Annotated in this window: 59 protein-coding genes, 1 tRNA gene and 10 pseudogenes (2 of these 70 cut by a window edge); 30 read left to right on the top strand and 40 right to left on the bottom strand. The window is 33.9% G+C overall.

What is annotated here, in order from left to right:
- The 5 genes from ABWU62_RS00595 to ABWU62_RS00575 form a co-directional block, all read left to right on the top strand.
- Positions 1-185 carry the 3' portion of a hypothetical protein gene (locus ABWU62_RS00595; RefSeq protein ID WP_353288126.1) on the top strand. The gene continues 376 nt to the left of window position 1, outside the view, so the window shows 185 of its 561 coding nt (coding positions 377-561); its start codon lies beyond the left edge, outside the window; its stop codon occupies positions 183-185.
- Positions 178-1,335 carry a phage tail sheath subtilisin-like domain-containing protein gene (locus ABWU62_RS00590; RefSeq protein ID WP_353288125.1) on the top strand — a complete coding sequence of 386 codons (1,158 nt, stop codon included), beginning with the start codon at positions 178-180 and terminating at the stop codon, positions 1,333-1,335. The genes ABWU62_RS00595 and ABWU62_RS00590 overlap by 8 nt, the downstream gene beginning before the upstream one ends.
- Positions 1,336-1,356: 21 nt before the next feature.
- Complete coding sequence (locus tag ABWU62_RS00585) at positions 1,357-1,860, top strand: phage major tail tube protein (protein ID WP_265029859.1); 504 nt, start codon at positions 1,357-1,359, stop codon at positions 1,858-1,860.
- A 16-nt stretch (positions 1,861-1,876) separates the two neighbouring features.
- On the top strand, positions 1,877-2,128 hold the full coding sequence (locus ABWU62_RS00580; protein WP_353287153.1) for a phage tail assembly protein: 252 nt from the start codon (positions 1,877-1,879) through the stop codon (positions 2,126-2,128).
- A 112-nt stretch (positions 2,129-2,240) separates the two neighbouring features.
- Complete coding sequence (locus ABWU62_RS00575) at positions 2,241-3,395, top strand: phage tail tape measure protein (RefSeq protein ID WP_353287152.1); 1,155 nt, start codon at positions 2,241-2,243, stop codon at positions 3,393-3,395.
- Here the strand turns inward: ABWU62_RS00575 and ABWU62_RS00570 are convergent.
- Positions 3,392-4,398 (bottom strand): IS630 family transposase gene (locus tag ABWU62_RS00570; RefSeq protein ID WP_353287151.1). Its coding sequence is split into 2 segments (ribosomal slippage): positions 3,392-3,934 and positions 3,937-4,398, totalling 1,005 coding nucleotides; the frame shifts between segments, so codons are not numbered across the junction. The genes ABWU62_RS00575 and ABWU62_RS00570 overlap by 4 nt on opposite strands.
- A 77-nt stretch (positions 4,399-4,475) precedes the next feature.
- Positions 4,476-4,736: pseudogene (locus ABWU62_RS00565) on the bottom strand (transposase); the annotation flags it as partial.
- Positions 4,737-4,819: 83 nt separating this feature from the next.
- On the opposite strand from ABWU62_RS00565, the pseudogene ABWU62_RS00560 reads away from it, so the two are divergent.
- The 3 genes and pseudogenes from ABWU62_RS00560 to ABWU62_RS00550 form a co-directional block, all read left to right on the top strand.
- A pseudogene (locus ABWU62_RS00560) lies at positions 4,820-5,014 on the top strand (recombinase family protein); the annotation flags it as partial.
- Positions 5,015-5,035: 21 nt separating this feature from the next.
- Complete coding sequence (locus ABWU62_RS00555) at positions 5,036-5,398, top strand: recombinase family protein (protein ID WP_353287149.1); 363 nt, start codon at positions 5,036-5,038, stop codon at positions 5,396-5,398.
- 21 nt (positions 5,399-5,419) lie between these two features.
- A pseudogene (locus ABWU62_RS00550) lies at positions 5,420-6,651 on the top strand (IS256 family transposase).
- A 23-nt stretch (positions 6,652-6,674) separates the two neighbouring features.
- Here ABWU62_RS00550 and ABWU62_RS00545 read toward each other — a convergent pair.
- The 14 genes and pseudogenes from ABWU62_RS00545 to ABWU62_RS00480 all read right to left on the bottom strand — a co-directional run bounded on the left by ABWU62_RS00545 (position 6,675) and on the right by ABWU62_RS00480 (position 17,610).
- A complete protein-coding gene (locus tag ABWU62_RS00545; protein WP_353287148.1) occupies positions 6,675-7,667 on the bottom strand; it encodes a recombinase family protein in 993 nt (330 codons plus the stop codon).
- Between the two features lie 79 nt (positions 7,668-7,746).
- Positions 7,747-8,752, bottom strand: a protein-coding gene (locus tag ABWU62_RS00540; RefSeq protein WP_353287090.1) for an IS630 family transposase whose coding sequence is annotated in 2 segments (ribosomal slippage) — positions 7,747-8,289 and positions 8,291-8,752 — 1,005 coding nt in all. Because the reading frame shifts where the segments join, the coding sequence is not laid out codon by codon here.
- A 78-nt stretch (positions 8,753-8,830) separates the two neighbouring features.
- Positions 8,831-9,226 (bottom strand): annotated as a pseudogene (locus ABWU62_RS00535) (IS4 family transposase); the annotation flags it as partial.
- Between the two features lie 104 nt (positions 9,227-9,330).
- The gene (locus ABWU62_RS00530) at positions 9,331-9,882 is read right to left on the bottom strand and encodes a 5-formyltetrahydrofolate cyclo-ligase (protein WP_353287147.1); all 552 of its coding nucleotides are present in this window, start codon (positions 9,880-9,882) and stop codon (positions 9,331-9,333) included.
- Positions 9,866-10,486, bottom strand: coding sequence for an oxidoreductase (locus tag ABWU62_RS00525; protein WP_353288124.1), 621 nt, complete (start codon positions 10,484-10,486; stop codon positions 9,866-9,868). The genes ABWU62_RS00530 and ABWU62_RS00525 overlap by 17 nt, the downstream gene beginning before the upstream one ends.
- 41 nt (positions 10,487-10,527) lie before the next feature.
- A complete protein-coding gene (locus ABWU62_RS00520; protein WP_353287146.1) occupies positions 10,528-11,655 on the bottom strand; it encodes a SurA N-terminal domain-containing protein in 1,128 nt (375 codons plus the stop codon).
- Positions 11,656-11,773: 118 nt separating this feature from the next.
- A tRNA-Ser gene (locus ABWU62_RS00515) sits at positions 11,774-11,864 on the bottom strand.
- A 106-nt stretch (positions 11,865-11,970) separates the two neighbouring features.
- Positions 11,971-12,477, bottom strand: a complete 507-nt coding sequence (gene ppa / locus ABWU62_RS00510) for an inorganic diphosphatase (RefSeq protein ID WP_353287145.1) — start codon at positions 12,475-12,477, stop codon at positions 11,971-11,973.
- Between the two features lie 73 nt (positions 12,478-12,550).
- On the bottom strand, positions 12,551-12,841 hold the full coding sequence (locus ABWU62_RS00505) for a hypothetical protein (protein ID WP_353287144.1): 291 nt from the start codon (positions 12,839-12,841) through the stop codon (positions 12,551-12,553).
- A gap of 18 nt (positions 12,842-12,859) precedes the next feature.
- A complete protein-coding gene (locus tag ABWU62_RS00500; RefSeq protein WP_353287143.1) occupies positions 12,860-13,078 on the bottom strand; it encodes a hypothetical protein in 219 nt (72 codons plus the stop codon).
- A gap of 75 nt (positions 13,079-13,153) precedes the next feature.
- On the bottom strand, positions 13,154-13,672 hold the full coding sequence (locus ABWU62_RS00495) for a hypothetical protein (RefSeq protein WP_353287142.1): 519 nt from the start codon (positions 13,670-13,672) through the stop codon (positions 13,154-13,156).
- Positions 13,673-13,771: 99 nt separating this feature from the next.
- Positions 13,772-14,884: a tRNA 2-thiouridine(34) synthase MnmA gene (gene mnmA, locus ABWU62_RS00490; RefSeq protein ID WP_353287141.1), complete on the bottom strand. Its 1,113-nt coding sequence runs from the start codon at positions 14,882-14,884 to the stop codon at positions 13,772-13,774.
- Between the two features lie 219 nt (positions 14,885-15,103).
- The gene (locus ABWU62_RS00485) at positions 15,104-16,171 is read right to left on the bottom strand and encodes a rod shape-determining protein (protein WP_353287140.1); all 1,068 of its coding nucleotides are present in this window, start codon (positions 16,169-16,171) and stop codon (positions 15,104-15,106) included.
- 20 nt (positions 16,172-16,191) lie between these two features.
- The gene (locus ABWU62_RS00480) at positions 16,192-17,610 is read right to left on the bottom strand and encodes a carboxypeptidase (protein ID WP_353287139.1); all 1,419 of its coding nucleotides are present in this window, start codon (positions 17,608-17,610) and stop codon (positions 16,192-16,194) included.
- A gap of 279 nt (positions 17,611-17,889) precedes the next feature.
- Here ABWU62_RS00480 and ABWU62_RS00475 point away from each other — a divergent pair, with 279 nt between their 5' ends.
- The 4 genes and pseudogenes from ABWU62_RS00475 to ABWU62_RS00460 form a co-directional block, all read left to right on the top strand.
- On the top strand, positions 17,890-18,369 hold the full coding sequence (locus ABWU62_RS00475; RefSeq protein ID WP_353287138.1) for an OmpA family protein: 480 nt from the start codon (positions 17,890-17,892) through the stop codon (positions 18,367-18,369).
- Between the two features lie 149 nt (positions 18,370-18,518).
- The gene (gene tilS / locus ABWU62_RS00470) at positions 18,519-19,814 is read left to right on the top strand and encodes a tRNA lysidine(34) synthetase TilS (RefSeq protein WP_353287137.1); all 1,296 of its coding nucleotides are present in this window, start codon (positions 18,519-18,521) and stop codon (positions 19,812-19,814) included.
- Between the two features lie 12 nt (positions 19,815-19,826).
- On the top strand, positions 19,827-21,656 hold the full coding sequence (ftsH, locus tag ABWU62_RS00465; RefSeq protein ID WP_353287136.1) for an ATP-dependent zinc metalloprotease FtsH: 1,830 nt from the start codon (positions 19,827-19,829) through the stop codon (positions 21,654-21,656).
- 68 nt (positions 21,657-21,724) lie between these two features.
- A pseudogene (locus tag ABWU62_RS00460) lies at positions 21,725-22,283 on the top strand (transposase); the annotation flags it as partial.
- 17 nt (positions 22,284-22,300) lie between these two features.
- On the opposite strand, the pseudogene ABWU62_RS00455 reads toward ABWU62_RS00460, so the two are convergent.
- Positions 22,301-22,982, bottom strand: a pseudogene (locus ABWU62_RS00455) (IS630 family transposase); the annotation flags it as partial.
- A 73-nt stretch (positions 22,983-23,055) separates the two neighbouring features.
- Between ABWU62_RS00455 and ABWU62_RS00450 the strand changes: the two are divergent.
- Positions 23,056-23,848, top strand: a protein-coding gene (locus ABWU62_RS00450) for an IS5 family transposase (protein WP_353287093.1) whose coding sequence is annotated in 2 segments (ribosomal slippage) — positions 23,056-23,319 and positions 23,321-23,848 — 792 coding nt in all. Because the reading frame shifts where the segments join, the coding sequence is not laid out codon by codon here.
- Between the two features lie 6 nt (positions 23,849-23,854).
- Here ABWU62_RS00450 and ABWU62_RS00445 read toward each other — a convergent pair.
- Positions 23,855-24,172 (bottom strand): annotated as a pseudogene (locus ABWU62_RS00445) (IS630 family transposase); the annotation flags it as partial.
- 83 nt (positions 24,173-24,255) lie between these two features.
- Here ABWU62_RS00445 and ABWU62_RS00440 point away from each other — a divergent pair.
- Positions 24,256-24,919: pseudogene (locus ABWU62_RS00440) on the top strand (IS256 family transposase); the annotation flags it as partial.
- A 195-nt stretch (positions 24,920-25,114) separates the two neighbouring features.
- Here ABWU62_RS00440 and ABWU62_RS00435 read toward each other — a convergent pair.
- Complete coding sequence (locus ABWU62_RS00435) at positions 25,115-25,531, bottom strand: transposase (RefSeq protein WP_353287135.1); 417 nt, start codon at positions 25,529-25,531, stop codon at positions 25,115-25,117.
- 280 nt (positions 25,532-25,811) lie between these two features.
- On the bottom strand, positions 25,812-26,141 hold the full coding sequence (locus ABWU62_RS00430) for an IS630 transposase-related protein (RefSeq protein WP_353287134.1): 330 nt from the start codon (positions 26,139-26,141) through the stop codon (positions 25,812-25,814).
- Between ABWU62_RS00430 and ABWU62_RS00425 the strand changes: the two are divergent.
- The 7 genes and pseudogenes from ABWU62_RS00425 to ABWU62_RS00395 all read left to right on the top strand — a co-directional run.
- Positions 26,135-26,452 (top strand): annotated as a pseudogene (locus ABWU62_RS00425) (IS630 family transposase); the annotation flags it as partial. The gene ABWU62_RS00430 and the pseudogene ABWU62_RS00425 sit on opposite strands and share 7 nt — an antisense overlap.
- Positions 26,453-26,512: 60 nt before the next feature.
- Positions 26,513-27,305 (top strand): IS5 family transposase gene (locus ABWU62_RS00420; RefSeq protein ID WP_353287093.1). Its coding sequence is split into 2 segments (ribosomal slippage): positions 26,513-26,776 and positions 26,778-27,305, totalling 792 coding nucleotides; the frame shifts between segments, so codons are not numbered across the junction.
- Between the two features lie 19 nt (positions 27,306-27,324).
- Positions 27,325-28,006: pseudogene (locus tag ABWU62_RS00415) on the top strand (IS630 family transposase); the annotation flags it as partial.
- 19 nt (positions 28,007-28,025) lie between these two features.
- A protein-coding gene (locus ABWU62_RS00410; protein ID WP_353287090.1) for an IS630 family transposase occupies positions 28,026-29,031 on the top strand; the annotation gives its coding sequence in 2 pieces (ribosomal slippage) (positions 28,026-28,487 and positions 28,489-29,031; 1,005 coding nt in all).
- A 127-nt stretch (positions 29,032-29,158) separates the two neighbouring features.
- On the top strand, positions 29,159-29,512 hold the full coding sequence (locus tag ABWU62_RS00405) for a hypothetical protein (RefSeq protein ID WP_353287133.1): 354 nt from the start codon (positions 29,159-29,161) through the stop codon (positions 29,510-29,512).
- Positions 29,513-29,609: 97 nt separating this feature from the next.
- Complete coding sequence (locus ABWU62_RS00400; protein WP_353287132.1) at positions 29,610-30,077, top strand: hypothetical protein; 468 nt, start codon at positions 29,610-29,612, stop codon at positions 30,075-30,077.
- Positions 30,078-30,169: 92 nt separating this feature from the next.
- Entirely contained in the window at positions 30,170-30,568 is a 399-nt protein-coding gene (locus ABWU62_RS00395) for a hypothetical protein (protein WP_353287131.1), read from the top strand.
- 77 nt (positions 30,569-30,645) lie between these two features.
- On the opposite strand, the gene ccmE is transcribed toward ABWU62_RS00395, so the two are convergent.
- The 7 genes from ccmE to ABWU62_RS00360 all read right to left on the bottom strand — a co-directional run bounded on the left by ccmE (position 30,646) and on the right by ABWU62_RS00360 (position 37,555).
- The gene (gene ccmE / locus ABWU62_RS00390) at positions 30,646-31,038 is read right to left on the bottom strand and encodes a cytochrome c maturation protein CcmE (RefSeq protein ID WP_353287130.1); all 393 of its coding nucleotides are present in this window, start codon (positions 31,036-31,038) and stop codon (positions 30,646-30,648) included.
- A gap of 117 nt (positions 31,039-31,155) precedes the next feature.
- Complete coding sequence (locus tag ABWU62_RS00385; RefSeq protein WP_353287129.1) at positions 31,156-31,992, bottom strand: biotin--[acetyl-CoA-carboxylase] ligase; 837 nt, start codon at positions 31,990-31,992, stop codon at positions 31,156-31,158.
- 4 nt (positions 31,993-31,996) lie between these two features.
- Complete coding sequence (locus ABWU62_RS00380; RefSeq protein WP_353287128.1) at positions 31,997-33,382, bottom strand: NADH-quinone oxidoreductase subunit N; 1,386 nt, start codon at positions 33,380-33,382, stop codon at positions 31,997-31,999.
- Positions 33,379-34,821 (bottom strand): NuoM family protein, encoded by a 1,443-nt coding sequence (locus tag ABWU62_RS00375; RefSeq protein ID WP_353287127.1) that lies wholly within the window; start codon positions 34,819-34,821, stop codon positions 33,379-33,381. The genes ABWU62_RS00380 and ABWU62_RS00375 overlap by 4 nt, the downstream gene beginning before the upstream one ends.
- A gap of 3 nt (positions 34,822-34,824) precedes the next feature.
- Positions 34,825-36,672 (bottom strand): NADH-quinone oxidoreductase subunit L, encoded by a 1,848-nt coding sequence (nuoL, locus tag ABWU62_RS00370; RefSeq protein ID WP_353287126.1) that lies wholly within the window; start codon positions 36,670-36,672, stop codon positions 34,825-34,827.
- Positions 36,669-36,977 carry an NADH-quinone oxidoreductase subunit NuoK gene (gene nuoK / locus ABWU62_RS00365; protein WP_019236815.1) on the bottom strand — a complete coding sequence of 103 codons (309 nt, stop codon included), beginning with the start codon at positions 36,975-36,977 and terminating at the stop codon, positions 36,669-36,671. Before nuoK ends, nuoL begins: the two co-directional genes overlap by 4 nt.
- Entirely contained in the window at positions 36,968-37,555 is a 588-nt protein-coding gene (locus tag ABWU62_RS00360; protein WP_264330614.1) for an NADH-quinone oxidoreductase subunit J, read from the bottom strand. Before ABWU62_RS00360 ends, nuoK begins: the two co-directional genes overlap by 10 nt.
- Positions 37,556-37,761: 206 nt before the next feature.
- On the opposite strand from ABWU62_RS00360, the gene ABWU62_RS00355 reads away from it, so the two are divergent.
- On the top strand, positions 37,762-38,172 hold the full coding sequence (locus ABWU62_RS00355) for a hypothetical protein (RefSeq protein ID WP_353287125.1): 411 nt from the start codon (positions 37,762-37,764) through the stop codon (positions 38,170-38,172).
- Between the two features lie 121 nt (positions 38,173-38,293).
- A complete protein-coding gene (locus ABWU62_RS00350) occupies positions 38,294-40,207 on the top strand; it encodes an ATP-dependent helicase (protein WP_353287124.1) in 1,914 nt (637 codons plus the stop codon).
- A gap of 42 nt (positions 40,208-40,249) precedes the next feature.
- On the opposite strand, the gene ABWU62_RS00345 is transcribed toward ABWU62_RS00350, so the two are convergent.
- Complete coding sequence (locus tag ABWU62_RS00345; RefSeq protein WP_007302377.1) at positions 40,250-41,005, bottom strand: alpha/beta hydrolase; 756 nt, start codon at positions 41,003-41,005, stop codon at positions 40,250-40,252.
- A 1-nt stretch (position 41,006) separates the two neighbouring features.
- Positions 41,007-41,531 (bottom strand): c-type cytochrome, encoded by a 525-nt coding sequence (locus ABWU62_RS00340; RefSeq protein ID WP_007302376.1) that lies wholly within the window; start codon positions 41,529-41,531, stop codon positions 41,007-41,009.
- A 184-nt stretch (positions 41,532-41,715) separates the two neighbouring features.
- Between ABWU62_RS00340 and ABWU62_RS00335 the strand changes: the two genes are divergently transcribed.
- The 4 genes from ABWU62_RS00335 to ABWU62_RS00320 all read left to right on the top strand — a co-directional run bounded on the left by ABWU62_RS00335 (position 41,716) and on the right by ABWU62_RS00320 (position 45,978).
- Positions 41,716-42,721 (top strand): IS630 family transposase gene (locus ABWU62_RS00335; RefSeq protein WP_353287090.1). Its coding sequence is split into 2 segments (ribosomal slippage): positions 41,716-42,177 and positions 42,179-42,721, totalling 1,005 coding nucleotides; the frame shifts between segments, so codons are not numbered across the junction.
- A 215-nt stretch (positions 42,722-42,936) separates the two neighbouring features.
- On the top strand, positions 42,937-43,509 hold the full coding sequence (gene ruvA / locus ABWU62_RS00330; RefSeq protein WP_353287123.1) for a Holliday junction branch migration protein RuvA: 573 nt from the start codon (positions 42,937-42,939) through the stop codon (positions 43,507-43,509).
- Positions 43,506-44,495 (top strand): Holliday junction branch migration DNA helicase RuvB, encoded by a 990-nt coding sequence (gene ruvB, locus ABWU62_RS00325; protein ID WP_006012928.1) that lies wholly within the window; start codon positions 43,506-43,508, stop codon positions 44,493-44,495. Before ruvA ends, ruvB begins: the two co-directional genes overlap by 4 nt.
- A 268-nt stretch (positions 44,496-44,763) precedes the next feature.
- Positions 44,764-45,978 (top strand): hypothetical protein, encoded by a 1,215-nt coding sequence (locus ABWU62_RS00320; protein ID WP_353287122.1) that lies wholly within the window; start codon positions 44,764-44,766, stop codon positions 45,976-45,978.
- A gap of 537 nt (positions 45,979-46,515) precedes the next feature.
- On the opposite strand, the gene ABWU62_RS00315 is transcribed toward ABWU62_RS00320, so the two are convergent.
- Positions 46,516-46,809 (bottom strand): GIY-YIG nuclease family protein, encoded by a 294-nt coding sequence (locus ABWU62_RS00315; protein ID WP_349967306.1) that lies wholly within the window; start codon positions 46,807-46,809, stop codon positions 46,516-46,518.
- Positions 46,810-47,295: 486 nt separating this feature from the next.
- Between ABWU62_RS00315 and ABWU62_RS00310 the strand changes: the two genes are divergently transcribed.
- Entirely contained in the window at positions 47,296-47,475 is a 180-nt protein-coding gene (locus ABWU62_RS00310) for a hypothetical protein (RefSeq protein ID WP_353287121.1), read from the top strand.
- 26 nt (positions 47,476-47,501) lie between these two features.
- Positions 47,502-48,872, top strand: a complete 1,371-nt coding sequence (locus ABWU62_RS00305) for a hypothetical protein (RefSeq protein ID WP_353287120.1) — start codon at positions 47,502-47,504, stop codon at positions 48,870-48,872.
- Between the two features lie 44 nt (positions 48,873-48,916).
- Here the strand turns inward: ABWU62_RS00305 and ABWU62_RS00300 are convergent, their stop codons facing one another.
- The 10 genes from ABWU62_RS00300 to ABWU62_RS00255 all read right to left on the bottom strand — a co-directional run bounded on the left by ABWU62_RS00300 (position 48,917) and on the right by ABWU62_RS00255 (position 57,364).
- A complete protein-coding gene (locus tag ABWU62_RS00300) occupies positions 48,917-50,158 on the bottom strand; it encodes a citrate synthase (RefSeq protein WP_353288123.1) in 1,242 nt (413 codons plus the stop codon).
- A gap of 80 nt (positions 50,159-50,238) precedes the next feature.
- Positions 50,239-50,508, bottom strand: coding sequence for a 30S ribosomal protein S20 (rpsT, locus tag ABWU62_RS00295; protein ID WP_353287119.1), 270 nt, complete (start codon positions 50,506-50,508; stop codon positions 50,239-50,241).
- 43 nt (positions 50,509-50,551) lie between these two features.
- Positions 50,552-51,277 carry a lysophospholipid acyltransferase family protein gene (locus tag ABWU62_RS00290; RefSeq protein WP_353287118.1) on the bottom strand — a complete coding sequence of 242 codons (726 nt, stop codon included), beginning with the start codon at positions 51,275-51,277 and terminating at the stop codon, positions 50,552-50,554.
- Positions 51,278-51,333: 56 nt separating this feature from the next.
- Complete coding sequence (locus ABWU62_RS00285; RefSeq protein ID WP_353287117.1) at positions 51,334-52,320, bottom strand: site-specific tyrosine recombinase; 987 nt, start codon at positions 52,318-52,320, stop codon at positions 51,334-51,336.
- Between the two features lie 371 nt (positions 52,321-52,691).
- Positions 52,692-53,327, bottom strand: a complete 636-nt coding sequence (locus ABWU62_RS00280) for a DnaA ATPase domain-containing protein (protein ID WP_353287116.1) — start codon at positions 53,325-53,327, stop codon at positions 52,692-52,694.
- A 107-nt stretch (positions 53,328-53,434) separates the two neighbouring features.
- Complete coding sequence (locus ABWU62_RS00275; protein ID WP_353287115.1) at positions 53,435-54,508, bottom strand: AI-2E family transporter; 1,074 nt, start codon at positions 54,506-54,508, stop codon at positions 53,435-53,437.
- A gap of 49 nt (positions 54,509-54,557) precedes the next feature.
- Positions 54,558-55,064 (bottom strand): alpha/beta hydrolase, encoded by a 507-nt coding sequence (locus ABWU62_RS00270; protein ID WP_353287114.1) that lies wholly within the window; start codon positions 55,062-55,064, stop codon positions 54,558-54,560.
- 274 nt (positions 55,065-55,338) lie between these two features.
- Entirely contained in the window at positions 55,339-55,485 is a 147-nt protein-coding gene (locus ABWU62_RS00265; RefSeq protein ID WP_410542183.1) for a hypothetical protein, read from the bottom strand.
- Positions 55,486-55,494: 9 nt separating this feature from the next.
- Positions 55,495-56,500, bottom strand: a protein-coding gene (locus ABWU62_RS00260; protein ID WP_353287112.1) for an IS630 family transposase whose coding sequence is annotated in 2 segments (ribosomal slippage) — positions 55,495-56,037 and positions 56,039-56,500 — 1,005 coding nt in all. Because the reading frame shifts where the segments join, the coding sequence is not laid out codon by codon here.
- Positions 56,501-56,551: 51 nt separating this feature from the next.
- The gene (locus ABWU62_RS00255; RefSeq protein ID WP_353287113.1) at positions 56,552-57,364 is read right to left on the bottom strand and encodes a hypothetical protein; all 813 of its coding nucleotides are present in this window, start codon (positions 57,362-57,364) and stop codon (positions 56,552-56,554) included.
- Positions 57,365-57,440: 76 nt separating this feature from the next.
- On the opposite strand from ABWU62_RS00255, the gene ABWU62_RS00250 reads away from it, so the two are divergent.
- Positions 57,441-57,671 (top strand): IS630 family transposase gene (locus ABWU62_RS00250; RefSeq protein ID WP_353287112.1) (it continues 775 nt past the right edge of the window). Within the gene, positions 57,441-57,671 belong to an annotated coding region that runs on past the window's edge; the region does not span the whole gene.

Genomic DNA, 57,671 nt, shown 5'->3' with positions numbered 1-57,671 from the left:
GTGGTATTACGGTTATTGAAATGGCAAGAATAATTGAGGAAAAAGTGAAAAAAGCAGTAAAAGAAATAATGAAATGTGAAGAGCTTGAAGATTTAGCCAAGAGAAAGATTGAAGAAGCCAAGAGTGAAAATGAGCTAAAGACTTTGCTCGATGATTTTAGGAAAAAAATACAAAGAAATGGCTGAAGAATTTTTACATGGCGTAAATGTTATTGAGGTAACCTCAGGAGCAAAGACAGTACGTACAGCTAAATCATCAGTGATAGGTGTAATTGGTACTGCCCCTGAAGCTAATGAGCAAAAATTTCCACTCAATAGTCCAGTATTAATAGCAGGAAGCTTAAAGGAAGCAGCAAAGCTTGGGAAAAGTGGAACACTACCTTCTGCAATAAACGGAATATTTTCCCAAATTGGTGCAACAGTAGTAGTTATTCGAGTTGAAGAAAGTGAAGCTATTCAAAATATAATTGGTGGAGTTGATGAAGAGACTGGAAAATATCAGGGAATTCAAGCATTCCTCAGCAGTGAAAGCATAATACATGTTGCCCCAAGAATACTAATTGCACCTCAGTTTACTCATCAATTGCCTGAATCTGAAAATCCTAAAAACCCAGTAGTAGCAGCTTTGATAGGAGTAGCAGAAAAGCTAAGGGCAATAATAGTTGCAGATGGACCAAATACCAATGATGAAGAAGCCATAAAATGGAGAAAAAGTGTAGGTAGCTCAAGAGTTTACGTTGTTGACCCATGGGTTAAGGTGTTTATTGAAGGAAAAGAAGAAATTTTGCCGTCTAGCCCATTTGTAGCTGGTTTAATAGCGAAAGTAGATAGCGAACAAGGATTTTGGCATTCACCTTCAAATAAAGAAATAAACGGTATTGTTGGCACAAGCAGGCCTATTGATTTTACGCTCGGTAATACAAATTGTAGAGCAAACCACTTAAATGAAAATGAAGTAACAACGATAATTCATCAAAATGGCTATAGGCTTTGGGGAAATAGAACATGTTCAAATGACTCAAAATGGGCTTTTCTGTCAGTGAGAAGGACTGCAGATTTAATCAACGATAGTCTACTTCGAGCTCATTTATGGGCAGTTGATCGCAATATTACCAAAACTTATATAGATGATGTGATTGAGGGGGTGAATTCTTATTTGGCCAATTTAAAAGCCCAAGGAGCTATTATCAGCGGAAAATGTTATGCAACACCCGAACTCAATACACCAACAAATATTGCGAGCGGAAAAGTGTATTTTGACTTTGAGTTTACACCACCATATCCAGCTGAGCAGATTACTTTTAGGTCACACCTCGTGAGTGGTACAATATTGTAAAAAGGGAAAAAAGAGGAAAAAATGTTACCGAAGATTTTAAAGAATTTTAACGTATTCGTTGATGGTAGAGGTTATGCAGGGAAAATAGATGAAATAACGCTACCAAAGCTTACCATAAAAACAGAGGAGTACCGTGCTGGTGGTATGGATATTCCAATAAATATTGATATGGGAATGGAAAAACTTGAAGCAGAGCTCACTTTTGCTGAGTATGACTCTGAGCTCTTTAGACTTTTTGGATTAATAGACAATAATGCAGTCTCTCTTACTTTACGTGGAGGATTACAAGGAAGTAATAGTGAAGCTGAATCTGTAGTAGTTAACTTAAGAGGGCTCTTTAAAGAACTTGATTTTGGTAGCTGGAAACCTGCTGAAAAAGCAACACTAAAATGCACTGTAGCTGCCAACTATTATAAGCTTACTATTGATGGCAGAGAATTGATTGAAATTGATGCTGAGAATATGATTCGCAAGATCGATGGTGTTGATCAAATGACTTCTATGCGTACAGCCTTAGGAATTTAACTAAAAGGGTAAAACAATGGAAAAAATTAAATTAACTGAACCAATAAAAATCGATGGAATTTTAGTTTCAGAGATAACTCTACGTCGCCCAAAAGTTCGAGATCGTTTAGCTGTTGAACGTATGGGTAATAGCGATGCAGGGAAAGAAGTAGCACTGATTGCAAATCTTGCAAGTATTTCAAGAGAAGCAGTAGAAGAGCTTGATCTTGCAGACTACAGTAAGATTCAAGGAGCATTACAAGGTTTTTTGTCTCAGCAGAAGACTTGAGGCTGAGCGTATTATCGCTTAGCTCAATGGTTGGTGGTGGAATCAATCAGTGGCTTGATATGGATATTGAAGAATTTATTACTTGGTTTGAAAGTAGCGGAAAATTATACAAATGAAAGCAATTTCTATAGTAATTGGAGCAATACTGCAAAGCAGTTTTAATAGTACGATAGCAGGTAGTACGAAGCAGCTTTCTCGTATTGGTAGTACGATAAAACAACTTGAATCATCAAGTAAATCAATATCCAAGTTTAAAGAGCTCAGCCACAATGCTCTGCTTGCTAGGCGTTCTTGGAATGAGCTAGAAATAAAAACAAAATCTCTGGCTAAACAGATAAAAAATGCAGAAGCACCAAGTAAGAGCCTGCAAAATGAATTTACAAAATCTAAAGCTGCGGCACTGAAAGCTAAAACAGCTTATTTACAAAAAAGAAGTGCTCTCCACCATTTACGCACGGAGTTCAGTAAAAGTGGTAGAGATATAAAATCTCTTATTGGAGACCAAGCTAAACTTGGCTCTTCTATTGAAAAGCTTAAAAATAACTATACGGCTTTAAATTCCGTAATGCAAAAACGTAAAGGAGTTTTAGCGCAAAGAGCAAATTTTAGAGCTCAAATGATGGATGCTGTAGCACTTGGCCTCACACTTGCTGCACCACTTAAGGCTGCAATTAGTTTTGAGAGTGCCATGGCTGATGTAAAGAAAGTTGTAAAGTTTGAAGATACAGATGTAAATGGCTTAACAAAACTTGGGGAAACATTAAAGGAAATGTCGCGTACAATTCCGCTATCTGCAGCAGAACTTGCGCAAATTACTGCAAGTGGTGGTCAACTTGGTATTAAAGCCAAAGATCTTACGACTTTTACAGACACTGTGGCCAAAATGGCAACTGCATTTGATATGTCAGCAGAAGAGGCAGGAGATGCTATTGCTAAACTTTCTAATATTTATCAAATTGAAATTGGTGAAATGGCAAATATTGGTGATGCAATAAATCATATTTCTGATAACACTGCAGCAAAAGCTAAAGACATTATTCCTGCGCTAAACAGAATCGGTGGTACAGCAAGGCAATTTGGTTTAACTGCAGTAGAAGCAGGAGCTTTAGCAAGTAGCTTCATTAGCCTAGGTAAAACTCCTGAAAAAGCAGGTACAGCAATTAATGCAATGCTCAGTAAGTTGCAAACAGCAAGTAAGCAAGGTGGCAATTTTCAAAAAGCTTTTCAGCAGCTAAAAATAAATGCTAATACCAACTCTCATTATTAATGAACCAAATAAGAAGCATTGCAGAGTTGTTTAACCGTGGAAGGGGAAAGAGAGGTAATAAATTTACACAAAGCGCTCTCAAGCAGAACAATTGTATCGTAGATTTTATTGCGCAAAATGTTCTGTTTTATATATAACCAAAACCTCTCAACAGGATTGAGGTCAGGTGAGTATGGTGGTAGGTATATAATTTCGATATTTTTAGGTATCTTTAAACTTTTTGACTTATGCCAACTAGCGCAATCCATCACGAGAAAAGCCTTTCGTATTCCTAAATATTGCGACATCTGTTCAAGGAATATATTTATACAAGCAGTGTTGACGTTTGGTGCAAATAAGCTAAAATTCTCTCCATTTCTGGGATTAACTGCACTATAGAGATAAAAATTTTCCCTACCTAATTTTACCTTAACCTGTGTCCTACTGCCTTTTTTAAACCACCCATGTCCAACTTTTGAATGTGTACCAAACCGTGATTCATCGAAGAAAAATAGCTCTTTTTCAGAATGCATGACAATAGTTTCATTGAGGTTTTTTTTTTAAACTCCTCTTGCTTATTTTTATCCTGTCCACTATGAACTGGTCTTGGTGTGATATATGAGAATTTCATTCTTTGCATATTACGATGTATTGTGGATTTGCTGATATTCAAACCAAATCTTTCTTGGATTCTTATTCTCATTTCTCTAATAGTAATATTGGGGTTTTCCTCTATCCACACCTCAATTTGTTCAAGTTGACTTTGGTTCAATATAGTTTTTCTACGGCATTGAGGTGGAGAAAATAATTTTTCTTCTCTTCCAAATTTTATGTGCTTTATCCATGTAGTAATTGCCTTTCTCGAAATGCAACATATTTTTGCTACAGCTGTTATACTGTGCTTTTTTGCTGCAATTACAGCATTTAGTTTTTTTGCAACATACGCATTATTTCTTACTTTCTTCAGCATCTCTTTTGCTGATTCCACCACTTTTTCATCCAATAATTTTGATCTTAATGCCATCTAAACCTCGCTATTTTACTTACTCCAGTATGGCTTTTTTTCCATTATTATCTATTCGTTGCTTGTATAGCGGGAATTGGTATTAGCAGCTCAAATGAGCCTGCACTCGTGCGTAAAGTTTTTGCGTTTCTCCCATTTCTTCGGTTATTTTCTTCACTTTCAGCTGACATGTAGCTTTCTATTTCACCTTCCAGACTTGCCTCTAGCAACCTTTTTATAAACGGTGTTAATGCTCCATCTCTTCCTGTCAATGGTCTTCCTTCTCGTATAGATGACAGGATATTTGTTTCTAATTCTTTATAATCTACCAAACCAGTAGTTCTATTTGCTTGACTCATATCAAACCTCCATTTTTTATATCAATTTATTACTTTTTTTTCGGTTTGACACACTTTTTTGAACGTTCCCTTCACCTGATCGGCTATCACGGAAATCTGCATACCAAGCGCTCTTACTCGAAGAATTTAGAAAAGCAGGATCAGAGGTTATTTTTCTAAACCACAAATTTGAGGATAACCCAGAATCTAATATGTTTTTAGGAATTCAAGGATTAGTAGCAGAGTATGAGCGTGCAAAAATTATGGAACGTAATCGCAGGGGAAAACTTCATGCAGCTAAAACTGGTCGCATAAGCGTAATGAGTAATGCACCTTATGGTTATCGCTACATAGCAAAACATGTAGGTGAAGGAAGTGCTCAGTTTGAAATTAATCAAGAAGAAGCGGATGTAGTGTGCAAAATATTTAATTGGATTGGCCAAGAAAGAGTAAGCATCAATGAAGTTATACGTAGACTTAGCGAGATACCGGTAATAACACAAACAGGAAAAGAACGTTGGAAAAGAAGTACTATCTGGAAAATGTTAAAAAATCCTGCTTATATAGGACGAGCAGCTTATGGTAAAACTAAGGCATGCTCGAAACCACAAGTAAGAAAGTCAAAAAAAGGAAGGGAACGTTCAAAAAAGTGTGTCAAACCGAAAAAAAAAGTAATAAATTGATATAAAAAATGGAGGTTTGATATGAGTCAAGCAAATAGAACTACTGGTTTGGTAGATTATAAAGAATTAGAAACAAATATCCTGTCATCTATACGAGAAGGAAGACCATTGACAGGAAGAGATGGAGCATTAACACCGTTTATAAAAAGGTTGCTAGAGGCAAGTCTGGAAGGTGAAATAGAAAGCTACATGTCAGCTGAAAGTGAAGAAAATAACCGAAGAAATGGGAGAAACGCAAAAACTTTACGCACGAGTGCAGGCTCATTTGAGCTGCTAACACCAAGAGATAGGGAGGGAAGCTTTGAACCACAAATAGTCAAAAAAAGGCAAACAAGCCTACATCCAGAACTTGAAGCAAAGGTCTTAAGCACATATGCCAGTGGCATGGGATACAGAGATATAGCTTCACATGTTGAGGAAATATATGACCACAAAATATCAGCAGCAGAGATATCTAGTATTACCGATAAACTGCTACCAGTAATCAATGAATGGCGCAGCCGCCCACTGCAATCAGTGTATCCAATAGTATTTATGGATGGCATGTTTTTTAAGGTCAAGGAGGACGGACATTGCATAAGTAAATGTATGTATAATATATTGGGCATAAATCAAAATGGCAGAAAAGAAGTATTAGGTTTTTATTTGGCTGAAAGTGAAGGAGCTAACTTCTGGTTGGGAGTACTAAATGACCTCAAAGAAAGAGGAGTAGAAGATATTCTAATTGCCTGTATTGATGGGCTAAAAAGCTTTCCTACCGCTATAAATAGTGTATTTCCTAAAGCAGAAGTACAGCTATGCATAGTGCATCAGATAAGGAATTCACTGAAGTATGTATCTAGCAAAGATGTAAAAGTTTTCATAAATGATTTGAAAAAAATATATCGTGCTTCAAGTAAAGAGATTGCTGAGAATTATTTGCTTGAGCTGGAAGAAAAATGGAGTGAAAAATATCCCTTGGTTACAAAATCATGGCAAAACAATTGGGAAAATTTGTCTGGTTATTTTAAGTATTCTGGACCAGTTAGGAAGCTGATTTACACCACCAATCCAATTGAGGGATTGCATAGACAAATTAGGAAATTTACTAAAACTAAGGGCTCATTTACTAATACAAATGCCTTGTACAAAAGGTATATTGTGCTATAAAAAAGGTAGAGCAAAAGTGGACTACAGCTTTGCCTAATTGGGCATTAACTATGTCTCAGCTTGACATTTTCTTTCCCAACAGACTGAAAATTGAGTTGAACTAAAAATGCGGCTTGACACAGTTTATTTAACACTCCCGTTGCAAATTAAAAATCTCTCCATCCTGTGCTGGTTCTTCTATTCTAAACGCCACTTCTACCTGGTCATAACCAATCTGAATTCGTTCTACTAATGCTTTAATGATGCCACGCTTAGTTTGCCAATCTAGCTGTTCCAAATTAGATTTTACACTGGAATAAAGACTCTTTATACTGTTGATGATAAGGTTCATTCCCTTCTCTATCGCTTTTTGATCAACTACCTTTTTCTTCTCTTCTTCTATCCCTCTTAAGCGTTCCCTCATTCTTTTCATCGTCTGTTTAAATTCTTCCTCACTTATATATCCTTTATCTCCTACATTTTCTTGACTATAATAGTCTTCCATTAACTTTTCGATGCCTTGTTTTATTTGATTTTCTCTTCTTGCAAGCTTCTTATCTGATGATTCATCATTTTTATTTTCTGCAATTCTACGGTGATACTCATTTTTTATTATCTCTGGGTTTTTTAGTAAATTTTTCACCTTTTCCCATATAGCTGTTTCTAACATATCTGTACGGACCAATTTATTAGTACACTTCTCCCTACCATCAGTAATACGTATAGTACTACTACAGCGATAATAGCTAAACTTTTTTCCCTCAACTCCACATTGTGCACCACTATACGCATATCCACAGTTTTGACACACAACTAGACCTTGTAATAGGTATTTCTTTTTTCCTCCCTCTCTCTGCATCCTTGCTCTTTTTCTATTTTCATCCAGTTGCTTTTGTACTTTATTAAATAACCCTTCATCAACTATTTTTGGTACTGGTATATAAATCCAGCTGTCCTCATCTGTGCGACAGATAGAAACCTTTTGTTTATTTCTTTCTCTTTTTTCAACCCTCTTTAATTTACCAAACGCTGCTTGTCCTTTATATGCTGGATTTCTTAACACCTTCCAAATTATTATTGGACACCACACCTTCTTTCCAGTTCTTGTTCTAATTGACTTATCTCTTAGTCTACGTATCACTTCCCTTAGAACCTGTACATGATCTCAAGAAAGGAATAAACTAAGAGATAATGTATATAAGTTATACCAACTCTCATTATTAATGAACCAAATAAGAAGCATTGCAGAGTTGTTTAACCGTGGAAGGGGAAAGAGAGGTAATAAATTTACACAAAGCGCTCTCAAGCAGAACAATTGTATCGTAGATTTTATTGCGCAAAATGTTCTGTTTTATATATAACCAAAACCTCTCAACAGGATTGAGGTCAGGTGAGTATGGTGGTAGGTATATAATTTCGATATTTTTAGGTATCTTTAAACTTTTTGACTTATGCCAACTAGCGCAATCCATCACGAGAAAAGCCTTTCGTATTCCTAAATATTGCGACATCTGTTCAAGGAATATATTTATACAAGCAGTGTTGACGTTTGGTGCAAATAAGCTAAAATTCTCTCCATTTCTGGGATTAACTGCACTATAGAGATAAAAATTTTCCCTACCTAATTTTACCTTAACCTGTGTCCTACTGCCTTTTTTAAACCACCCATGTCCAACTTTTGAATGTGTACCAAACCGTGATTCATCGAAGAAAAATAGCTCTTTTTCAGAATGCATGACAATAGTTTCATTGAGGTTTTTTTTTAAACTCCTCTTGCTTATTTTTATCCTGTCCACTATGAACTGGTCTTGGTGTGATATATGAGAATTTCATTCTTTGCATATTACGATGTATTGTGGATTTGCTGATATTCAAACCAAATCTTTCTTGGATTCTTATTCTCATTTCTCTAATAGTAATATTGGGGTTTTCCTCTATCCACACCTCAATTTGTTCAAGTTGACTTTGGTTCAATATAGTTTTTCTACGGCGTTGAGGTGGAGAAAATAATTTTTCTTCTCTTCCAAATTTTATGTGCTTTATCCATGTAGTAATTGCCTTTCTCGAAATGCAACATATTTTTGCTACAGCTGTTATACTGTGCTTTTTTGCTGCAATTACAGCATTTAGTTTTTTTGCAACATACGCATTATTTCTTACTTTCTTCAGCATCTCTTTTGCTGATTCCACCACTTTTTCATCCAATAATTTTGATCTTAATGCCATCTAAACCTCGCTATTTTACTTACTCCAGTATGGCTTTTTTTCCATTATTGTCTATTCGTTGCTTGTATAGCGGGAATTGGTATTAGGTAGAGTAATATAGCTACTGTCCAATAATTTAACACTATTAAATAGCTGTAAGATTTTGCAATCAACTTGCAAGATATTTTTAAAAAGAACCACAGATTCATTATACATCCTTTTCATAAATTCCACTGCTTCTTCAGTAAATCTAAAATCCAAACCTTGTTTTGTTATATCTATCGAGTCCTCGTTTAGTAATTGACACATTGTTTCTACGCTACAATTATCAACCCCTATATTACCCAAGACCATGGCTTTTACGAACGATGAACCTTTTAGCTTTCTCTTTCTTTTTATAAACCTTGTTGTAATTGAGATTTTGTCTACTTTTTCATTAAAAAATTCTTTGAGCTTTTTTGATAAGCTAGTTATTTTATTCATTCGTTCTCTCACTAAAAGTATTTCTGGGAGAACTTATACCTTATTATTCTATCTCTTTCATACCTTTTTTTCCTTAACTTGACGCGTATGGTTTATTTAACACTCTCGGGGTTACGCTACTCCTTTCTATCCACCTTCTTGAGCAATTCACTTTCAAATCTAACACATATCTCAGTAATTATAATATCTAATTTTTGATCGTGTTTTTCTACAGGTAAATTTTTACAATATTGCCTCTCATAGGCTACGCCTATAAATATTTTTCCAAGTGGCCGCAGTTTTTCTATCATTGTATCATACCAACCACCGCCAAAACCTAATCTATTAAAATGATCATCAAAAGCAATAACAGGAGTAATGATTGTATCGGGGATTATATCTTCATCTGCTTTATTCCATTCTTCGAATTTTAATAACTTGTTTTTATTAGGGACTGCTACTTTATAATCTAAATCGAGTAAATGATGCATCAAAGGCACAACATTAATTTCTCCGTCTGTTGGAATGTAAGTTGCTATTGTTTTACCTTTAACGCAACTGAAGTTTTTGTTAAAGAGATTAATAAGAGAATTTGCCGCATAACTGGAGTAACTTTCATCAATATCTTTTCTTATGGTTCTATATTGCTTCCTTAGTTCCTCTTTGTGCTGTTTAGTGTCTTTGAACATGTTCTATCCATTTTGCAGTGAGCTTTTCTTGTAAACTATTTTGCTTCAAGCGCTCACTTAAAAAATCAAAGTCAACAAGTTCCATATCTTGGTCTTGATTACTGCAACTATAAACAAAACTTATTTCTCCCGTTTCCTTATTTATGTGTTGCTGAATACATTGAGCGCAGATTTCTTTCATCATACACTGCATAGGAGAATTAACAGATGCTATTGCTATGTGATTTGGTTTCAGATATGGTTTTAAAATTGTTTTTCTAGCTTCATTTACAGCCTTCATCATTTTATCAGAACCAATAGTGATGATTTTATCTATAGTGTTCAAATTAATATCGACCTTTTCTTGTTGATAAGAAACGATTGCATCGACTATATTACCATGAAAGAATTTATCCTGTTCTCTGCTTGTTTCTATTAATCCTTCTTCACATGCCCAAACTACTGCATTTGATGCACGCTCTATCAGCGCTCGTTTAAATACATCACTTAATTTCTTATAGCCAGCGAAATATAAAACCTTATGATTGTTTTCAAGACAAGCTTTTCCTATTGAAAATAATACTGCATTTCCAACTCCGCCACCAATCAGCATTATATTCTTCATAAACTTTTTATAGAGTAAAAAACGAAAAATATTCTCTAGCTTCAATTAAATCGATAACTAACAGCTGCATTTTTACGCATATTATCTAATAACAGGTTGCTTTGTATCATAATCTTTTGTTGATACATTTCCTGTTTGATTGCTTCTATGTCTACTGCATTACTCTTGATATCACATAACATCATCAATTTTGCAGTGCTATTTTCTCTGAATTCTACTATTTCATTCACACTTGTTTTACTAAATAAAATCTGTAAATCAGGATTTAAATCTCGCATCTTTACTTTGAATTCTTTTGCGCTTGGCAATTTGAAATCATCTGCTAATTTGTCAAAATTTAAACAACTGACCTTTTGCTCCTTAAAATTAGAGAGTAAACTTTCTGAATCTTTAACTACAACTTGTTTTACTTTTAAAGTACTTTCCAGCAGTGTATGATCGAGCTGTACCTTATCTATGACTTTTATAACAGAGTAACCTTCACTTAAACTAATCGGATCTGCTACATCACTGATTTTTAATCCTTCCAAAACGTCCTTGAGATTACCTTTTAGCTGACTTAAATTAACGGTTGCTTTGCGCATCTTTATTGAAGATTCTGGATTACTACTGCTACGTAATTTTTTTACTAAATCTTCAGCCATCTTCTGATCAGGAATTACAAACTCCTGAAATATAATAAGGTAGTCAGGCTTCTCTTTTTGCTTTCTTATGTCATCCACTTCTTTATCACTTACATTGATAAGCGGTACAACTCCTACTTCAATAATCTTGTTCCACAGTAGCTGACACTTTATTTGTTTTTTTAGGGTATTGAGATCTATATTATGCTTTTTTACGTATTGATCAACTTCATCAGCCTCAAGTTTTAAACTTTGAGTTAAGAATAATGTGACAGCATTATTTAACTCCTCGTTACTCAATTCTATATTCATCTTCTGCGCTTCGCTGACAATGATAATTTCGTCTATTAACTGTCTTAGAATTTGAGATTTTACCTCTTTTTGATTAATCTTCTGAATGCCAAGCAATGAATTTATGAAGTTGATACGTCTTTCGATATCTAAATTTGAAATTGGCTCACCATTTACATCTGCAACAATTTCAATCTCAGTTGCAAGTAACCTAAGCGGCAGCATTATTAATATCAAAATTAGTATTTTATGCATATAAAATTATTTAGCTAATAACTAATTCTATAATACATACTGAATAAACGCCAGCTAACTTTTTAATAATTAAAAAAGAGGGTGAAATTACTGTAATGAATACCTAAACAATAATATACGGAAGGAGAGGGATTCGAACCCTCGATACGACTTTTGGGTCGTATAACGGTTTAGCAAACCGCCGCCTTCAGCCGCTCGGCCACCCTTCCAAATTATTACTATAATATCAAGACCTTTACTGCCTGTCTAATGCTTTTAACTGCGATATTCACCCGTTAAAGACAACAATATTTTTCTGAATAGTTCTAATGCAAACTAATTTCTACTTTTTTCAATGATTTTTTTTGCTTTTTCTACATTAGCCCATTCTCCAACTGTTACCGTTTTTCCCTTTTCTAAATCTTTATAATGAGAAAAGAAATGAGAAATTTTATCTAATAAGTTTTTAGGTAAGTCAGAATAGTTCTTTATATTGTCATAATAGCTATCAACACTGGAGATAGGCACAGCTAATATTTTTTCATCCTCTCCTTTCTCGTCTTTGGTAAGTAATGCACCTACTGGACGCACCGATATCAAAACTCCAGGCGCTAAAGGAAATTGAGTTAGCACCAAAACATCCGCAGGGTCACCATCACCTGCGCAGGTATTTGGTATAAACCCATAATTGCAAGGATAAGTCATTGAGGTAGACAAAAATCTGTCAACTTGTAATAATCCGAGCTCTTTATTAAATTCATACTTTACAGGTTCAGCATTTGCACTTATTTCAATTACTACACTTATTGCATCTGGTTTTGTTGTTATTTTACTTAAATCCATGGATTACCTCGTTATTCAAGAGAAGGTATTATATAGCATGCACTTTAAGAGTGCTACATTTATCAGTAGAGATTCATGATTGCATAGGACCATTTGCAAAATCCTTAATAGCTATATCGTTGAACGGTGAATGTGGAGGATCTTGCGGTGATTTTGATAATTGAAATAAAGCATATACTATTACAATAGTAAGTACTGCAGCAACTATTAAATTGATGAGATTATTTTGTGGCAAAATATTTGTTATTGAGTTGAATAACTTTTGTTCCATAAAGAAATAATCGGCAGTATATAATCCAACAGACAATACAAACATACCTAAAGCTAATTTATAGGACGTGTTTTTATGGTCTTTTTGTGACACTGATACCAACTCTCATTATTAATGAGAGTTGGTATTAGGATATATTAATCCATCCATTTGTGATATTCTCTCTTGTCGATCCACACCCTCATGATCGATTGTATATTCGATGGTTCCATCTCTACTTGATAATTCGATCTTGTGTAGTGAGCTAGCTAAGAATATTATATAACCCGCTATTAACTGATTCTTACCTATCTCTAGTACTTCTCTTTTTACTATTTTGTCAGATGACAAAGGTTCTTTATAACTACCGCTCAAGGAATATAATAGAGAAAACAATAAAGCCACATCTTTATCTACCTTTATCTCTTAATGAATACAATAGTAACAGTCGATAACAAATTTATTAAAAAAAATTTTTTTATCAGATTTTTCATTTAATAATTTTTTAACGTCAGTAAGCACTTTATTTTTAAAATCTTCTTCTGTTTTAAATATTGGTTCTCTCTTTGGATTTGCTAAGATGTTAAGTAAATCTAATTTTCTTCCATCTACTACTTCATTTATATCTCTATTTAACTCAGACTCTTTAATAATGTCATATATCTTATCTATGACATCTTTAGTATTCAGGTTGTTGTTTTTACTTAGAATGTTATAAGCTTGAGCATAAATTAAAAACAGCCCTTGTAGACTAAATTTTAAGTTAAAATAGTAATCTAATTGTTCATCTTGCTTCTGTATGAATGCAGAAAGACCTGTGTGATTTCTGCAGTCCATACTACAACCTAAATCGACATGTTGAGCGCTACCTAAAAAAATAAACAAAGTTTCTAATAAATTGCCCTTACCAACAATTTTTATTAATTCTTCAACTTCCTTAACCATTGCTAAAACCTATAATGTTCTACTTTATAGTAGAAGCGATATAGGGTAAAATAGCAATAAATATTATTGTACGTTTACATTCTGCATTAAAGCTTTTAGTTAAGAACATATCCACCCTCCACCGATAACTTGTTCACCTTTATATGCCACACAAGCTTGACCTGGACTGATGCCAAAGTAATCGTCGTTTAAAATGACACAGGCTTTATTTTTTTCGTCAGTTGAATATATTGTCGCTAAGCTTCCTGCATGTGATGACCTGAGCTTTACAGTTACTTCCATACCTTCTTTTGGTCGTTCTAACCAATTTAACTCTTTGACCAATATCTTTTTTTTCATTAATACATTGATTGGACCTACTACAACCTCATTATTTTCTGTATTGATTCTTACTACATAAAGAGGCTCACTGTGTGCGATGCATAGGCCTCTTCTTTGTCCTACTGTAAAATTTACTATGCCGCTGTGTTCACCTAACACTTTTCCATGAGTATCCACTATTTTACCTTTTCGTATAGACTGTGGAGCTAATTTAGCTATTGTCTTACTATAGCTTTTGGAAACAAAGCATATATCTTGGCTGTCTGGCTTTTCAGAAATTTGTAAGCCAAAATACTTTGCTAATTTTCTTATATCATTTTTATAGAACCCACCTAGTGGAAATCGCAAAAGCTTTAATTGCTCCTCAGTAGTTGCAAACAAAAAATAACTTTGATCTTTACTGTTATCAATGCTTCTATATAGCTTTGCCTCACCATTTTTTTCTAACCTTCTTACGTAATGTCCTGTCACGAGTACATCAGCACCGAGATTTTTTGTAACTTGTAATAGATCGCGGAATTTTACTGTTTGATTACATCTTATACATGGTATGGGGGTTTCCCCACGCATGTAAGTATTCGCAAAATCTTCTATTACTTCCTTTTTAAATGTTTCTTCGTAATTTAAAATATAATGAGGAAAGCCAACACTTTCAGCCACGTTTTTAGCATCATAGATATCCTGTCCAGCGCAACATGCACCTTTTTTTGCATTAGCATTGCCATCAGTGCCATATAGCTGAAGAGTCACACCTATCACTTCGTACCCAAGGTTATACAGCAGTGCTGCAGCAACGGAGCTATCAACTCCCCCGGACATTGCAACAATAGCCTTAGTTTGATGCGGAGCTTTATCTTTTAATAAAGGTTCAATTTCAAATTCTTTTAGCATATAATTCATAAACACAAACCTGGTATCAAGCACTGGAATCCAGTTTCTATTACACAATTTCATCGAAACAGCATACTTATTTGTAATCAAGTTCCAGTGTCAAGCGCTGGGATAACACCCCTTCCTGCTGGAAATTGCCTTAAATTACTTGGTGCGTGACACTGGGATCTCATTTATATTACATAATTCCATCAAAACAATTCGATCTTCAAAAACAACTTAATCTTGCTTGAATAAAACATGGCCAAAATAGTCCATGTTTTCAAGTACTTTTCCGCTACCCAGGGCAACACAACAAAGTGGATCATCTGCAACACGAACTGGTAATTTTGTTGTTTCACTAATAACTTTACTCAAGTTGCGCAATAATCCACCACCACCGGATAAAATTATTCCTCTATCGACTATATCAGAAGAAAGTTCAGGTGGAGTGCTCTCCAGTGCAGTCCTAATAGCAGAAATTATCTGATGTACAGGCTCTATTAGACTTTCTGCAACTTGGTGTTCTGATAAAAGCATTTCCTTTGGCATACCACTCACTAAATCCCTGCCTTTAATTATCATTCCCTCTTTGTTATCTTCACCTGGCAGACTGGCTGAACCTACGTTTTTCTTAATTTTTTCAGCAGTTGTTTCACCGATTAATAACTTATGATTTTCACGAATGTATGACTTTATTGCCTCATCCATAATATCACCACCTACTCTGGCAGAACGTGAATAAACAATTCCACCTAAAGAAATAATTGCAACTTCAGTTGTACCACCTCCTATGTCAACAATCATAGAACCTTCAGGTTCGGTAACTGGAAGTCCAGCTCCAATTGCTGCAGCCATTGGTTCTTCAATTAAGAATACTTCATTTGCACCAGCACTTTCTGCTGCATCTTGTATAGCACGCCTTTCAACTGGGGTAGATCCAGATGGAACACATATGATAATACTAGGCTTATTAACAGTGAATCTTGTGTTTGCGCTGCGTATGAAATATTTTAACATTTCTTCCGCGCTTTTAAAATCAGCAATAACTCCGTCTTTCAAGGGCCTTATCGCTTCTATTTCTCCAGGTGTTTTTCCGAGCATCATCTTAGCTTTTTTACCAAAAGCATAAGGAACGTAACTTCCTTTTTCTTTTACTCTTGCTACAACTGAGGGTTCATCAAGCACTATCCCCTGACTTTTCTGATAAACTAAAGTATTTGCAGTACCAAGATCTATAGCAATATCGCTAGCAAATAAACCTTTGAAAGTAAAAAAATTTCTGATTAAATTCTGAACAAAACTCATACACAACTCAAAAAAACCATTTATTGAGACAAATTATACTTTTCAGATAAGTAACTAGTGTAGCACTCAATATCTAAATCCCTACCTGTTACCTTTTTTAGCTGTTCCAAAAAGCCATACTTTGCACTATATACATTTTTAGAGAACCAATCGATAAGTAAACTGAAATCTCCTTTTACTATAGCATCTAAAAATTCGTAATGATTTTTCTTAATGAAAGAAAAAAACTGCACAGCAGCAATTAACGCTATGACTTTAATAGGAAAGTAGCCTATAACACCACTTATCCAATACTCATCTTGAAAATAAGTGTCTAGCTCATTTTTAGCTTTTACTGGAATTTTATAGTGCTTCATACCTTTCAGCCACTCATCATGCAGATCTTTGACTTCCAGCGTACCATTTATTATATTCTGTTCTAACCTAGTTCTCAGCATGATATGTCCTAATAAAGTGAACTCATCTGCATTCTTCAAAAAAGATGAAAGATTTACTTTATTGAAAATCAAATACAAATTTTCAACACTGCTATTAATTTTGCCTTTTGTAGAAAGTTTCTCTTTTATGTGTGGTTGAATGAATTCAATAAATTCTCTGGATGTTCCAATTATCCTTTCCATGAATAACCCTTGAGTTTCATACATAACATGTTTCGTAATCGAGCTCTTTATAGAATTTTGCGCTAAACATTTTTGATGAATTGCATAACCAGTATGCCGTAAAAGTAAAAATAAACCATAACAAAGGTCAGATTCATCATAATTGATAGGATCGTAATAAGAAATGGAAATCTCATGTGGTGTAACATTCATTTGCTGTAAGAACAAGGAACCAAGTTCAATCTGTCTCTGAACCGTAACTTTTTGTATATTAGTAACCTTATCCTTCTTCTGCTTTTGAGTTACTTTCTCTACATTTTCACTAAAAAATTTACCTAACTTAGGAAATATTTCCTTTATGTTCTTTTCTGTGATATTAGAGTCATAGTCAGCAAGCAATGACTCATATTTTGAGCACTTTAATTGCTGCGATTTTATAGAAGCTACTTCACGAACAAGTTTGATCAGATCAGCAAAGCGTTCTTTCAGCTTTTCTAAATTACTGACTTCAGAGTTAGATAGCTTCCATAAATTTTGGCATTCAATCTTAGCTTTGGACAAAGATTTTATTAAATCAACAGGAATAGCACTATTGCTTTTATGTATTCCTTCTATTAACTTTAGCTGCAGGGTATCCGCATTCTTGTTGTTGCCAAGAGCGTTCGCTAATGATTCCTTTATTGCATCATGAGAGAGAATTTCATGTCTGATTCCCTCTAGAAGACACATTTGCTCGATCTTATCCTCTACATCCAGTTGGCTTTTGCTTAGTAGGTTTAGTGTGTTTTCAATATTCCTTACCTTATGTAATACTTCCTCTAAAAACTTATAAGATCTCATTTTTATTCATTGCTTTGAAACATCTGCTTAATATCGTAATAGATTAATAATAAAGTTAAAAGTATATTTGCTTAAAGTACAATAAAAAATTGTATTTTTATTCTTCTATTGTACTTCATTGCTAAGAATTGAGCATCTTATCAGAAAATTAATTATCAAATTGTATTGTAAGTGAAATATTTAGTATTTTATTTTCCTTGACTACATTATAATATAGGGAGATTATTAATACTAAAGTTAAAATTACGCACTATACTTAAAATTTATGGAGGTTTAGTAATGTGGAGTAGGCTGGTTATGATGTGTTGTTTTTGTTTGCTGCTTACCGGTGTAAGTTCTTGCCCTAAAAAAGAAGTAAACACAAAAAATAAAATGAATCCCATTGTTAAGCAAATGATTGATAAAAGAGTTTTCTTTGATTATGATGAATCTAGTATCGGTGAAGTGAGTGCAGATGCATTACTTGACGTGATGGAAGTGTTACAAAATAATCCTGACGCAAAGGTCACTTTAACTGGTCATACTGACAATCGTGGTTCTCACGAGTATAATCTTGCACTAGGTGCTAGAAGAGCAGATGCAGCTAAAAAATTTATGGTCAGCTGTACACCTTATCTAGAAAACAGAATAAAAACTGCTTCTAAAGGTGAAACTGAGCCTTTGGTTAATGTAAAAGATGATTCTAGAAATTCCAAGTATGAGAGAGATCATGCTAAAAATCGTAGAGTAGAGTTTTCATTCTCTGGAATAAAAAATTAGTTTCCTTTCAATCCCAGTGTTCAGCGCTAGCACTGGGATGATACAATTGCTAAACTTGTTGCTTCTAAGATTGTTAGCTTAGTTTCTATTGAGGTGTTATGGTAGTATAATTTAGATAGTTCTGGTTTACCTAAATATCAAGGAACATAATGCAATTAGAGTTGTTATTTCAAGATATAATTAATAACTTTGCCTTTCATAATAATCAAATTGTGGTTGCAGTATCAGGCGGTATAGACAGTGTAGTTTTATTGCACTTGATGATTAACTGGGCAAAAAAAAACAAGCTTTTAGCCCCTATAGCATTAACAGTAAATCATGGATTACGTTTAGAATCTCAAAGAGAGGCTAGTTTTGCTATGAGTTATGCAAAAGAACTTGGAGCAAAGGAATCGTTCTTATTAAATTGGGAAAAGAAAAATATTAAAGGCAATATTCAGTTGCAGGCACGAAAAGCACGGTATAACTTATTAACAAAATGGTGTAAAAATAATAATGTTAAATATTTATTTGTTGCTCACCACAAAAATGATCAAGCAGAAACGTTCTTGTTGAGATTAGAGCGAGGTAGTGGCGTAGATGGATTATCATCAATGGATTACAAATCTTTCTTAAATGGTGTTTATATATTTAGGCCGTTGTTAAATTTTAGTCGTAGTGAAATAGAAAGGTATGCTAAGCTTCATCAGTTAAGATGGGTCGAAGATAGAAGCAACTATGACTTAAAATACAGGCGAACTCTATACCGTAACTTGCTTAAAGCAAGTGATAATCAAGATGTTCTAACAGAGCGAATATGCCTTACAGCACTTCATATGAAAAGAGCTGCAAAAGCGTTTATGCACTACACACGCCTTGCATTTAATGACTGCATTAATATTCATGATCTTGGTTATATTGAAATTAAACTAGATGAACTTTATAAACTGCCAGAGGAAATAGCTTTAAGGCTTCTTCTTTATTCTATAATGGCAATTGTCAACAAGCACTATAAACCAAGGTACGGTAGCCTTATCGCAATATTTAACAAAATATTGCAAAAAGATAGTGATATTAACAGTACACTCTCTGGATGTAAAATAAGAAAATATGGAGAAAGCATCTTGATAATTAGAGAATCGTCAAAGATACAAGAAGTTACTGTAAATTTGCCTATGTATGAACCTATTACATGGGACAATAGATTTAGCTGCACAATACTTGGAGATCAAGAATGTTCAGTAACTATTGCTCCGCTGAAGAAAACACAAAAAATCCCTGAGTTTTTAAAAAATTATGGTTATTGCTCTGAAGTTTACTACTCTTTACCTACAGTGCAAAAAGATGGAAAAGTGATTGCTTATCTAGATGTAAATTATAATGGGAAAAATACTGATGATGATAGGGTGCTATGCATTATTAATAGCACCATAAAACAAAATTTGGTAAGCTTGATTAGTGTTTAGTTAGAAGTAGAAATGAAAAAATTTTTAGAAGGCTTATTGATCTGGTTAGTAATTATTGTTCTTATTTCAGTTGCTTATATTCAGTTCAGCGGAAGTATAGTTAAGAGTAAAACAACCATACCTTTTTCAGAATTTTTAACTAGACTAGAAGATAATGATATAGAAAATGTTACAATAAGAAACCAAAGCATCGAAGGAAAGTTTAGGGATGGGTCAGCCTTTAACTCAAGTGGTGTTATATATAGTGACTTAATAAAAAGTTTGCATGATAGGAAAGTGAAGTTCTCCTTTTCAATTGGAGATTCTGCAATAGGTATAATTGGTGGACTACTTATTCAATGGGTTCCGACGCTTATCTTTATCGGTTTATTACTTTTCCTTTTTAAACAAACGCAAGCAGGAGGTAATAGAACTATAAGCTTTGGCAAATCAAAAGCTAGGCTTATGACTACTGGAAAAAAAGTGACATTTGATGATGTTGCTGGGATTGATGAAGCAAAAGAAGAGTTGGTTGAAATTGTTGATTTTCTTAAACAAAGGCAAAAATTTCAAGTGTTAGGTGGGAAGATACCAAAAGGATGTCTTTTAATTGGTTCCCCTGGAACTGGTAAAACTCTACTTGCTCGTGCAATTGCAGGTGAAGCTAATGTACCGTTTTTTAGTATTTCTGGATCTGATTTCGTTGAAATGTTTGTCGGTGTTGGTGCAAGCCGTGTTCGGGATATGTTTGATCAAGGCAAGAAAAATGCTCCTTGTATAATTTTCATAGACGAAATAGATGCAGTAGGTAGGCATCGCGGCATTGGTCTTGGTGGCGGTAACGACGAAAGGGAACAAACATTAAACCAGTTACTGGTTGAGATGGATGGTTTCGAGTCTAATGAAGGTGTGATAATAGTTGCTGCAACTAACCGTCCAGACGTGCTAGATCCAGCGCTACTTAGACCTGGTCGTTTCGATCGACAGATTACTATTTCTTTACCTGATATAAATGGGCGTGAAAGAATATTAAATACGCATATAAAGAAAATATCAATAGCGCCAGATGTAAACGTAAAAACAGTTGCAAGGGGAACACCAGGTTTCTCAGGGGCTGATCTAGCAAATTTAGTGAATGAATCCGCGCTTATTGCTGCAAGAAGAAATAAGAAAATTGTTACTATGGATGATTTTGAGTATGCACGTGATAAAGTGATGATGGGTATGGAAAGAAGGTCCTTAGTTATAACGGAGGAAGAAAAAAAACTTACTGCTTACCATGAAGCGGGTCATGCAGTAGTTGCAGTTAATATGCCTGCCTCTGATCCAATACACAAAGCAACTATTATTCCACGTGGTAGAGCACTCGGTTTAGTTATGAGACTACCGGAAACAGATAGGGTGTCTCACACAAGAGAAAAGATGATAGCAGATATAACTGTTGCTATGGGTGGAAGAGTGGCAGAAGAACTAATTTTTGGTTATGATAAAATTACAAGTGGTGCATCTTCAGATATAAAGCAAGCATCTGATTTATCACGTGCTATGGTAACGAAATGGGGAATGAGTGACAAAATAGGGCCGATATATCACAATCGTGAACAAATCACACATGATTCTGAGACAATTTCTGAAGATACGTTAAGACTTATAGATGAGGAAGTAAAGAAAGTTATATTTTCTTGCTATGAAAAAGCAAAAGACATTTTGACCAAGCGTAAGAAAGACTTGGAGCTCATTGCTGAGAATTTACTAGAGTTTGAAACTTTAACAGGAGATGAAATCAGTGACATATTAAGTGGGAAAAAAATTGTCAGAAATGGAAACGAAGGCAAGGAAGAGATAAGAAAATCCTCTCTCTAAGGGGATGTTCAAAAAAGTGTGTCAAACCGAGAAGTACAATATAATTGAGGTAAAAATGGAGGTTTGACATGAGTCAAGTAAATAGAACTACTGGTTTGGTAGATTATAAAGAATTAGAAACAAATATCTTGTCGTCTATACGAGAAGGTAGACCATTAATGGGAAAAGATGGTGCACTAACGCCATTTGTAAAAAGGCTACTTGAAGCAAGCTTGGAGGGTGAAATAGAATCATTTATCTACTGAAAGCAAAGAAAACAATCGTAGAAACGGAAGAAATGGAAAAACTTTGAAGACAAGTGCAGGTTCATTTGAACTATTGACACCAAGAGACAGAGAGGGAAGTTTTGAACCACAGATAGTGAAAAAAAGGCAAACAAGCCTACATCCAGAACTTGAAACAAAGGTCTTGAACATGTTTGCAAGTGGTATGGGATACAGAGATATAGCATCATATGTGGAAGAAATTTATGACCATAAAATATCTGCAGCAGAGATATCTGGAATTACAGATAAATTACTACCTATAATCAATGAATGGCGTAGTCGTCCACTGCAATCAGTGTATCCAATAGTATTTATGGATGGGATGTTTTTTAAGGTAAAAGAAGACGGTCGCTGTGTAAGTAATACCAACTCTCATTATTAATGAACCAAATAAGAAGCATTGCAGAGTTGTTTAACCGTGGAAGGGGAAAGAGAGGTAATAAATTTACACAAAGCGCTCTCAAGCAGAACAATTGTATCGTAGATTTTATTGCGCAAAATGTTCTGTTTTATATATAACCAAAACCTCTCAACAGGATTGAGGTCAGGTGAGTATGGTGGTAGGTATATAATTTCGATATTTTTAGGTATCTTTAAACTTTTTGACTTATGCCAACTAGCGCAATCCATCACGAGAAAAGCCTTTCGTATTCCTAAATATTGCGACATCTGTTCAAGGAATATATTTATACAAGCAGTGTTGACGTTTGGTGCAAATAAGCTAAAATTCTCTCCATTTCTGGGATTAACTGCACTATAGAGATAAAAATTTTCCCTACCTAATTTTACCTTAACCTGTGTCCTACTGCCTTTTTTAAACCACCCATGTCCAACTTTTGAATGTGTACCAAACCGTGATTCATCGAAGAAAAATAGCTCTTTTTCAGAATGCATGACAATAGTTTCATTGAGGTTTTTTTTTAAACTCCTCTTGCTTATTTTTATCCTGTCCACTATGAACTGGTCTTGGTGTGATATATGAGAATTTCATTCTTTGCATATTACGATGTATTGTGGATTTGCTGATATTCAAACCAAATCTTTCTTGGATTCTTATTCTCATTTCTCTAAGAACCTGTACATGATCTCAAGAAAGGAATAAACTAAGAGATAATGTATATAAGTTAGGATATATGAGGAGTGTATACCCAAGTGATATAAGTCGGGAAAGATTTGAGATTATATTACCAGATCTAGAATCCTGTAGAAAAAAAACAAAACCAAGAAAACTGGATTTATATGAGTTATTTTGCGGTGTACTTTATGTGCTAAAAAGTGGCTGTCAGTGGCGAATGCTACCAAAAGAGTTTCCAAAATGGCGCAATTGTTACGATTACTTCAAGAGATGGAGTAAAAAACCGAATGAAGATAGAGAAAGTGTTCTAGAAATTGTCTTAAAAAAAATTAGTTGGAGAGGTTCGTTTCAACAGTGGTCGGAATACAAAAACAAGCTTCTGCATCATTGATGCTCAAAGTGTAAAAAACACCGATATTGCTGAAGAAAAAGGTTATGATGCCGGCAAGAAAATTTCAGGAATAAAGCGTCATATTGCAGTAGATACGCAAGGTTTGCCACATGCAATTTATATTACTACAGCTAATATCGGAGATCGTACTGCTGCTGTAGAGATGATTTGTAACGCAAGAAAAAATCTTTCCGAAGTTCAAAATATACTAGTTGATGCAGGTTATACAGGAGAAAATTTTGCAACTCAAATAAAAACGACTATTGGTGCAACCGTTGAAGTAATAAAACGAAGTGAATTACATACCTTTGTTGTATTGCCAAAAAGGTGGGTTGTAGAGCGTTCTTTTGCTTGGCTGGAAAAGTGTAGACGGTTATGGAAAAATTGCGAGCGTAAACTCAATACTAGACTACAAATGGTCGTTCTAGCTTTTACTGCCTTGCTCCTCAAAAGATTATGAACAGGCTCTAATAGTAATATTGGGGTTTTCCTCTATCCACACCTCAATTTGTTCAAGTTGACTTTGGTTCAATATAGTTTTTCTACGGCGTTGAGGTGGAGAAAATAATTTTTCTTCTCTTCCAAATTTTATGTGCTTTATCCATGTAGTAATTGCCTTTCTCGAAATGCAACATATTTTTGCTACAGCTGTTATACTGTGCTTTTTTGCTGCAATTACAGCATTTAGTTTTTTTGCAACATACGCATTATTTCTTACTTTCTTCAGCATCTCTTTTGCTGATTCCACCACTTTTTCATCCAATAATTTTGATCTTAATGCCATCTAAACCTCGCTATTTTACTTACTCCAGTATGGCTTTTTTTCCATTATTGTCTATTCGTTGCTTGTATAGCGGGAATTGGTATAAGTGCATGTATAACATATTAGGAATAGACCAAAATGGCAGAAAAGAAGTACTGGGTTTTTACTTAGCAGAAAGTGAGGGAGCTAACTTCTGGTTGGGTGTATTAAATGACCTAAAAGAGCGAGGAGTAGAGGATATTCTGATTGCTTGTGTGGATGGTCTAAAAAGTTTTCCTACAGCTATAAATAGCGTATTTCCTAAAGCAGAAATGTATTGTGCATCAAATGCGGAACTCTCTGGAATACGTATCGAGCAAAGATATAAAAGTTTTCATGAATGATTTGAAAAAAATATACCGTGCTACAAGTAAAGAAATTGCAGAAAATTATTTGCTTGAGCTGGAGGAAAAATGGGGCGAAAAGTATCCATTAGTTGTGAAATCTTGGCAGAACAATTGGGAAAGTTTATCTGGTTACTTCAAGTATTCAGGTCCTGTTAGAAGGCTAATTTATACCACTAATCCCATCGAGGGGCTACACAGGCAAATTAGGAAATTTACCAAGACCAAAGGCGCATTCACCAGCATAAATGCCTTGTACAAGCTGGTATATTGTGCTATAAGAAAGGTGGAGGAAAAGTGGACGATGCCTGTACATGATTGGGCATTATCTATATCTCAACTCGATATTTTTTTCCCTAGTAGATTAAAAATTGAGTTGAACTAAAAATTCGGTTTGACACACTTTTTTGAACATCCCCCTCTCTAATCAGATCTGATAAAATAAAAATTTTTAACCAAGAACCTAAATTACAAGACTATAATTAAATCTCTGTATTTTATCGATGGACTTTTTTTGAATGTTCCCAATTTTTTTTAAATAACTCTTGATCTGTTCAGAAATACATGCTCAGTACTATAGCTAACCAAAGTAAGATTTCCCCGAGCACTGAAAGACAAAATCAATAGCCGAATTAATATTGGGCCAAAAGCTTGGCAGCACTTTTCTTATGATATGCTTAATAGCAAACCAGAACTTCTCAATCGAATTTAAATCTGGCGAGTATGGAGGCAAGAACAAAATTTTACACCCAATATTTTCTATCAAATTTTTCGTCCTTGCAGATTTATGAAAGCTTGCATTATCGAGAACAATAGTCTGTCTAGGTTTTAATACAGGAACAAGTATATTTTCTACATAAGCATCAAAAATCTCGCTGTTGCAGTAGCCTTCAATTACCCAGGAAGCTTTAATTTTTCCTTCATTTAGTGCTCCAATTATGCTTACCCTCTTTCTTTTAAACCCTGGGCAAATAACCTCTTGCCTTTTTGAGACCACCCATATTCATAAAATCTGTTGTCTTCTACTCCAGACTCATCTATGAATATCAAGTTTTCTTTTTCTATTCCTTCTATTTTTTTTATGAACTCCTTGCGTTTCTCTTCATTCCTTTCCTGATAAAGAAAAGTTTTTTTTATATGTATAGTTTACTTTTTTAAGATAATTGTAGACTGTATCTTTGCACATGTTGCCAAATTTTTCAATTATTTTTTCAATCGTAATATCTCGGTTTTCATCCAGAAATTTGACAAAGCTATCTAAATCTTTAATTTTATGACTATGTCCCTTTTGATAGCCTGAAGACGGTTTCTCTTTCTTCTCTTCTTTTCCTCCACCAGTATATAGTTTTTCTATCAATTTTGAACATCTTCCTTACTTCTTCCATAGTCATTTTTTTCTCATCTACCACTTTTAAAACTCGTTCCCTCAGGTCCTCATACCAATTCCCGCTATACAAGCAACGAATAGACAATAATGGAAAAAAAGCCATACTGGAGTAAGTAAAATAGCGAGGTTTATACCAATTCCCGCTATACAAGCAACGAATAGACAATAATGGAAAAAAAGCCATACTGGAGTAAGTAAAATAGCGAGGTTTAGATGGCATTAAGATCAAAATTATTGGATGAAAAAGTGGTGGAATCAGCAAAAGAGATGCTGAAGAAAGTAAGAAATAATGCGTATGTTGCAAAAAAACTAAATGCTGTAATTGCAGCAAAAAAGCACAGTATAACAGCTGTAGCAAAAATATGTTGCATTTCGAGAAAGGCAATTACTACATGGATAAAGCACATAAAATTTGGAAGAGAAGAAAAATTATTTTCTCCACCTCAACGCCGTAGAAAAACTATATTGAACCAAAGTCAACTTGAACAAATTGAGGTGTGGATAGAGGAAAACCCCAATATTACTATTAGAACCTGTACATGATCTCAAGAAAGGAATAAACTAAGAGATAATGTATATAAGTTAGGATATATGAGGAGTGTATACCCAAGTGATATAAGTCGGGAAAGATTTGAGATTATATTACCAGATCTAGAATCCTGTAGAAAAAAAACAAAACCAAGAAAACTGGATTTATATGAGTTATTTTGCGGTGTACTTTATGTGCTAAAAAGTGGCTGTCAGTGGCGAATGCTACCAAAAGAGTTTCCAAAATGGCGCAATTGTTACGATTACTTCAAGAGATGGAGTAAAAAACCGAATGAAGATAGAGAAAGTGTTCTAGAAATTGTCTTAAAAAAAATTAGTTGGAGAGGTTCGTTTCAACAGTGGTCGGAATACAAAAACAAGCTTCTGCATCATTGATGCTCAAAGTGTAAAAAACACCGATATTGCTGAAGAAAAAGGTTATGATGCCGGCAAGAAAATTTCAGGAATAAAGCGTCATATTGCAGTAGATACGCAAGGTTTGCCACATGCAATTTATATTACTACAGCTAATATCGGAGATCGTACTGCTGCTGTAGAGATGATTTGTAACGCAAGAAAAAATCTTTCCGAAGTTCAAAATATACTAGTTGATGCAGGTTATACAGGAGAAAATTTTGCAACTCAAATAAAAACGACTATTGGTGCAACCGTTGAAGTAATAAAACGAAGTGAATTACATACCTTTGTTGTATTGCCAAAAAGGTGGGTTGTAGAGCGTTCTTTTGCTTGGCTGGAAAAGTGTAGACGGTTATGGAAAAATTGCGAGCGTAAACTCAATACTAGACTACAAATGGTCGTTCTAGCTTTTACTGCCTTGCTCCTCAAAAGATTATGAACAGGCTCTTAGAGAAATGAGAATAAGAATCCAAGAAAGATTTGGTTTGAATATCAGCAAATCCACAATACATCGTAATATGCAAAGAATGAAATTCTCATATATCACACCAAGACCAGTTCATAGTGGACAGGATAAAAATAAGCAAGAGGAGTTTAAAAAAAAACCTCAATGAAACTATTGTCATGCATTCTGAAAAAGAGCTATTTTTCTTCGATGAATCACGGTTTGGTACACATTCAAAAGTTGGACATGGGTGGTTTAAAAAAGGCAGTAGGACACAGGTTAAGGTAAAATTAGGTAGGGAAAATTTTTATCTCTATAGTGCAGTTAATCCCAGAAATGGAGAGAATTTTAGCTTATTTGCACCAAACGTCAACACTGCTTGTATAAATATATTCCTTGAACAGATGTCGCAATATTTAGGAATACGAAAGGCTTTTCTCGTGATGGATTGCGCTAGTTGGCATAAGTCAAAAAGTTTAAAGATACCTAAAAATATCGAAATTATATACCTACCACCATACTCACCTGACCTCAATCCTGTTGAGAGGTTTTGGTTATATATAAAACAGAACATTTTGCGCAATAAAATCTACGATACAATTGTTCTGCTTGAGAGCGCTTTGTGTAAATTTATTACCTCTCTTTCCCCTTCCACGGTTAAACAACTCTGCAATGCTTCTTATTTGGTTCATTAATAATGAGAGTTGGTATTAGATGGCATTAAGATCAAAATTATTGGATGAAAAAGTGGTGGAATCAGCAAAAGAGATGCTGAAGAAAGTAAGAAATAATGCGTATGTTGCAAAAAAACTAAATGCTGTAATTGCAGCAAAAAAGCACAGTATAACAGCTGTAGCAAAAATATGTTGCATTTCGAGAAAGGCAATTACTACATGGATAAAGCACATAAAATTTGGAAGAGAAGAAAAATTATTTTCTCCACCTCAACGCCGTAGAAAAACTATATTGAACCAAAGTCAACTTGAACAAATTGAGGTGTGGATAGAGGAAAACCCCAATATTACTATTAGAGAAATGAGAATAAGAATCCAAGAAAGATTTGGTTTGAATATCAGCAAATCCACAATACATCGTAATATGCAAAGAATGAAATTCTCATATATCACACCAAGACCAGTTCATAGTGGACAGGATAAAAATAAGCAAGAGGAGTTTAAAAAAAAACCTCAATGAAACTATTGTCATGCATTCTGAAAAAGAGCTATTTTTCTTCGATGAATCACGGTTTGGTACACATTCAAAAGTTGGACATGGGTGGTTTAAAAAAGGCAGTAGGACACAGGTTAAGGTAAAATTAGGTAGGGAAAATTTTTATCTCTATAGTGCAGTTAATCCCAGAAATGGAGAGAATTTTAGCTTATTTGCACCAAACGTCAACACTGCTTGTATAAATATATTCCTTGAACAGATGTCGCAATATTTAGGAATACGAAAGGCTTTTCTCGTGATGGATTGCGCTAGTTGGCATAAGTCAAAAAGTTTAAAGATACCTAAAAATATCGAAATTATATACCTACCACCATACTCACCTGACCTCAATCCTGTTGAGAGGTTTTGGTTATATATAAAACAGAACATTTTGCGCAATAAAATCTACGATACAATTGTTCTGCTTGAGAGCGCTTTGTGTAAATTTATTACCTCTCTTTCCCCTTCCACGGTTAAACAACTCTGCAATGCTTCTTATTTGGTTCATTAATAATGAGAGTTGGTATGAGTTTGCAATAATAGATAATTTATTGTGAACTTGGATATTGATAAATTAACAGTGTGCATGTGAAACTAAAAAATAATTTAAACTTTAATAATTTATGGAGGTAATTTATATGAGTAAGAACTCACAAAACCTTTTACAAAGTGCTAATAATGAAGAACAACTTATAAGCGCTCTTGGTCTTGTTACACTTAAGACAGGTACTGGTAAGGATATACAGGACTTAAAAAAAGCGGTTAGTGGTGATACTGTTAAAAAAGCATTTGATGAATTAGCTAATAATATTAATGAAAAATTTATTAATAAGTTAAATATTATGTTAAAACAAGAGCAAGATAAAGTCGTAAGTTTGCAAGATATTATAGGCGACACAAGTAAAGGATTACAAAAAGATCTAGCAGATTTAACAGCTAAATTAGATAGTATGTTACCTGAGGAAGCACCAACCCATCCTGATATACTCTAGTAGTTAGGAAAGTAACAGCTTGCTAGCAGGCTATTACTTTTTTTCATATACCATTTCAATATAGCTGGATTGATTTTGAAATTTTATAGGAGTTAATATGAGCAACGACAGTAAACAAGAAAGTGAAAATAACTTTGAAGCAATAAACCAAATGAGCGATTTCAACTTTAAAGAAATAGACGATATAGAAGTTGAAGTTAAGCCTACAAACTTTGAGGACATTGCAAATAAAATTGCAACAATTCATTACGTCTATCAAGTTATGGATAAGTTAGTCTGCGATTTAAATAAGAAGTTTGTTTCTGATTTGAATGCCTCACTTATGAACAACATAGCACAACTTCGAGAAGAGTGTATTGACATGAACCAAGCATTGGCTAACGGTTTATCTCATTTGAATCAATTAATTCATAACAATCAAAAGGATGAGTTTATTGATAATAATCAAAACTATAGAACATGGATAGAAGACCTAAGGGAAGAAGTTGAAGGATTAAAAGCAGCAATAATTGACCATAATAACGTAAGATGGGAAGCACCAACTCACTCTGATATATTCCAGTAGTTAATAGCTTATTGGCAGGCTATTACTTTTTTCATATGCCATTTCAATGTGGCTAGTTAATTTTAAAATTATAATTTTTTATAGGAGTTAATATGAGTAATGAAAATACAGAAGAAAGAGAAAGCAACTCTAGAATAATAAATGACATAGAGGTCAAAATTAAGCCTAAATCTTTTGAAAGCAATAAGGAAAAGAATGTGTCGGTTGGTTATGTCCATAAAATTCTAGATAAACTAGTTAAAGATTTAAACGATACATTTGTTTCTAAATTGAATACTGTGTTGAAGGATGATCAAGAAAATATTGATCTATTGTTTAATGACATAAATAGGGTTGAAAATCTAATTGAGGATAATAGGGATGATATTAAATTTTTGAGAGAAAATCTTAATAACCTAAAAGAAAAAGTTGAAGAATTGAAAACAGGAACGATTAGTGATTACAACATAGATGAATGGGAAGCACCAACTTACTCTACTGATTTATTATAGTAGTTAAGAAAGTAGCAGTTTGCTAGCAGGCTGTTACTCTCTCTACATATCGTTTCAATACAGCTGAATTAGGGAATCTATTTTAAAACTTTCGGCATATAGTTCTCATCATGTTTTGCAAACACTGTATCTGCAAGAAAAGTACTATTATCAAATATTTTACCTTGCACAACAACACCACTTTTTTCTGAAAACATCGGTGGAAGTATTCCCTGGTATTTCACCACAACGCTTTTGTTAAAATCTGTCATTTGAAAAATCACTTCACTTTCGTTGCGTATCACGCTATTTTCAACAACCATTCCACCAACGCGGATTGGCTTTTGGCTGTTTTTTAAGACTATGGCTTCACTTACTGTATAGAAAAATGAGATATTTTCTTTGAGCGTCGTTAAAATAAAAAAGACGATACAGCTTAAAAAGCAGAAAATTCCTGAAGTTATAAGTAATCGCTTATGTTTCTTCTTCATTATTATCTTTCAGGCTTTCTAGAATTTTTTTACTTTTAGTATAGCAAGAAATGGTAAAAATCAATTCTCCGGTAATCAACGTAAGACTAATAAGGTAAGCAAAAATCACATACGTGTTCATAATATATTATTAATAAATAACTCACCTGCATCAAAATAAATTAAGCTTCCATCCTTTTGCTGCAACACCAATTTACCACTTTTATCTACATCAGCAAAAATTCCTTCATACAATTTGTCAGCTAACTTTACACTGATTTGCTCATTCATTTTGAATGCTTTTTTTAACCACATTTCTCTTATAGCATAAAACCCATCAAATAGCCATTGCTTTCTTAGCTTATTAAAATTTATTATTAATTCCTTTAGTAGATCTATGTTAGATACAGACTCATCGTAATTGCTAATGCATGTTGTTTCTGAAAGTGGCGCATGATTGACATTAATTCCAATTCCTATAATGAGCCAATTCGAATTGGACTTTCTTTCAAGCAATATTCCACTGATTTTTTTACTATCAACTAGGACATCATTTGGCCATTTATATTGAAGATTGAGACCGTTTATGAATGGATCTCTTGTCATCCCAGTGCTTTGACACTGGGATCCAGAAGAAAAAGTATGGATTCCAGTGTCACGCACTGGAATGACACCGCAGTGGGTTTGATTATTCAAGAAATTTAACGATAATAAAGTATTCCCTACAGCAAGAGCAGTAACAAAAGTCAATTCTGTTAATTTGCTGACATTCGTTTCTTGGTTAATTATCAAACTCGCATAAAAATTACCCTCTGGAGAAATCCAACTGTTTCCAGTGCGCCCTCTACCTTCTGTTTGTTTATCGGTAATAATAATAGTTTCATTAGATATCCCTTTCTCAATTAAATCTAATGCTTCTTTATTAGTACTTGAAACTTCTTTGTAGTGGTGAATACGAAAACCTTCAAGGATCACCTTGTCAGCCCTTGAGTTTAATGAGTGAGTAAAGATCTTCTGCGTATAAGAAAAGAACTAAGTTGATCACTGAAGCTACTGAAGTAATCATGAATAGACCCTTAGAATAAGCAACCTTATTAACACTAGCTTTATCGAAATAAATAACTTTTATGATATTTAAATAATAGTAGCATGATATCACACTCGCTATTACAAGGATCAAAGACAGGCTGATAAAGCCAGAATTTATTAAACTTTTGAATATAAAAAATTTGGCAATAAAACCTGCAAGTGGAGGTATTCCTGACATCGAGAGTAACAGTACAGAAAGATGAAATGCTACAATTGGGCGTTTCTTTCCTATACCAGATAAATTTGCAATGTCACAATCATCATCGTCAATTTGTACAAGATATGAGAATAGCCCTATGCTTGTGATGATATATATCACCAGATACATTAAGGCACTATCTGTTCCTGCTTGTGTAAAAATAGAAAGTGAAGCAAATATAAAACCAATGTGACCAATTGAACTGTAAGCAAGCAGTCTTTTTAAGTTTTGCTGACGCAAGGCCCCAAAAGCTGAGGTAAGTGCAGACAATGCTGAAACATATAAGAAAATAGGCTGAACATAACTTTTTACATTTACTAACTCTTCATTCATCAATCGAATTAAAAATGCTACAAGTGCAGCTTTTGGAGCCGTAGAAAAAAACGCAGTTACTATGGTAGGCGCACCTTGATAGACATCTGGAGCCCACATATGAAAAGGAACAATAGCAAGCTTGAAACACAAACCAATAAGGATAAAAACTAACCCAAAAACTATTCCATAAGTTATCTGATGGTTTTGCAGAAATGAACCGAGCTCAGAGAAATTGACTTGTCCTGTATATCCATAAAGCAGTGACATTCCATATAGCATAATGCAGGAAGATAGTGCACTAAGTGTAAAATATTTCACTCCTGCTTCACATGAATAAGCTGAATCTTTATTAAAGCTCGCAAGAACATACAAAGATATACTCATCAACTCAAAAGCTAAATAAAAAGAAATCAGGCTATTTGCTGAAACTAAGGTTATCATGCCAAACAGCGCAAAAAGAATCAGTATTGAAAATTCATATTTATAGTCATATTTTGATAAATTCAGCATCAAAAGTATTAAAATTCCTGTACTGAGAATTAACCCTTGAGCTGACCTGATGTATAAATTGAGTTTTAACAACGAATTAAAGAGAAAAATTTCATTATTTTCTGCCGAAATAATTAAAATAATCAAAGTTACCACTGTGCAGCCAAGTGCTAATAAGTTGATAGTTCGGCGGTTAAATGTAATTCCAAGCAGTAGCAACACTAATGAGGAGATAATAGAGAACGTTTCCGGCAATATCTGTATATAATTCATAGCGCATTATATTTTACTAACAAATTTGCCATACATGGCTTCAAATAATTCAGTGCAAGAGTTGGGTAAAATCCAAGCAAAATAACAAACACTGCAAGTAAAATTAAGACAGAAAATTCTATGCTATCCAAGCAATCATTTAATAATTTAGAATAGCTAACCCCCCATATTATTTGCTTACATAAATTCAGCATATAAACTGCGCTTAAAACAGTGCCAAGTGCGATAAACCCCGTAAAAAATCCTATGCTCTTAAACATTCCAACCATAGCCAAAAACTCGCCTATAAACCCAGATGTTCCGGGTAGCCCTATTGAAGCCATTGAAAATAAAATGAACATAAAACCAAATTTTGGCATTGTATTTACTATGCCAGAATAATTTGCAATTTCCAAAGTTCCAGTTCGAGTATATAACATTCCAACACACAAAAACAAAGCAGCAGAAATAAGGCCATGACTAATCATTTGAAATACGCTACCCAGCACTCCTTCCTCACAAAATGAAAAGAGGCCAGCGGTAACGATTCCCATATGTGCTATTGAAGAATAAGCTATTAACTTCTTTATATCATTTTGAGCAAACGCAACTAGAGAAGCATATATCACCGCAATAATGCTCAGCACAACAACAAAATTTGAAAAATATAAACTTGCCTGGGGAAGCATTGGAATAGAAAACCTTAAAAATCCATATCCCCCCATTTTAATAAGCAAGCCAGCTAAAATCACAGATCCAGAAGTTGGTGATTGCACATGCGCATCAGGAAGCCAAGTGTGAAATGGAAACATTGGAACTTTTATTGCAAAAGAAATAAAAAATGCAATCCACAGCAATGACTGCACTTCAAGATCAAGGCTTGGCACTAATGTAGCTAATTTTTGTATACTAAACGTTTCAAAAACACTATAGATGTATACCAACCCAAGTAGAAATAATAATGAGCCAGTTAATGTATAAAGAAACAACTTAAACGTTGCATATACCCTGTGTTTTCCTCCCCAAATGCCAATAATAAAGAACATTGGTATTAAAACAGCTTCAAAAAACACATAAAAGCTTATAGCATTCAGTGAAACGAAAAAACCGACTACAAAACTCTCAAGCAGTAGAAATAATGCCATATATGGCTTGAGGGTCGTATAACTCATTTTGCAATTATAGAGCATACAAATAACAAACAAGAAGGTCGTAAGTAGAAGGAAAAGCAACGATATTCCATCCACCCCTATTCCAATATCTCTTACTGGATAGCTGACAAACTGAAAGTCCGCATTGTTATAATCAAATTCTATACAAGCTACAATGCTAAGCAAGAATGGAAGTACAGCAAAAAATAGGGCAAGGAATCTTAGGTGTATAGATTGATGATTAATCCTGATCGAGGATAAAATCAACGCTCCTATCAGTGGAAGCAAGAATATACTAAGTAACAACACCTTCTATTTAATTCCAATAATATATAAAGCACCGATTATTAAAGTAACAAACATAATAAATGCATAATCAAATATATAACCAGTTTGTAACTTTATAGAACTTTTTGAACATTTATTAACCAACCTTACAACACCATTTGGTCCAAATGAATCAATAGCCTTAACATCAAACTTCCATAGAAGCCTAGATATAAACCTTATCGGTACAATTATAACAAACTCATACACCTCATCAAAGTACCATTTATTCTGCAGAAACTTAAGTAAAAATTTACTCTTAATTTGCCTAATTACTTGATATTGGTAAATTAGGTACGCAAGTGCTATTCCATTTAGGCTTGCCAAGGTTGGTAGTAATTTTATAAAGAAATTATGAACTCCATGCTCATCAATCACCATTAAACTTGATTTCCAAAACGCATTACTAGTTATGTTCAAAATATTTGCTCCCCACACTCCAGAAAATAGCGATCCAAAAGCAAGTATCAGTAATGGTATAAGCATAATCTTTGGTGCTTCATGTATATTAATTTTACTTTGTTTTTGGCTGTGGAATACAAGAAGCAATAATCTCCAAGAGTAGAATGCTGTAAAGAATGCAACAGTTAAGCTTACTACAAAAGCAAAATTGTCCGCACTGTAAGCGTGTTCAATGATTAAATCCTTTGAATAAAAACCTGCAAATGGAAATATTCCAGAAAGCGCAAGAGATCCGATCCACATGAGAGTGTAGGTGTAAGGAATTTTCTTCCAGCAATTTCCCATTTTCTGAATGTTTTGCTCATGATGCATTGCATGAATCACATTGCCAGCACCAAGAAATAGTAAGGCTTTAAAAAAAGCGTGGGTCATTAAATGAAAAATAGCAACATTATAGGCAGAAAGGCCACATGCCATGAACATATAACCAAGTTGGCTGCAGGTTGAATAAGCAATTATTTTTTTTATATCATTCTGAGTAATCGCAACGGTGGCTGCAAAAAAAGCAGTAAGTGCACCAACGATAACTATTAATTCTCGTGCCACATTTGATAACTCAAACAATGGAGAACATTTTGCTACTAAAAATATACCTGCTGTTACCATCGTTGCTGCGTGAATGAGTGCAGAAACAGGGGTTGGCCCTTCCATTGCATCGGGCAACCAAACATGTAAACCAAGCTGTGCAGATTTACCCATACAGCCAATAAAAAGTAATATGCATATTATATGAATTATTTTAAATTCACAGCAGAATGCCCTAATGTTCTGCGTGCCAAGAAGATCAGTTGTGTCAAAAACTTCAGTAAAATTTAAAGAGTGAAATGTATAATAAATAAGAAAGATTCCAATCAATAGTGCAAAGTCTCCTACCCTATTCACAACAAATGCTTTAATTGCTGCATTATTTGCAGAATATTTTTGGAACCAAAATCCTATGAGTAAATAAGAACACAGGCCAACCCCTTCCCAGCCAAAAAAAAGCTGCACGAAATTATCGCTTACAACCAGCACAATCATGCAAAACGTAAATAGCGATAGGTAAGAAAAAAACCTCGACTTCCCTTTGTCATGCTCCATATAACCGATAGAATAGAGGTGGACTACTAGTGAAACGGTGGTAATAACAATAAGCATTAAGGATGAGAGAGCATCCACACTAATTGCCCAATTTACTTTTAATACACTTAATGAAAATAGAGGAAACAAACTCAAGTGATAATTTTCAGAGAAGGTGAGAAAAACATACCAAGATAAAACTGCAGATATTCCAATCCCCGCCGTTGTAACTAACTGACTTTTTCTAAAAAGTGCTGCAAATAGCGAACCAAAGAGTGGCAAAAATACTATTAATTTCAGTATATCCATCATTCTTTCATTAAGTTCGCTTGTTCAACATCTATATTGCCACGACTTCTATAATATACAACCAATATTGCAAGCCCAACTCCTGACTCTGCTGCCGCAACAGTCAACACAAACATCACAAAAATTTGCCCAACTATATCATTCATAAAGGCAGAAAAAGCAACTAAATTGATGTTAATCGCCAGCAATAATATTTCTATTGATAACAGTATATTGATTATGCTCTTACGGTTGATGAAAATACCACATACTCCAATAGTGAACAAAATAGCAGCAACTATCAAAAAATGATTTAATCCTATTTCCATTCTACTCCTTTTCCAAATTTAGCCTTAACCAATTTTACAGATGAAGATTGTGTCAATTGCTTTAATACATTCTGTTTTTTAACTCCTTTTTTCTTGTCCTGCAAAGTAAGAGCAATTGCACCAACAATTGCAACAAGCAGCAGAATACCAGAAAGATGAAAAGCGTACATGTAGTCAGTGTAGAGCAAATTACCGATAGCTTTCACGTTATTGGCATTATAGTTTATAACATTACTTATATTCAGCGTTGAGCTGCGGATTACAAAACTGATAATCAGAAAAAACACAACACATAATATAGCACCAGGAGTGAAATGCTTCGCAAAACCCTGGCGCAACCTTATGTAGTCAATATCGAGCATCATAACTACAAAGAGGAACAACACTGCAACCGCACCGATGTATACTATCAGCACCATCATAGCGATGAATTCAGCTCCAAGGAGAATAAAAAGAACTGCAGAGTTAACGAAAGTGAAAATTAAAAATAACACTGCATGCACAGGATTCCTTACGCTAATTACACAAACAGCAGATAAGATGCTTAGAATTGCAAAAGAATAAAAGAAAAAAGGCATTGATACTTTAACTGCAACAATAGCTACTAACTTAAAGTAATTATTGCTGTAAAGTCAATATTATATTAAACGTTTGAAAACATTCTACTACAAGCTTCAGATCCATTTTAAATAGAGCATTTTCTCAGTAATGCAATAAACACTCTTGACGGTTTTAATTTATTAACTTATAGTATATGTATATTAATAGTTAGTGATGGCTCAAAATGTATAATATATTTGGTTACTTCAAAACTTGTGACAAGCAAAGTGAAAAATTAAATAGAGAGAGTTATCAATATACCACAAGAGATTATGTGACAATTTACTTCAATAATACACTAGCCAGTTTAGGCAGATCATGGAGAGAATTTAAAGAAAAAGCATATGTTTTTATATATGATATTGGAGCTTGGTTGAAAGAAATATATGAAAATTTCACTGAACGACCTGAAATGCATAACTTCTATATTCCAGAAAAACTTCCTATTAAAGCTGAGGAAATGATGAAGGAACTGAATCATAAGTCTAAGCCATTTCAAACTCTACCTATTCATCCAACAAGCAGAAGTTTTGATGCCAATATCTCAAATCAAGTTATTGTTACTCAGCATACACTAATTACTCAAATAAGATAGATACAAATCCCTACGCTTAAATATGTAGTACTTGAATGAGTTGACTGTTATGTTCAATAAGACCTTTACAATATTTCGATCATAGGTTTAACTTTACGAAGTTATAATCTATAGTGCTGCAATGAACGATTATCTCTTGATGCTAAATCCAGAACAACAATCAGCTGTAACTAACATAGATGGACCAATTTTAATACTGGCAGGAGCCGGAACGGGAAAAACAAGAACGATCACTTCAAGAATAGCGCACATAATTCGAAATGGCTACGCTTACTCCGATGAGATCTTAGCAGTTACATTCACGAACAAAGCAGCAAATGAAATGATATCAAGAGTGCTTGAACTTACGGGCACAAATATACCATGGCTTGGCACCTTCCACGCAATTGCAGCAAAAATTTTACGTCATCATGCTGAAATTGTGGGCTTAAATTCCAATTTCACAATCATTGGTGTGGATGATCAATTACAGGTAATAAAAAATATTATTAATGAAATAAGCCCTGATTACCTATCAGAAAAATGTAAGACCATTATGAATATCATCCAGCAGTGGAAAGAGAAGTGTTTATTGCCGTCTGAAGTGGAAGACGTTCAATCATTTGGGCCAGTTTACGTAACTGCACTCAAAGTCTATTACCAGTATCAGGAAAGGTTAAAATTCCTTAACTCTGTCGATTTTGGTGACTTATTGTTATATAACATACAACTTTTTAATAAAAAGACCGAGGTTCTGTCCTACTACCAAAACAAGTTTAAGTATGTCAAGGTAGATGAGTATCAAGATACAAGTCGGATAGAACGTCTTTGGCTAAAACACCTTGTAAAAGAGCATTCAAATATTTGCTGTGTAGGAGATGGGGACCAGTCGATATATAGTTGGCGTGGTGCAGAAGTTGAAAATATTTTGAAGTTTTCTGATGATTTTAAAAATGCAAAAATCGTAAAATTAGAATGTAACTACAGGTCAACATCACATATACTTGCAACTGCATCATATATTATCAATCACAATAAGACTCGATTGGAGAAAAAGTTGTGGACAACAAATATTGAAGGGGAAAAGGTAAATCTAATAAAATTGTGGGACGGAAAAGCTGAAGCAAGGTTTATAAGCGAACAGATATTAAAGCTCAATAAATACAGATTTAGTGACATTGCAGTGCTGGTTAGGGCCACCTTTCAGACTAGAGTTCTCGAAGAGTACTTTATAAAATATTCAATTCCCTACAAGATCATAAGCGGCGTAAAATTCTACGAACGTCAGGAAGTTAGAGATATAATCGCATATTTAAGACTCGTTACAAACAATAACGATGACTTAGCTTTTGAGAGAATCATAAATCTGCCAAAAAGAAGCATAGGAACTGCAACTCTCAAGAAGATATATACAACCGCTCAAGATAACAAAACCTCTTTTTTTGAAGCGACAAAAATACTAGTTGATAGTAATAAAGTGACTGAAAGAATCAAGTTCTCGCTAAGTGATTTTTTAAGTAAAATTAAAACTTGGGAAGAAATGGAAAGCGTTAAATCGCTTCACGAGTTTGTAAAAACTATAGCAAATCAATCAGGATATATTGAAATGCTTGAAGATGAAGGAGTAACAGGTTTAGCACGAATAGAAAATGTCAAAAATCTCATTTCATCTTTGAAGAATTTTGACAACGCTACAACCTTCTTGGAGCACATAAGTTTAGTGATGGAAGTGGATAATATGAATAACGATGACACTGTATATGTTATGACTCTTCACGCAGCTAAAGGGCTCGAATTTCCGTGCGTGTTTTTACCTGGTTGGGAAGAAGGATTATTCCCTCATCACAGATCTTTTGAAGATAAAAGTGGTAAAGCTTTAGAAGAAGAAAGGAGACTCGCATATGTCGGCATAACCAGAGCCGAAGAAAGGTTAATCATTTCATGTGCAGATAGAAGGGAAATTAATAATCAGTGGCAACCAATGCGCACTTCTCGATTTATTAAAGAATTGCCAAGAGAAAATGTTGAGGTGATCAAGAATAGTGCCTACTGTTGAAGCTATAACTGCAGCTCTTACGACAAACACATCTGAATTACTTCAATTATATATTTCTCCTGGCAAAAATTCTCTGATGGTCTTAAATAAAATTTTTAGTGAATGATTATCAGACATGTTGTGTTCTGCTGATTTTATTAAGTGTACTTCAACGTCTGTTGACTTAATTTTTTCAGCTAAATTCAATGAAGTTTGATAAGGAACATCTTTATCATTAATGCTATGCAATAAGCGCACAGGACAGTTTATATCTATTGCTTCTCTGTTTAAAAGAAGGTTCTTTCTACCGTCTTCGATCAGATTTTTAGTTATTTTGTATGCACAATGCTCCGAAGTAAAATCTATTACACCTTTAGAACCTAGTTCTTCTTTTTGCTTGCCTGACAATTGCTTGAATATCAAATCTTCAGTAAAATCAGGAGCAGACGATATGCCGATTAATGCTGCAATTTTTTCTGGAAATTGAAGAGCAGTGAGCAGCATCAGCCATCCTCCCATACTTGAACCTATAATTATTTGTTTATTGCTAGTTAATTCACTTATCACTTTAGCACAATTTTTTTGCCAATCACTTATTGTATAATCAGCAAAATCACCGCTTGAATTACCATGGCCAAAATAATCAAAGAGCACAAGTGCTATATCATTTTCTTGGCAAAATTTGTAAACGGCAGTTGCTTTAGTTCCATCCATATTGGATGCAAAACCACTAAAAAAAACTATAGAAGCCTTCTTTCCTTGTAGCTTTCGATATGCTATATGGCCATTACTTCCATCGAGTAATTTACAATAATTCATACTACTTTGGCAAGGCAACCGGACTATCGCTCATCGAACGCAAATAGCTGACTAGATCTGCAATCTCTTGTGGATTGGAAATGCCTGCAAATGCCATACGTGTACCTTTTATGTAGGCTTTTGGATTTTTTAAAAAAGCAAATAACTCCTCATACTCCCATTTCCCACCTTTTTCAAGTAGTGCTTTTGAGTAATTGAATGAGCTGCCAAGATGGGCCTTTTTATTTCCAACCACGTTCCACAAGTTTGGCCCCACTTTATTCATTCCACCTTTCTCAAAACTATGACAAGCTATACATTTTTTTGCTGCTGACTTGCCTTTTTCAAAGCTAGCATTCTGCATGAGCTCTCCAATATCAAGTGCCACTTGTTCAATCTTTTGTTGAGGCTCATTGCTGGCTGCTACTATTGTTTGGTGTTCAATTTTATAATCCTCTGGGTTGTAGAGCATATCAACTACATTGCTAACTATCATAATTATTAATCCAGAAAGTAAAATCGATGCTGCAATCTTATTAAGCTCCATAGTTAATTCTTATCAAGTAATGTTACTTAAATTATGCAAATATTTTCGCAAACAGTAAACAATTACCTTTATTTCACCAAAGATAGAAATTTCTATTACTTATACCAATTCCCGCTATACAAGCAACGAATAGACAATAATGGAAAAAAAGCCATACTGGAGTAAGTAAAATAGCGAGGTTTAGATGGCATTAAGATCAAAATTATTGGATGAAAAAGTGGTGGAATCAGCAAAAGAGATGCTGAAGAAAGTAAGAAATAATGCGTATGTTGCAAAAAAACTAAATGCTGTAATTGCAGCAAAAAAGCACAGTATAACAGCTGTAGCAAAAATATGTTGCATTTCGAGAAAGGCAATTACTACATGGATAAAGCACATAAAATTTGGAAGAGAAGAAAAATTATTTTCTCCACCTCAACGCCGTAGAAAAACTATATTGAACCAAAGTCAACTTGAACAAATTGAGGTGTGGATAGAGGAAAACCCCAATATTACTATTAGAGAAATGAGAATAAGAATCCAAGAAAGATTTGGTTTGAATATCAGCAAATCCACAATACATCGTAATATGCAAAGAATGAAATTCTCATATATCACACCAAGACCAGTTCATAGTGGACAGGATAAAAATAAGCAAGAGGAGTTTAAAAAAAAACCTCAATGAAACTATTGTCATGCATTCTGAAAAAGAGCTATTTTTCTTCGATGAATCACGGTTTGGTACACATTCAAAAGTTGGACATGGGTGGTTTAAAAAAGGCAGTAGGACACAGGTTAAGGTAAAATTAGGTAGGGAAAATTTTTATCTCTATAGTGCAGTTAATCCCAGAAATGGAGAGAATTTTAGCTTATTTGCACCAAACGTCAACACTGCTTGTATAAATATATTCCTTGAACAGATGTCGCAATATTTAGGAATACGAAAGGCTTTTCTCGTGATGGATTGCGCTAGTTGGCATAAGTCAAAAAGTTTAAAGATACCTAAAAATATCGAAATTATATACCTACCACCATACTCACCTGACCTCAATCCTGTTGAGAGGTTTTGGTTATATATAAAACAGAACATTTTGCGCAATAAAATCTACGATACAATTGTTCTGCTTGAGAGCGCTTTGTGTAAATTTATTACCTCTCTTTCCCCTTCCACGGTTAAACAACTCTGCAATGCTTCTTATTTGGTTCATTAATAATGAGAGTTGGTATTAGCTAAGTTAGGAGACTGCAATTCTATTTCTATCGGAGTAACTTGTGGTTCAATTACATAATGATCTGGAATAACATATTAAAATAGATTTCCTGCAAACTTGTCTGCAATGATTGAAACTGGAACCACTTCTATAATGTTCGTTTGCTTGACCTAAGATTCAGGAGCATTTAAACTGAATTTTATAAAGTACTAGAAATGATAGGAAATCTAAGAGGAATAGTTGATGAGGTGTGTAGCGATCACATAATCCTGAATGTGAATGATGTTGGCTACATAGTATATCTTTCAGCCAAAACTTTAAGTGCTTGTTCGATTGGAAGTGGAGTAAAATTACTTATCGACACTTATGGAAATAGCAGAGAAAACGTTACTCAGCTATATGGCTTTATAAGTAAAGAAGAACAGCAGTGTCTGCGTTTATTAGTTAAAGTGAGCGGTGTCAGCTATAAAACCGCAATGTCAATTTTGAGCAAATTAACTCCAGAGCAACTGTTTTTGGCAATTATAAATGAGGATAAACTAGCACTTAAGGTGAGTGGACTTGGCCTGAAACTCATAAATCGAATTATTACTGAGCTGAATGGCAAAGTAAGTAAATTAGAGATAAATAACAATCATTTTCACTCAATTAGTGAAGATGCTCTTTCAGCTTTGATCAATCTTGGATATGAAAGAACAAAAGCTTATGATACAATAAAAAAAATAGAAGATGAATCACCAAACTTGGACACTAAAGATATTATTCGTATGGCGCTTAAAACAATATGAAGTCAATATCATGTAGTAAGGAATACTCTGAAGATGTACGTAATTTAAATATCCGGCCTGAGCAACTTGATGATTTTGTCGGGCAAAAAGACTTAATACAAAATTTAAAAGTGTTTATAAATGCTGCACAGACGAGAGCTGAAGCTTTGGATCACGTATTGCTCTATGGTCCTCCAGGGCTTGGTAAAACAACTTTAGCACAAATTGTCTCTAAGGAGTTAAGGGTTAGCTTTCGTGCAACTTCTGGTCCATTGCTTAGTAAAGCTGGGGACTTAGCTGCAGTGCTCACTACTTTAAATGCAAAAGATGTTCTATTTATCGATGAGATCCATAGATTAAATCGTAGCATTGAGGAAGTTTTATATACTGCTATGGAAGATTTTTGCCTAGATATACTAGTAGGTGAGGGCCCATCTACCAGAACTTTAAGAATAGATTTACCACCATTTACACTGATTGGGGCAACAACACGGCTTGGACTGCTTTCTGCACCGCTGAGGGATCGTTTTGGTATTCCCCTGCATCTTGAGTTTTATTCTTTTGAGGAACTGGTTGATATTATAAAAAGAGGTGCAAGAGTTCTTTGTGCTGAAATCGAAAAGGATGCTGTGCAGGAAATTGCCTGCCGCGCCCGTGGTACTCCAAGAATTGCTTTGAGATTACTCAGAAGAATAAGAGATTTTGTTGAAGTAAAAGATGATAAAAAAATTACCTGTGAAATTGCTGGTTCTGCACTATCAAAATTGGGTATAGATAAAATGGGACTAAATAAATTAGATATGGATTATCTGAGATTTTTGTTTAATACCTCAGGACCTGTTGGAATTGACACCATATCTATTGCACTATCTGAAGATGTTGGCAATATTGAAGAAACAGTAGAACCTTATTTAATCAAGGTCAGTTTCGTAAAGCGCACACCAAGAGGACGTGTTTTAACTGATCAAGCAAAGGAATATCTCAGCATTAATTCAGTGGTATGCTAGTATTATACTATATTTTATAACATTGTATAGTATTACATTAAACATTATAATATTCTCTTATTATATGATTTGCAGGTGTTTTAGAGGCAAATAAGAAAGTCTTCTGTTATAGTGAATATGTTCTTGAAAAATTACGTAATATATGATAGGCTGCATATAGTATAAATGTAAAAATCTCAATAATTTATTGAGATTTTTTAAGATTAATACTTATTAAATACTTCATATTATAAAATTGAGTTATTGTGTTTTATAGACTTAAGATAAAATGGTAAAAAGCTTTCTAAACAATTATAGAAACAGTAATTCAATTAATGGAGAAAAAGCAATGAAAAATTTTTTAATCAATAACAACGAAGAGGGCGGTAGCTCAATCTTCATTAATCGAATCAGGGAGCAAGATCTCTCTGCAGAGCAGAAGCTTAATGAATTAAAAGGATTCATGGAGGAGCTTGCTAGGAAAGCTGAGCTCAAGAGAATAGAGCTTGAGCGTCAGGCTGCGAGTTGCATTGATGAAACATTATCTCAAGTAGAGCTACAGATAAAAGACGATGAGAATTATTTTGCTGGTGATAGTCAGGGGGTATTCGCAGATTTCTTTGAATCCCTCTTTAATCTTTTTGAAGTAAAGGTAGATCCGAGAGTCTACAAAATGCTCAAAGAGAAGAAAGAGAAAAACCTGCTTCTTTCAATAATCGAGTTTTTGCGTAATAAGCTTAAGGAATTAGTCAAAAAGATCTTCAAAAAAGATTTAAGTTGGGATAAAAGGCTAGACAAAGAGATAAAAGAATTGCAGGAGAAATTACTCAGTGGTGGGTTATCTCCGGAAGAGGAAATAGCAATACTCGAACGTTTGCAAGCGTTGCAAAATTTAAAATTGAAGCTTCAAACTTTTCTCGTGGGCTCAGTCATTGCAATGTTTGCAGAAATTTTTGCAGTTGATTTAGCAGCAGTAGTAGAGCAAGATGTAACTGAGGAAAAAAGAGACAAAAAAGCAGAAAAAACAGAATCAAAAGAAGTTCGTCAAGAAATAGAAACAAAAGTGAATGAAATCACACCAATTTCCCTATTTAATTTTTCATCTCAAGTTCCAATGCCAATCACTCTGAATAAGCAAGAACGTGCTATTTTACCAAAGCCTATAGAAAAATTAGTAGACACTCTACCTAAACCTGTTATAAGTCACAAAAATAGTGAAGTACAAAAACTGGAAAAAATGAATAAAGAAAAGAAAGAAGCAAAAGAAGAGAAAAATGAAAAACCAAAATTAGCTGTCTGTCCACCTGCTCCAGAGCGAAAGGAACACAGGAGAGTTAAAAGATACAGTAATTTAGGTACGAAGGGTAAAAAGCGATCTCCTGAGTGTAATCGTTCAATGAATAATAAGCAAAAGTCTAATGCTGCTGTGGAATTGCCAGGAGGATTAACTGATGATGTGAGAGTTGAAAACCATGCTTCTTTAGTCAAAAAGAGAGGTGTGTAAAGGTTCTCTCTCTTTTTTTCATTCCAGACTGGTTTTTTATCTGGATTCCAGCATCAAGTGCTGGAATGACATGGCGGAATGTCATTCAAGTAGCTCTCTCTTGTCTTCAAGTCGCCCCTTTGTTGTCATCTCAGTGCCTCCTCTCTTGTCATCCCAGTGCTTGACACTGGGATCCAGGAACTTAGTTTAAAAAAGTTGTCATTTCAGTCTAGGATCCATTTTCTCTTCTAGATTCCAGCGTCACGCGCTGGAATGACATCGTCTTGAATAAAATTTGAATGAAAACCGGTCTGTCATTCAGGTAGCCCTTCATTTTCATTCCAGTGCCTCCTTTGATGTCATCCCATTACCTCCTCTCTTGTCATCCCAGTGCGTGACACTGGGATCCAGAGAACTTAGTTTAAAAGAGTTGTTATTTCAGTTTAGGATCCATTTTCTCTTCTAGATTCCAGACTGGAATGACACCATCTTGAATGGAAGCCAGTGCCAACGATGCGCCATATTACAATGTTCGTAAAGTTGTGTACTCAGACACTGTCATCCAGATACAATTTCATCATATAAATCTTTCCATTCTTGATTTGTTTTTTCAATTAAGTTTATTTTCCATTTTCTCTGCCAGCTTTTTAGGAGTTTTTCTCTACTAATTGCTAAATTTATGTCTTGAAATTCTTCAAAATAGACTAGTTTACAAACATTGTACTTTGACGTGAAACCAGAGATGGCTTTGCTTTTGTGTTCCCAAATTCGTTTAGTCAAATTTGATGTTATACCTGTATATAGGGTTCCATTGCGTTCACTTGCAAGTATATAAATATAATAACTTTTCATATATAATAAATAAGTTTACTAGATCCCAGTGTCAAGCACTGGGATGACATTGTCTTGAGTGCATAATGCACCAAAGGTTGTGTACCACAAAGGTGTCATCCCAATTTTAAAAGGCTGTCATGCAAGTAGCCCCTCTCTTGTCATTTCAGTAGCCCTTTTGATGTCATCCCAGTGCGTGACACTGGGATCCAGAAACTTAGTTTAAAAAAGTTGTTATTTCAGTCTAGTTCTCTTCTGGATTCCAGCATCAAGTGCTGGAATGACATGGCGGACAAGTAGCTCTCTCTCTTGTCATCCAAGTAGCTGACACTGGGATCCAGAAAACTTAATTTAAAAAGTTGTTATTCCAGTACTTCTTCTCTTGTCATCCCAGTCTGGAATCCAGGAGTATAAAAATGGTGAATAAAATTTATGTTAAAAAACTGCTTGTGCTAGTAGTTGATTCTTAATATATTCATTACATAATAATTTAATTTAGAGGTTGATATGCATGGCAATAATGATCCAAATAAAAAAGTACCTGATTCAGGGAGAACAAGGATTGATAAAAAATACCTAGATCCAAAGAGAATAGATAACTTCAGCGATATGATTAAGCGTGAACAAGAACGAATGAAGCAAAATCAATCCAGTAGTAGTAAAAGTGGTCAGGGTAGCAGTAAATAATTATATTAGTTTAGGGGGGTGGCGTTATGCCTAGTACAAATCAAATAAATCGAGAATTAGTAAAAGCGTTTAATAGTGTTCTTCTTTTTGATGAGACTTTTATTACTAATCTCACTGTAGAAGAAGATCATATTGTTCTCTCATTTGATAAAAATATGAATATTGATCAGTGCAGAGAGTACTTGATTAATATGAGAGGGAGTATAGTAGAAAAGTTTTGTGGAAGTGAAAGTGCTGCCGATGATCTTTTTTATACAGACTCTTTTCCTTTTAACTTTAATCAAGGAAAATGGACTACAGATAGTAGCAAACATAGGTTTTCAGTGCCAATTGAAAAAGAAGTAGTTTGTAATCTAAAGTATTTGCTAGCTAATTCACTAGTACAGTTTACAACAAATGTTATTATGGAAAGTTACTCTGATCAAGATTATGTGGATGATAATACACGCGAGGTGAGCTTTGACAGAAAATCCTATTTATACTGTATACGCTTTAAGAATAGAGAATTACAAAATTCTCTTGTAAACTCATTTTCATCAAAGGTGAAAAGTTATAAAAATGGTCCTAAAAAAACTAAGGATTTTTTAGAAGAGAAAGGAAGTGATGTGTATATAAAGAAAAGCTTTTTTGATAATCCTCAGTTCATTAAAGACGTAGTAATGGATAAGGTATCTCTGACATATCGTAATCTTGAAATGTCAAGGGACGAAAATGAAACTGTTAAGATTCTGAAGTTCGCAGTTGTTGATTTAATTTGTAAAGCACTATCGCACCTACCAATTAATTCTATGTGGCATACTTCCCATAAAGAAAGTAAAGATGAGTATTCAATTTTGGTTCCTGTTATTGATTGTGATAATTACATAGAGTTTTTAAATGAAAAAGAAGTTGATCATATTAATAATAAGGTGTTTGGTGGTACAAAAGTATTGCGTGATGTAAAAGATGATATTGCAGAAAGAGGTCTGCCAACATATGGTGACGGACGAATATATGCAATAGACTTTTTTAACCGAGACATTGCTTACTGCGTGATGGATAAGATCATAGAGAGCTCTGTAATCAATGAGGATTATAAACTGTCCATTGATCCTGCGCGTGTGCCAGCTATGAAACCACAAACTCTTGCCCCTTCTGAAGAAAAAGTAGGGACGGATGGACCAAGTCCAGATAGTGGTTTTGGTGATTCACCTAAGAATTCAGTTGTAGGTAAATCACATACTGGAAACTCAAGCAAATTCCTTAAGCCCGACTACTATGGTGAAGGTAAAGGTGGGGATGATGCTTCGGCTAAAGATAGTGGCTTTGGACCTTCTTCAGCACGATCAAAGCTTAAATTGTGTTCTGTAGAACAGTATGAATCAACTGATAAAAAGTCTTCCTGCTGTATTTTATAGCTAAAGAAAATTAGACTATTTGAGGACCAATTGTGAATGAAAGTTTATAGGCCAAGGTATAGCTGCCTTGGCCTACAAATCTTGGTTTCTTTATCGTTTATCATTTCATACCACTGGGCAACCCAACCAGTGGTTCTTGCAAGTGCAAAAATGGGTGTAAACATACTTGAAGGGATACCAATAGCATTCATTATTATGCCTGAGTAAAAGTCAACATTTGGATATAACTTACGTGTAATAAAATACTCATCCTTTAAAGCTATTTCTTCAAGTTTTTTTGCAATTTCAAGTAATTCATTGTTTTGCTCTAGTTTGCTTAAAATCTCATGACAAGCATCCTTTAATATAAGCGCGCGCGGATCATAGTTTTTATAAACACGATGTCCAAATCCCATTAGCTTAAATGGATCTTTATCATCTTTAGCTTTCTCAATGAATCTATCTACATCTCCACTTTGCTCTATCTCTTTTAGCATATTTATAACTGCCTCATTAGCTCCACCGTGTGCTGGACCCCAAAGTGTAGCAACTCCTGCAGACAGACTTGCAAATAGATTAGAACCAGCTGACCCTACCAATCTGACAGCTGCTGTAGAAGCATTCTGTTCATGATCAGCATGGAGAGTAAATATTTTATCCAGAGCTTTTACAAAAAGGGTATTATTAACAGCACTGCCAAATATCATATTTAAGAAATTCTCACTATAACTTAGTTTATTATTAGCATTTATGAATTCCTGATTGTTGATATGCCTATAAATCATTGCAATAATTGTGGAAACTTGCGCTATTGCAGAAATTCCAAAATCTAGGTCTTCACCATTGACATTGTTGCCATGCTTTTCATGATAAGATGCTGACAAACTTGCAAAACATGCAACTAAGATTGACATAGGGTGAGCAGTTTTTGGAAATGCTTTAATTACATTTGTAACTTGCTCTGATACTTTGGATGATTCTTGTATTTTGAGAAGAAATTTTTTGTGTTGCTCTGAACTGGGTAATTCACCATAGAGCAATAAATAAATCACAGCAGTAAAATTATTATTCTCTGCCAAATCAGCTATATTATGTCCCCTATATTTAAGAACTCCTTCATCTCCATCAATGAATGTAATTGTAGAAGAGCATGAAGCTGTAGAAACAAACCCTGGATCGTAAGTGAATAATCCTGTCATCTTATATAAATCCTTGATATTTAACACATCAGGACCTGTTGTTCCGCTTAATACAGGTAGATCGATTTTTAATCCATTACTTAGTTCTAATAGCGCTTTTTTATCCATCACTTAAGCTACTTAAATTTTATACAGAATATACAAACTGAGGAGTATATATTAATACAGTTAACTTTACATTAACCGTATTAAGCTGTCATCAATGCTTTTACTTTTGCATTTAAGCGACTTATTTTACGCGCAGCAGTATTCCTGTGAATAACACCTTTATTTACACATCTGTGTAAATTGGATTCAGCATTCCGAAATGCCAAGACAACATTCTCTTTATCACCAGACTTGATTATATCAACCAATCTTCTAATAGCAGTACGAGTTTTACTTTTTCGCATCTTATTTACTAAAGTACGCCTTGCTATTACCTTTATCATTTTTTTAGCACTCTTATGATTTGCCATATATTAATACCTGTACTTTTCTTTTAATTATAAAGTTTTTTTGTTAATTTGCAATATCAGTTTTTTCTACAATTAATCTACTACTTCTTTCTTCAATGATTTTTTCTAAACTTTGCAAGAATTCATTTTTGTTTAACCCAGGATATACGGGAGGTAATATTTCTATTACCGCCTTTCCGGGATTCTTTCTCAGAGAAAGTATGCTTTTTGGCCAAAACAAACCAGTGTTTAAAGCAATCGGTAACACAGGAACAGATAATACGCTATATAAAGCAGCGATACCTGGTTGATACTTTATATTTTGGTTTATAGTTGTTCTTGTGCCTTCAGGAAATATTATTATGCCTCTATTTTCTTTTATACGCATTTTTGCTAATTTCATGATATGACGCACAGAACTAATACCATCTGAGCGGTTAATAAAAATCATTTTTAATGCCATGAGATGCAAACCAATGAATGGAATCCATTTCAATTCACGTTTTAAAATAAAAACTGCTTTTCTAAATAGTAGTATAAAAATAAATGTTTCAAATGGAGATTGGTGTTTAGATGCAATTATAAAAGGTTGCTCAGGAATGTTTTCCATTCCCCTCACTTCATATTTAATGCCACATAATAAACGTAACATAAATAATACAACTCTCACCGAGCAAACGAGGAAAATGGTTATTACACACTCAGGAAAGAAAATTACAGGAAGAGTAATAAAAGTATAGAATACTTCCCATAATATAAGGAATAAATTAAACAATAAACTTGCAATCACAAATACACGTAAACTTATTTGAATTTAACTTTACTACAAAATTAAAAGCAATAAGTTTAATTATTGATCATCTGAGTAATAGGATGAGAATCAGCTAATTTGTCCTTTAACTTTTCGTTAGCAATATGAGTATATATTTGTGTTGTAGAAAGATTAGTATGGCCAAGAATTTTTTGTATCAGCACAATATTTGCTCCGCTATTCAGTAGATGGGTAGCAAGAGAATGCCTAATCACATGTGGAGAGATTTTATTTTCATCAATATCGCACTTTCTTGCTAATTCCTTTATTAATTGACCAACTCTTTGCCTTGTAATTGGTTTATTAGGTTTATCACCTGGGAATAGCCAATCAGATTTTTTGTTGTTAGGGAGCAGATTGTCACGAATTGATAAATAATTTTTAAGACTTTGCAATGCTTGTTGATTAAAAAAGATTTGCCTTTCTCTGCCACTTTTTCCCTTTATTATTATATAGCCTTCTTTACCATTACTGTTTACTAAATGTGATACTTCACATAACTTCATATTGATTAGTTCAGAAACACGCATCCCGGAAGAGTAAAGGATATCTAAAATTGCACATAGCCTTTTACTGCTTATCTCTTTATTCGATCCGCTTGCTGATTTTTTTACTGTTTCCATGAGCAAAAATATTTCTTGAACACTTAAATACTTAGGCAAAGGACGGGAAACCTTTGGATTTCTTAATTCATTATCATTAGCCGGTGCTGGATTAAAATCTATTATTCCATCATTAAATAGGCACTTATAGAAATTTTTGATAGCAGATATTTTTCTTGATATAGAGCTAGTTTTATATTTCTTTTGTGTGCGTAAAAAGTTTACATAATCTTTAATATTAGCTTTACTTGCACCAACTAAGGTAGCGCTTCCTTCTAATAAAAATTTTTCAAGTTGGTGTAAATCTGAACGATAACTTTCCAAAGTATTTTGTGTAGAGGATTTTTCGGAAACCAAAGCATCTATGTAATACGTTATGTAAAGATCCTCTTTTTTATTTTGTGGTTGTTTATTTTTCATTATCAGCTCCTATGTTTATTTCTTTGACTATAATTTGATTGAAAATATTTTTTGTGTTTTTTATAAGAAAATATGAGATAAACAAAGCATTTATCAATAAAGTAAGTACTACAAACCTTTGTTTTAACCTTTTTTTAAAGTTTGATCTTATTTTTACCATATTTCAATTATAATTGAAAATCTATAAAAAGCATCCTGTAAAGTAAGTTTTACTATCATATAAAATATCCCTTAGCTATGTCTGTTTATGCTTATTACATCATAGTACTTATTATAATTTTAACATAAAGAGATAGTGATTTCAACTTCATTATTGTATGGGTATGAATAAATTTTTAATATATATAACAAATGTCTTGCAGCAGAAGGAATCACTTGGGACTTATTTTTAATAAAGTGTTAATAAAAGGAATGGTTACATTTGATCCTATGGATTCACTATCTATTTTTTCTATAATTTTATTAATGCTGTGAAAAGAACGTTCTATTCTTGCTAGAATATAATTAATTACCTTTAGATCAATTTTTAATTGTTTATCTGAAAATTGTTTTATTAGAATAATTCTTAATAACTCCTCGCTTGCAGGTAAAATTTTTATGCTGGTAGTTGACAATATTCGAGAGCTTAAATCTTGTAGTTTGAAGTTAAGCTTTTTTGGTGAAATCGAAGAAGTAATTAGCAGTCTCTTGTCATTTTCTTTCATGTAATTGTAGCAATGTAACAACATTGTCTCATCTTTAATGTTTTGTACATCTTCTAAAATAAACGCACTGCTGTACCTAATCTCGCTTACAAAGTTATTTACATCGATGAAAATTGCATCGTTTATTGATTGCCAAATATGAGCAAGGTGAGTTTTTCCAGAGCTCTTAGATCCACAAAGAATCAAACATTTCCAAGATAAATCATTAACTATCGAGTTATATACATGTTTGTTTTCTTCTAAGGTGATATAATTTTGCCAACAATAATCAATTTGATTATTGTTAAATAAATTTAATTGCATGTAAAGCCTCTCGCATTTCTACTATTTGATAATAGTTTTTGCATAAAAATTTACTTACATTTTTCAAATGTACCAGAGATCCTTTTTATTGTGAACTAAAAGGTTTGTTAGCCATTTTTATAAAGCTCACTTTCAAAATATTTATCGATTGTGTATTCTACTAATACACTGAATATTGCTATTATTGGTATAAAAAATAATATACCTATAGATCCAAAATATGAGGTACATATGACAACTCCCAAAATAATGATAGTTGGATGTATATGAACTTTTTTTCCTATTAATAAAGGAACTAATATGCTTGAGTCTATTAACTGTCCAATACTAAATAACAGCAAGACAGCAGCACTTTCAAACCATCCGCTAAATTGAGTAATGGCGCTCAAAAATCCGATAATAGTGTATAATAATGGCCCTATATAGGGTATAAATGTTAATGTTCCTGATAAAATTCCAATAGCTACAGAATGCTTCAGCCTGATTATGCTAAGGCCCATGGAGTAAAAGATCATCATGACTATACATACGTTTAACTGTCCCTTTAGGTAATTAGATATAATGAAATCTACTTTAGAAAAATAATCTGCAGCTTTTTTTCTGTAAGGGATGGGAATTAGTTTACTAGCTTTTTCTACAATTAAAGGCCAATCACGTAATACATAGAAAAATACCACAAGCGTAATAGCTATTAATGATGCCATGTAAATCAAGCTAAAGCTTGAACTTAACACTTGAATTATAAGGTTGCTGCCCATGTTAAGAGCATTGATAAAATAAGATATATAATCACTGTAATTTTCTACTAGATTTTTAGACAAGTGATCAAATAAACTATCTTCAGTTTTTATATTAAGAAATTCTAATACGGAAGGAATCACTTTAAGCTTTAATGAAGGCACCTTATTCACTAGGAAATTTAATATTAAAGTAATTTGAAAATATATAATAGGTAGAATAAATGTTATAATTAATATAAAAGCTATCAATAAGGCAAGTGTTATAAACACTACAGAACATGAACGCGGTATTCTATATTTTTCAAACTTTATTACTAGCGGATTAAATAAATATGCAACAAAAACGGATATTAGACACGGGACAATCATAGGACGCATCAAAAACAATACTCCTATTGTGAAAAGCAGTACGCAACAAATAGTTATATGACGTTTTTGCATGTGTTTAGAATAGTCAATTTATCAAAAAATATACAGCTTTTTGTAAATACTATCTATTTATTGTTTTATTAGGTATGAGATCAGCCAAATTTTTACTCAATTCCCAACTAGATAAAACTCCGTTATGTGGATCATCTGTAAAGCCTCTCAGATTAACGATCTTAATCGGATTTCTATTTAACAATAGATCATCTTCTACCGCCTTTGCCAATTGTGCAGGATATGGTATTAAGGTGTCTCTTTCATGATTAATAACCACTATTGGTATATTCTTGTTTTGCAGTTCTCGTATGTTGTTTACTATATCGAGATCTAAATTTAGGACCTTGAGCATTTTTTTCAATACACATGAGGGTAGTACGCTTAGAATTTTTGCTTGAGGAATTGGAAAATGCTTTATTGCGTTATGAAAAGAGCTGAAAGTGCTGGTAAAAATAACACCTCCAAGTTTAATATTTTTATCTGTAAAATATTTCAATACTTCTGATGCAATTGCTCCTCCAAAGGAATGGCCGAAAAGTATAATATTTTCAGGCTTTACACCTGTATCTATCAATTCATTGATTTTTTCTATCGAGGACTTAGATAAGCTTTGATTCTTATTTATAAACGGAATCATAAGTAGTGATAAAGATAAAAAAGTACAAGTCAAAGCTGCTAAGATGGCTTTGTTGTATAGCGATGTATAAGAAGTAGTGGAAGAAGAGATTTACGAGACAAATTTAAAAATAGGCATACCGATATCAGTAAATTTGTTAATCAAGTAGCATTTTAAGAGCATCTCTTGAGAACGGTTTATCTCAGATTTATTCTTATACCAACTCTCATTATTAATGAACCAAATAAGAAGCATTGCAGAGTTGTTTAACCGTGGAAGGGGAAAGAGAGGTAATAAATTTACACAAAGCGCTCTCAAGCAGAACAATTGTATCGTAGATTTTATTGCGCAAAATGTTCTGTTTTATATATAATACCAACTCTCATTATTAATGAACCAAATAAGAAGCATTGCAGAGTTGTTTAACCGTGGAAGGGGAAAGAGAGGTAATAAATTTACACAAAGCGCTCTCAAGCAGAACAATTGTATCGTAGATTTTATTGCGCAAAATGTTCTGTTTTATATATAACCAAAACCTCTCAACAGGATTGAGGTCAGGTGAGTATGGTGGTAGGTATATAATTTCGATATTTTTAGGTATCTTTAAACTTTTTGACTTATGCCAACTAGCGCAATCCATCACGAGAAAAGCCTTTCGTATTCCTAAATATTGCGACATCTGTTCAAGGAATATATTTATACAAGCAGTGTTGACGTTTGGTGCAAATAAGCTAAAATTCTCTCCATTTCTGGGATTAACTGCACTATAGAGATAAAAATTTTCCCTACCTAATTTTACCTTAACCTGTGTCCTACTGCCTTTTTTAAACCACCCATGTCCAACTTTTGAATGTGTACCAAACCGTGATTCATCGAAGAAAAATAGCTCTTTTTCAGAATGCATGACAATAGTTTCATTGAGGTTTTTTTTTAAACTCCTCTTGCTTATTTTTATCCTGTCCACTATGAACTGGTCTTGGTGTGATATATGAGAATTTCATTCTTTGCATATTACGATGTATTGTGGATTTGCTGATATTCAAACCAAATCTTTCTTGGATTCTTATTCTCATTTCTCTAATAGTAATATTGGGGTTTTCCTCTATCCACACCTCAATTTGTTCAAGTTGACTTTGGTTCAATATAGTTTTTCTACGGCGTTGAGGTGGAGAAAATAATTTTTCTTTTCTTCCAAATTTTATGTGCTTTATCCATGTAGTAATTGCCTTTCTCGAAATGCAACATATTTTTGCTACAGCTGTTATACTGTGCTTTTTTGCTGCAATTACAGCATTTAGTTTTTTTGCAACATACGCATTATTTCTTACTTTCTTCAGCATCTCTTTTGCTGATTCCACCACTTTTTCATCCAATAATTTTGATCTTAATGCCATCTAAACCTCGCTATTTTACTTACTCCAGTATGGCTTTTTTTCCATTATTGTCTATTCGTTGCTTGTATAGCGGGAATTGGTATCAGTATTCATATCTTGAAAAACGTAAGTTGATGGATGTGCATCATTCCAATTTGCTTCACTCTCCTCAGGAATCATTCGGTCAACCTTACCCAGAAGCTCTTTCATTTTTTCATTTTGCTCGTTAAATTTCTCTTTCAATACATCAATAATAGCATTAGACTGATCTTTACTGCCAAGATCACCAATCACAGATATGACTTTCTCATGAGGCAGTTTGTGAATAATATCTTTCAGCTCTTTTGCATCTATGTTATCCAAAAGTTCTTTAAACTGCTCATGAGACATACTATGAGCAAAAGCTTTAAGTTTTTCTGGGTTGTTAGCTAAAGACTTAATAACCATCTGAATCTTATTAGAATCAGTTAACTCGCGAGCGACTATTGCAAGTTTATCGTGGTCTAGTTTATTAATTAAATTATGTAACCTATCTCCTTCTAAAGCGTGTACTAGGGTTGGAAGTTGCTCAGACCACAATTCCTTGGAAAGAATGGTCAAATGGTGCTCATCTAAATCTTTTGCTAATTTTACAAGCTGATAATCGTCTATATTATTGATAAGTGCTTTGAACTGATCGACTTTTAAATGAGGTAAAATTTCTCTTACTTGCTCTGGATGTAAGTCTCTCACTAGGGCTCCAAGCTGATCATCATTTAAAATAGGAACTATTATTCTTAACTTTTCTGGATCCAATGTGTGAGTGAGGGTTTGTAATTGATGATCAGTTAAATGATTTACTAAAACTAGGAATTGTTCGTCTGTTAAGTGCTCTGCTAATACCAATTCCCGCTATACAAGCAACGAATAGACAATAATGGAAAAAAAGCCATACTGGAGTAAGTAAAATAGCGAGGTTTAGATGGCATTAAGATCAAAATTATTGGATGAAAAAGTGGTGGAATCAGCAAAAGAGATGCTGAAGAAAGTAAGAAATAATGCGTATGTTGCAAAAAAACTAAATGCTGTAATTGCAGCAAAAAAGCACAGTATAACAGCTGTAGCAAAAATATGTTGCATTTCGAGAAAGGCAATTACTACATGGATAAAGCACATAAAATTTGGAAGAAAAGAAAAATTATTTTCTCCACCT

It is taken from the genome of Wolbachia endosymbiont (group B) of Gerris lacustris (genome assembly GCF_964028355.1).
In the GTDB taxonomy this organism is placed as follows: Bacteria; Pseudomonadota; Alphaproteobacteria; order Rickettsiales; family Anaplasmataceae; genus Wolbachia.
The sequence above is the reverse complement of the archived record's forward strand: the minus strand, read 5'-3'. Positions and strand labels throughout refer to the sequence as shown.

What these genes read in the sequence shown, in the direction of transcription:
- ABWU62_RS00590 (WP_353288125.1), top strand. Translation starts at nt 178, where the DNA reads ATGGCTGAAGAATTTTTACATGGCGTAAATGTTATTGAGGTAACCTCA.
- ABWU62_RS00585 (WP_265029859.1), top strand. Translation starts at nt 1,357, where the DNA reads ATGTTACCGAAGATTTTAAAGAATTTTAACGTATTCGTTGATGGTAGA.
- ABWU62_RS00580 (WP_353287153.1), top strand. Translation starts at nt 1,877, where the DNA reads ATGGAAAAAATTAAATTAACTGAACCAATAAAAATCGATGGAATTTTA.
- ABWU62_RS00575 (WP_353287152.1), top strand. Translation starts at nt 2,241, where the DNA reads ATGAAAGCAATTTCTATAGTAATTGGAGCAATACTGCAAAGCAGTTTT.
- ABWU62_RS00555 (WP_353287149.1), top strand. Translation starts at nt 5,036, where the DNA reads ATGAGTAATGCACCTTATGGTTATCGCTACATAGCAAAACATGTAGGT.
- ABWU62_RS00530 (WP_353287147.1), bottom strand. Translation starts at nt 9,882, where the DNA reads ATGTTCAAAGACACTAAACAGCACAAAGAGGAACTAAGGAAGCAATAT.
- ABWU62_RS00525 (WP_353288124.1), bottom strand. Translation starts at nt 10,486, where the DNA reads ATGAAGAATATAATGCTGATTGGTGGCGGAGTTGGAAATGCAGTATTA.
- ABWU62_RS00520 (WP_353287146.1), bottom strand. Translation starts at nt 11,655, where the DNA reads ATGCATAAAATACTAATTTTGATATTAATAATGCTGCCGCTTAGGTTA.
- ppa (WP_353287145.1), bottom strand. Translation starts at nt 12,477, where the DNA reads ATGGATTTAAGTAAAATAACAACAAAACCAGATGCAATAAGTGTAGTA.
- ABWU62_RS00495 (WP_353287142.1), bottom strand. Translation starts at nt 13,672, where the DNA reads ATGGTTAAGGAAGTTGAAGAATTAATAAAAATTGTTGGTAAGGGCAAT.
- mnmA (WP_353287141.1), bottom strand. Translation starts at nt 14,884, where the DNA reads ATGCTAAAAGAATTTGAAATTGAACCTTTATTAAAAGATAAAGCTCCG.
- ABWU62_RS00485 (WP_353287140.1), bottom strand. Translation starts at nt 16,171, where the DNA reads ATGAGTTTTGTTCAGAATTTAATCAGAAATTTTTTTACTTTCAAAGGT.
- ABWU62_RS00480 (WP_353287139.1), bottom strand. Translation starts at nt 17,610, where the DNA reads ATGAGATCTTATAAGTTTTTAGAGGAAGTATTACATAAGGTAAGGAAT.
- ABWU62_RS00475 (WP_353287138.1), top strand. Translation starts at nt 17,890, where the DNA reads ATGTGGAGTAGGCTGGTTATGATGTGTTGTTTTTGTTTGCTGCTTACC.
- tilS (WP_353287137.1), top strand. Translation starts at nt 18,519, where the DNA reads ATGCAATTAGAGTTGTTATTTCAAGATATAATTAATAACTTTGCCTTT.
- ftsH (WP_353287136.1), top strand. Translation starts at nt 19,827, where the DNA reads ATGAAAAAATTTTTAGAAGGCTTATTGATCTGGTTAGTAATTATTGTT.
- ABWU62_RS00430 (WP_353287134.1), bottom strand. Translation starts at nt 26,141, where the DNA reads ATGCCATCTAAACCTCGCTATTTTACTTACTCCAGTATGGCTTTTTTT.
- ABWU62_RS00405 (WP_353287133.1), top strand. Translation starts at nt 29,159, where the DNA reads ATGAGTAAGAACTCACAAAACCTTTTACAAAGTGCTAATAATGAAGAA.
- ABWU62_RS00400 (WP_353287132.1), top strand. Translation starts at nt 29,610, where the DNA reads ATGAGCAACGACAGTAAACAAGAAAGTGAAAATAACTTTGAAGCAATA.
- ABWU62_RS00395 (WP_353287131.1), top strand. Translation starts at nt 30,170, where the DNA reads ATGAGTAATGAAAATACAGAAGAAAGAGAAAGCAACTCTAGAATAATA.
- ccmE (WP_353287130.1), bottom strand. Translation starts at nt 31,038, where the DNA reads ATGAAGAAGAAACATAAGCGATTACTTATAACTTCAGGAATTTTCTGC.
- ABWU62_RS00380 (WP_353287128.1), bottom strand. Translation starts at nt 33,382, where the DNA reads ATGAATTATATACAGATATTGCCGGAAACGTTCTCTATTATCTCCTCA.
- nuoL (WP_353287126.1), bottom strand. Translation starts at nt 36,672, where the DNA reads ATGATGGATATACTGAAATTAATAGTATTTTTGCCACTCTTTGGTTCG.
- nuoK (WP_019236815.1), bottom strand. Translation starts at nt 36,977, where the DNA reads ATGGAAATAGGATTAAATCATTTTTTGATAGTTGCTGCTATTTTGTTC.
- ABWU62_RS00360 (WP_264330614.1), bottom strand. Translation starts at nt 37,555, where the DNA reads ATGCCTTTTTTCTTTTATTCTTTTGCAATTCTAAGCATCTTATCTGCT.
- ABWU62_RS00355 (WP_353287125.1), top strand. Translation starts at nt 37,762, where the DNA reads ATGTATAATATATTTGGTTACTTCAAAACTTGTGACAAGCAAAGTGAA.
- ABWU62_RS00350 (WP_353287124.1), top strand. Translation starts at nt 38,294, where the DNA reads ATGAACGATTATCTCTTGATGCTAAATCCAGAACAACAATCAGCTGTA.
- ABWU62_RS00345 (WP_007302377.1), bottom strand. Translation starts at nt 41,005, where the DNA reads ATGAATTATTGTAAATTACTCGATGGAAGTAATGGCCATATAGCATAT.
- ABWU62_RS00340 (WP_007302376.1), bottom strand. Translation starts at nt 41,531, where the DNA reads ATGGAGCTTAATAAGATTGCAGCATCGATTTTACTTTCTGGATTAATA.
- ruvA (WP_353287123.1), top strand. Translation starts at nt 42,937, where the DNA reads ATGATAGGAAATCTAAGAGGAATAGTTGATGAGGTGTGTAGCGATCAC.
- ruvB (WP_006012928.1), top strand. Translation starts at nt 43,506, where the DNA reads ATGAAGTCAATATCATGTAGTAAGGAATACTCTGAAGATGTACGTAAT.
- ABWU62_RS00320 (WP_353287122.1), top strand. Translation starts at nt 44,764, where the DNA reads ATGGTAAAAAGCTTTCTAAACAATTATAGAAACAGTAATTCAATTAAT.
- ABWU62_RS00315 (WP_349967306.1), bottom strand. Translation starts at nt 46,809, where the DNA reads ATGAAAAGTTATTATATTTATATACTTGCAAGTGAACGCAATGGAACC.
- ABWU62_RS00310 (WP_353287121.1), top strand. Translation starts at nt 47,296, where the DNA reads ATGCATGGCAATAATGATCCAAATAAAAAAGTACCTGATTCAGGGAGA.
- ABWU62_RS00305 (WP_353287120.1), top strand. Translation starts at nt 47,502, where the DNA reads ATGCCTAGTACAAATCAAATAAATCGAGAATTAGTAAAAGCGTTTAAT.
- ABWU62_RS00300 (WP_353288123.1), bottom strand. Translation starts at nt 50,158, where the DNA reads ATGGATAAAAAAGCGCTATTAGAACTAAGTAATGGATTAAAAATCGAT.
- rpsT (WP_353287119.1), bottom strand. Translation starts at nt 50,508, where the DNA reads ATGGCAAATCATAAGAGTGCTAAAAAAATGATAAAGGTAATAGCAAGG.
- ABWU62_RS00285 (WP_353287117.1), bottom strand. Translation starts at nt 52,320, where the DNA reads ATGAAAAATAAACAACCACAAAATAAAAAAGAGGATCTTTACATAACG.
- ABWU62_RS00280 (WP_353287116.1), bottom strand. Translation starts at nt 53,327, where the DNA reads ATGCAATTAAATTTATTTAACAATAATCAAATTGATTATTGTTGGCAA.
- ABWU62_RS00275 (WP_353287115.1), bottom strand. Translation starts at nt 54,508, where the DNA reads ATGCAAAAACGTCATATAACTATTTGTTGCGTACTGCTTTTCACAATA.